Here is a 55,072-nt window from a genome sequence, read left to right on the forward strand (position 1 = left end):
TCCGCCGTTTCCAGCATCAGCGCTCCGACGCCCTCAAGGTTCCCTGCCTCGAGATGGCGGACATAGTCGGAGAGCGAGGGCATGTGGAGGCTGATCGGCGGGTTGCCGTGCGGGCCGAGCGGCTTTTCCGCCTCGGCGCAGATGATGCGGTAGCACTCGGCCGCGCCTTCGGCCGAGCAGGCCATGATACCGATGTGAAGGGGCATGAGGGTCGTCCGTTGTTGTCTGATATCGTTCATTATATCGAACAACGTTCGGCAATCAATCGACCTTCTTGAGAGGAAGTCCGTCCAGAAGGAAGCCCAGCCCCTTCCTGAAAGCGCCGTCCCAGTCCTCGTCAAGGAGCAGGCGGGAGCCTTCGATCGTCGGATAATCTCCGCCGGTTCCTTCGGGTCGCCGTTGTGTCGCCGCCTTTCGCGCGTCGTCCGAACGGTCGAAGTTCGCAAGGGTCACGGTGGCGCCCATCACATGGTTCCAGATCGACCAGATCGCGGCGTTCAGATCCTCGTCCGCGATGCCGGCCCGGGAAAGGGTCCGGCTCAGCAGTTCCAGGCGGGCGAGGATGTTCGCACCCAGCGCCCGGCGTGGCAGCAATGCTGCCGACCATGGGTGGCGCAGCATGCAGGCGCGCCAGTCCTCCAGCATGCGGATGACGTCCCCGCGCCAGTCCTCCCGGGAGCGGGAAGCCGATGTCGGTCCCTGGTATTCGAGTACCGAATCCAGGGCCAGATCAAGGACGTCTTCCTTGCTGTCGACATGCCAGTAGAGGCTCATCACGCCCGAGCCGAGGTGATCCGCCAGCCGGCGCATCGTCAATCCGTCGAGGCCGCCGGCATCCATCAGTTCCACCGCGGCCTGCACGATGCGCTCCAGCGAAAGAGGCGGTTCCTGCGTCGACTGAAGGGATTTTCCGGTCCGTTGTGGCCGCTTGGGCCCGGCACTGCTGGTTCTGGTGGCCATTCGTCATCCTGGGTGATCGGCTCGTCGAGCTTGGCTGACAATGCGACAATTGTCGCTTTCGGGCAATTGACTCGTACGGTGTACGATGCAATCTGTTCGTACGCTGTACGAGTCGACTGACGGACGTTGAGCGGAGTGGCAACCGCCCGGCTCGCCGGCCCCGCCGCCCGCGGCGTTCACGGCCAGGGGAAAATCATGTCACGCGCAATCAAGCATCTACTTGTCGGAGGGCTGTTCATCATGACCACGGGAATTTCCGCCGCGACGACGGCGAAGGCGAGCGATCTCACGCTGAAGATCGTCAACCCGCAAAACCTCTACGACCCCACGCCGAACGGATACAGCACGGCGGTGATCGTACCGGGCGGCGCGCGCGTCGCCCATGTCTCGGGGCAGGGAGGGCAGGACGCCTCCGGGGCACTGTCGCCTGACTTCGCCGTCCAGGTCGAACAGGCCTACGCGAATCTCGGCGCCGTTCTTGACGGGCTCGGCGCGCGACCGGATCAGGTCGCCAAGCTCACCGTCTACGTGGTCGATCACGACATGTCGAAGCTCGAGGTCCTGACCCGGAACGTCAAGAAGATGTTCGGCGAGAGATTGCCCGCCCAGACACTCGTTCCCGTCCCGAAGCTTGCGATCGATCCCATGCTGTTCGAGGTGGAAGCGGTGGTCATGCTGGACTAGTCGGGATTCGCGCCTACTCCTCACCTGTGCGCCTTGTCGCGGCGTCTTCAGCCGGCCGGTCGCGACGGCCTGCCCCGGAACCAGTCGATGAAGGCGCGCAACTTCGCCGGTTGCAGCTCGCGCGAGGGGAAGTAGATGTGGAAACGCTGCGGTTCCGGTTCGAATTCGTCGAGCAGGGAAACTAGCCGCCCATCGGCCAGTTCCGGCTCCTCGTCGATGCGAAAGCGCTGGGCGATGCCCAGCCCCTCTCGCGTGGCGAGCGCGAAATGGGCGTTGTCGTCGAGCACCAGTGCCGCCGGCGGGTCGATCTGGATCGTCTGCTCGCCCCTGCGGAAGGTCAGCGGTTCCAGCCGACCGCTGCCGGGATAGCGGTAGCGGATCACCCTGTGGCCGGCGAGATCCTCCGGTGTCTTCGGGTGGCCGGCCTCGGCGAGGTAGAGGGGGCTGGCCAGCAGCGAGCGGCGCAGCGGCGGGCCGATGGGCAGGGAGATCATGTCCTGCTCGAGTGAGCCGCGAAACCGGATGCCGGCGTCGAAATCGCCGCGCACGATGTCGGTCAGGCGCTCGTCGGTCGACAGTTCCAGCCGGATGCCGGGATGGGCGCGCACGAAGGCGGTAAGCCGCGGAACCACGCAGAACTCCGCCGCCAGCCGTGAAAGCGTGATCCTCAGCGTGCCGGAAACCGCACCTTCCCGGTCCCTCACGTGTTCCAGCGCGCCGTCCAGGGCGGCAAGCGGTGCGTCGACCGCCGCGAGGAACTGGCGGCCGCGTTCGGTCAACCGGACGCTGCGGCTGTTTCTGTCGAAGAGACGGGCACCGATCCGCCGTTCGAGCTGGCGGATCGTCTGCGACACGGCCGACGCCGAAATGCCGAGCCGTCCGGCCGCGGCGGTGAAGCCACCGGTGAGCGCAACGGCGCGGAAAACCGGGAGTGCGGAAAGGATGGCGCCATCCATCGTTAAGTCATCCTTCAAGATGCATTCAGTCTTGCCTCCCTTATCGTGAACGATCTCGAGGGCTAAGTCAGCATCGTTCCGGCAGTCCCGCCGGTTACGCTGACTTCGTCCTGGAGGAAAACATGAACATGATCGAGGCTTTGGCGGGTACGGACCTGACAACGGCGCTGGATGCGGCCATCGACGGCGCGCTTGCGGAGCGGCGCGTCGTTGGCTGCGTTGCGCTGGTCGCCGAAAGGGGGGAGGTGGTCTACCGGCGGGCGGCGGGTCTCGCCGACAGGGAAACCGGCCGGCCGATGACGGTGGAGACGCCATTCCGCCTGGCTTCGGTGACCAAGCCGTTCACAACGGCGGCGGCGCTACGGCTGATGTCGGACGGACGGTTGTCGCCCGACGACCCGGTCGAGCGCTGGCTGCCGGCCTTCCTGCCGAAGCTTGCCGATGGCGCATCCGCAAGGATCACCGTCGGCCATCTTCTCGCGCATATGGCCGGTCTCGACTACCGCTTTTCCCAACCGGCCGGAGGCGTCTATGCCGCCGCCGGGGTGTCCGACGGGCTTGACGAGGCGGGGCCCGGCCTTGCCGAGAACCTGGCGAGGATCGCCGCCGTGCCGCTCGACATCGAGCCGGGCACCGCATGGCGCTACTCGGTTGCCACGGATGTCCTCGGCGCGGTTGTCGAAGCGGTGGCGGGCCGGCCGCTGGACGAGGCGATGGAGGCGCTGGTCACCGGGCCGCTCGGCCTTGGCGCTCGCTTTCATGGCGATCCGGCGACGCTGGCTGTTCCCTATTACGATGCGCGCCCCGAGCCGCGCCGCATGGAGGGGGTTGTCGAGGTGCCGCTGCCCGAGGGGTTTGGCTCGGCGGTGCGTTTCGATCCCGCGCGTATCGCCGCACCGTCCGCCTTCTTCTCAGGCGGCGCGGGGATGGCGGGCCGGGCCGACGACGTCCTGACGCTGCTCGAGGCCTTGCAGGGCGGTGCCTTTCTCGACGCTAGCTGGCGCGAGGCGGCGCGCCGGCCGCGGGTGGGCGCGGAGGCCATGGCCCAGGGGCCGGGCTGGGGCTACTGCTGGACCGGCGCGGTCCTGCTCGATCCGGCGGCGGCCGGCTCCGGCCTGTCGGAGGGGACGGTTTCCTGGGGCGGCGTCTACGGCCATTGGTGGTGCATCGACCATGCGCGCCAGCGGGTCACGGTGCTGCTCACCAACACGGCCTATGAAGGCATGATCGGCCGCCTGGCGCAGGATGTCGGGGCAGCTGCCGCGACGGCCTGACCCATCCCGCTCACATCTCGTCGCGCAGGTCCTCGGCGAGGAAGTCGACGAAGGCGCGCACTTTCGGCAGCAGGTAGCGGCGCGAGGGATAGACGGCATAGACCTGCGTCACCACCGGGTCCCAGTCGTCCAGCGCCGTTTCCAGCCGGCCGGCGGCGATGTCGTCCTGCACATAGAGGCGCGGGATCAGGCTTACCCCGAAGCCGGCGCGCAGGGCATCGCGGATGGCAAGGCTCGACGTCACCTTGTAGCGGCCGGTGACCTGCACCTTCTGCGTCTGGCCGTCGCGGCTGAACTCCCATTCGCCGGCATGGCCGGAGAGCGAGAACTGCACGCAGTCGTGGCTTTCCAGGTCCATCGGCGTTTGCGGGCGTCCGTTCGTCCCGAAATAGGCGGGCGCGGCGCACACCACATGGCGCAGGGCCATGATGCGGCGGGCGACGAGACTGGAATCCTCCAGCCTGTCGCTGCCGCGAATGGCAAGGTCGAAGCCGTCCTTGACGATGTCGACGCGCCTGTCGTCGAGCTGCAGGTCGAGGGAGATGTCCGGATAGGCCTGCATGAAGCGGACGACGGCGCCCGAGAAGCGGACGAGCGAGAGGCTCATCGGCGCGCTGACGCGCAGCAGCCCGCTCGGGCTGTGACTGAGGGGCTGCATCGAGCCGTCGGCATCCTCGAGGTCGTCGAGGATGCGGCTCACCTGCTGGTAATAGCGGGTTCCGGCCTCGGTCAGGCTCATCCGCCGCGTCGTGCGATTGAGCAGACGGACGCCCAGATGCGCCTCCAGCTCGCCGACATTCTTGCTCACGGCGGCCGGCGACAGGCGCAGCTTGCGCGCCGCGGCGGCGAAGGCGCCCCCCTCCACCACCTGGCGAAACACCCGAAGCGCAGTCAATTGATCCATGATTATTCACTATCAGTTGTGAGTGTGGCCATCGTAATGCGGATTATTGCTGGATCATAATTGAATTATCTGTTGCTCCAACGGGAGCGATCCCGCCCTTCGTTTCACCGCCCGCGCTGCGAATGCCGCCGCGCCGGGCCAGCCGAAAGGACCGGACTCATGACGGTACATGTCTCGCCCAGCGAAATCGCCTCCGCCATCGAAAGCCGCATCTCCGCCAATCTCTACGACCGCGACCATGCGCTTTCGAGGGCGCAGATCGAGGAACTGGTGCGCCTCGCCAGCCTGGCGCCGAGCGCCTACAACCTGCAGAACTGGCGCTTCATCGCCGTCTCCAGCCCCGAGGCGAAGGCCCGGCTGACGGACGCCTCCTACGGCCAGCGTAAGGTTCTCGACGCGGCCGTGACCTTCATCATCGTCGGCCAGTTTCCCTCGCACGAGGCGCTGGCGCGGCGGCTGGAACCGTCGGTCGCGGCCGGGTTCATGCCGCGTGAAATGGCCGAGAGCTGGGTCGGGGTCATCGCCGATACCTTCGGCGGCAACGCGAGCGCCAGCCATGACGAGGCAATCCGCTCGGCCACCTTCGCCGCCTCCTTCCTGATCTTCGCCGCCCAGTCGATGGGGCTCGCCAGCGGCGCGATGACCGGCTTCGAGGCAGAACGGGTTGCCCGCGAATTCGGCCTGGGGGCCGGCGAAGTGCCGGTGATGCTGATGACCGTCGGGCGTGCCGCCGAGGGCAACTGGCCGCAGAAACCGCGCGTGCCGGTCGCCGAACTGATCGAGCACGTCTGAACGAGCGGAGCCGCGCGGCACCGCCCGCAAAGGAGAAATGCCATGACACGCCTTGCCGACCTGCTGCTGACCGCGCTCGCGCCGGTCGTCTGGGGCAGCACCTATATCGTCACGACCGAGTTGCTGCCCCCCGGCCATCCGGTCTTCGTTTCCGCCGCGCGGGTGCTGCCGGCGGGCCTCCTCTTGCTCCTCATGGTGCGGGAATTGCCGCGCGGTGTCTGGGTCTGGCGCTCGCTGGTGCTCGGCCTGCTCAACTTCGCCATCTTCATGGTGCTGCTTTTCGTTGCCGCCTACCGGCTGCCCGGCGGCATTGCCGCCACGGTCGGAGCGGTGCAACCGCTGATCGTCATCTTCATCGCCGCCATGCTGCTCGGCACCGCGATCCGTCCGCTGGCCGTCGCCGCCGCTCTCGCCGGCCTCGGCGGGGTTGCCCTGCTGGTCCTGAAGCATGGCGCGGCGCTTGACACGATCGGCATCGCCGCCGCACTCGGCGGAGCCGTCTCCATGGCTTTCGGCGTGGTGCTCAGCCGTCGCTGGCAGCCGCCGGTCTCGCCCCTGACCTTCGCCGCCTGGCAGCTCACCGCCGGCGGGCTGCTGCTGCTGCCGATGGCTTTCCTGATGGAGCCGCTGCCGCCCTTGCCGGATGCGCGCAACCTGACGGGCTTCCTCTATCTCGGCCTGTCCAGCGCGCTCACCTATGTGCTGTGGTTCCGCGGCATCTCGCGGCTGGAGCCCTCGGCGGTCTCCTCGCTGGGCTTCCTCAGCCCGACAACGGCGGTGCTGCTCGGCTGGGTTCTGCTGGATCAGGCCCTGTCGCCGGCGCAGCTTGCTGGCGTTGCCATCGTTCTGGCCAGCGTCTGGCTGGCCCAGCGGGCGGCGCGGCTGACAGTGCCGGCACCGGCGCCGGCCGGCAAGCCGGTCGGGGCGTAAGGGCGCGGGCGGAGCGGGGTAGGGGCGTCAGTCCGCCGCTGCGGCCTGCTCCGCGCGCTCGAACTGGACACCGAGTTCGGTCGCCGTGCGCCAGCGCACGACGGCCATCTCGCGGATGTCCTCGTTGACGATGCGCAGCTCGAAACGGTCGGGAATGTCGACGGTGCTCGGCAGTTTCAGAAGGGCGCCGTCCTCGGACAGGTTCCTCACCCGGCAGTCATAGACCGTCGTGTGATTGTCCGGCACGATCTTTCCGCTCTTCAGCGTGCGGTGGCGCGGACTGCTGCGCCGATCACGATCCGTCATCTCGTCCCCGCCTCTCCAAGCCAGCGGAATATGCCCTTAACGGAAGTGATTCTCCAAGCCACTTGCGGCCGCAGTGGGTCGGCAATCCGGTTTTTTTGGCGCAGGCCTCAGTTGTTCCCGGCACAGGCGATGCACAGTGCGGCGGCCGGGTCGACGGCGAGCCGGCGCGGAGCGATCTCTTCCCCGCATTCCAGGCATTCCCCGTAGGCGCCGGTATCGAGGCGGTGCAGCGCGGCGGCGATCCGGCCCAGCTCCGCCGCCCGCTGTCGTTCGTTCGCCAGGGCCATCGCCTGGCCCTGCATGGCGTCCATGCGGGACAGGCGGCCAACGGATTGCTGGTCGAGTTGCACGACGTCGCGGGCCTCCCGCGCTGTTTCCGACAGTGCCTCGAGTTCCGTTCTGCGTGCCAGAAGCTGCGCGCGGGCCGTTGCCTCGTCCGTCATCTGCTGCTCCGTCATCCGGCCGTCATGCCCCGTCAACGACAGTCTCGCGGGTGGCGATCCGCGTTGCAAGACACGGGCGGGTCTGTGTCGTCCGGCTTGACCGGAAGCAGGGAAACCAGTCAAGTCGCCCGGTGACTTTGAGGGAGAATCTTTGCCATGACCTTGCTCGTGCTTGGCCTGGTCGCCTTTCTGGGCGTCCACATGCTGCCCATCCTGACCAGTGTGCGGACACGCCTGCGCACCCGCCTTGGCGAGAACGGCTACAAGGGCCTGTTCACGGTCTTGTCGATCGCCGGCTTTGTCCTGCTGATCTACGGCTATGGTGTTGCGCGCTCGCAAGGCCCGGCAATCCTCTACGATCCGCCGCTGTGGATGCGCCATGTCACCCTGCTGCTGATGGTGCCGGTCTTCGTTCTGCTGGTCGCTTCCAATGCGCCGGCGGGGCGGATCAAGGCGGCAACCAAGCACCCGATGATCCTGTCGGTGAAGATCTGGGCGCTGGCGCATCTGCTCGCCAATGGCGATGCCGCCTCGGTGCTGCTCTTCGCCGCCTTCCTGGGCTGGGCCGTTCTCGACCGGATATCGCTGAAGCGGCGCGGCAATGCCGGGGGCGCGGTGTCGGCGTCTCCCTCGATGGCCGGTGACGTGGTGTCCGTCGTGGTCGGCCTCGGTCTCTACGTCGCCTTCGTCCTCTATCTGCATGAGTGGCTGATCGGCGTTTCTGTCGTCTGAGCGGCCAGCGTCTGGCCGGCTGCCTCACTTGCGCCACGAAGACGCGCAAGGGGAGGGGTGGCCATGCCCGAACGGGCCGTTTGCCAGTGCAGGGTCAAATGGATATGGTGGCGCCGCGCCGGGCCGGGAGGCCGGGTGCAATCCACGCCAAGTTTCAGGAAATTGTAGCGTATGTCGGACATTTTTCGCGAGGTCGACGAGGAGATCAGGCATGAGCGCTTCAAGCGCCTGTGGGATCGGTTCGGTCCTTATCTGATCGCGCTTGCGGTCCTGATCGTCGTCGGCACCGCCGCCTATCGCGGTTGGCTCTACTGGCGCGAGACGCAGGCCCAGGCATCCGGCGACGTTTTCGTCAGCGCAACCCGCCTTGCCGAGGACGGCAAGTTCGCGGAGGCCGAGGCGCGGCTTGTCGAGCTGGCCGACGCACAGGGCGGATATCCGACCCTGGCGGGCATGCGCGCGGCCGCGCTGAAGGCGGAGGCCGGCGATCCGGCAGCGGCCATTGCCGCGTTCGACGCGATTGCCGACGACGGGCGCAAGGATCCGCTCCTGCGCGACATCGCAAGGCTCAGGGCCGGCTACCTGGCCATGGATCTTGAGGATTACGCCGGCGCCACGTCGCGGTTCGAGGTGCTCTCGGGCGACGACAACGCATGGCGCTTCCTGGCGCGAGAGGCACTGGCCCTGTCGGCCTGGAAGCAGGAGGACGCGGCCGCCGCGCGCCGCTGGATCGACGGCATCGTCGGCCAGGAGGGCGCGCCGAGCGACGTGGTGACGCGAGCGCGCACGGTGCTCGACCTGATCAATGCGGCTGAGGGCAAGCCGGACGAGGAGGCGAAGTCGTGATGGCGCGCGTATCCGCACGGCCGGCTTCCGGGCTCGCCTCGAAACTGGTCTTCGTGATGGTCTCGGCGCTGGCGCTCGGCGCCTGCGAGACCTTTACCGATCTCAATCCCTTCTCCAAGGAAAAGATCCTTCCGGGCGAGCGCGAGGCGCTGTTCGACACCGCCGACCCGCTTGCCACCGAAGGTTCCGGCACGGCCAGTGTCGGCGCTGCCAGTTCCGTCGAATGGCGCCAGGGCGCGGGCGACGGGGCCAACAATTCCGGCAATGTCGCCGCGACAATCTCCGGCGGCCGGGCCTGGCGGGCGTCCATGGGCGGCGGCTCCGGCGGCGTCTTTTCCGGCACCGTGCGCACCGCGGCACGACCCGTTTCGGCCAATGGCCGCATCTTCGTCTACAGCCAGAACGGCGACGTGACGGCTCTGTCGACCAATGGCGGCCGGTTGTGGCGGCGCTCGCTGCGTCCCGAGGGCGAGCGTGATGTCGCCTCCGGCGGCGGTGTTGCTGCCGAGGGCAACCGTGTCTTCGCGGCGACCGGCTACGGCCAGCTCGTCGCGCTCGATGCCGGTTCCGGCGCCGTGATCTGGAACAAGGATATCGGCGCGCCGGCCCGTCAGGCCCCGGCTGCGTCCGGCGACGTCGTCGTCGCCGTCACCCAGACCGGCGAGGTCCACGCGGCCGCGCAGGGCGACGGCGAGGAGCGCTGGACCTATAGCGGCATTGCCGAGAACAGCGGCCTGCTCGCCTTCGCCAATCCGGCGATAGCCGGGGGCACGGTGATCGTGCCCTTCACCTCGGGCGAGGTGATGGCGCTCGATCTCAAGAGCGGCGAGCCGAAGTGGATCGAGGGCGTCACGCGGTCCTACCGCACGCGCGCCGTCTCGGGCTTCGCCGATGTGGCCGCAAGCCCGGTCGTTGCCGGCGACATGGTCTATGCCTCGGGGGTCTCCGGCCGGCTGGTGGCCTCGAAGCTGCGCACGGGCGAGCGCGTCTGGGAGCAGGATGTCGGGTCGCTGCACACGCCGGTCGTTTCGGGCGGCGCCGTGTTCCTCATCGACATCGAGGACCGCATGGTGGCGATCGACCGGCGCAACGGCGCGGCGCTGTGGCGCACCGTGCTGCCGAATGTCGAGGGCAAGAAAAAGCGGATCAACTGGGCCGGGCCGGTGCTGGCGAACGGCGTTCTCGTCGCGGTGTCGAGTGACGGGCGGATGATCCGCATCGATGCCGCCTCGGGCCGGGTTGTCGGCTCCTCGTCGACCTCCGAAGACATTTACGTGACGCCGATCATCGCCGGCGGACGGATGGTGACCATCACCTCCAAGGGCGACGTCGTCGCGTTCAACTGACACGAACGGGCGCTCGCGCCCGTTCTCATGTAGCCTTCCCGCATCCCGCGTCGCCATGGCGCGGGATGCATTCGTTCTTGCCGGATGCCCGAACCGGGACAATCATGTCCCGGTTCGGGCTTTCGCTTTGCCGGGATCTGGATACCGTGCCTGCCAAAATCGCAATCATCGGGCGGCCGAACGTCGGCAAGTCCACCCTCTTCAACCGTCTTGTCGGCAAGCGCCTGGCGCTGGTCGACGACACGCCGGGCGTCACCCGCGACCGCCGGGCGGGCGATGCCAAGCTTGGCGACCTGCGCTTCACCATCCTGGACACGGCCGGCCTCGAGGAGGCGGACGCGCGGACCCTGGAAGGGCGCATGCGGGCTCAGACCGAGGAGGCCATCGCCGCCGCCGACGCGGTGCTCTTCGTCATTGATGCGCGCGCCGGCCTGACGCCCAGCGACAGCCATTTCGCCAACATGCTGCGGCGGACGAGCACGCCGGTCGTGCTGATCGCCAACAAGGCGGAGGGCCGCTCGGGCGAGGGCGGTCTCTACGAGGCCTTCAGCCTCGGCTTCGGCGATCCGATCGCCATGTCGGCCGAGCACGGCGAGGGGCTTGCTGATCTCTACCGGGTGCTGCTGCCGATCGTCGATGCGGCCGATGCCGCCGACGAAGCGGCCGCGAGCGAGAAGGAAGCGATCGCGGCCGGCGAGATCGCCGTGACCGATGTCGATGTGGTGACCGAGGACGAGGACGAGGAGCCGGTCGACACGGGTCCGGCGGCGGGCAGTTCGACGCGGCCCTTGCGCGTTGCCGTGGTCGGTCGCCCCAATGCGGGCAAGTCGACGCTGATCAACCGGTTCCTGGGCGAGGAACGGCTGCTGACCGGACCGGAAGCGGGCATTACGCGCGATTCCATCTCCGTCGACTGGGTCTGGCGCGACAAGCACGTGAAGATCTTCGACACTGCCGGCATCCGCCGCAAGGCGCGGGTGCAGGAGAAGCTGGAGAAGCTCTCCGTCGCCGATGCGCTGCGCGCGATCAAGTTCGCCGAGGTGGTGATCGTCACTCTGGATGCGACCATTCCGTTCGAGAAACAGGACCTGCAGATCATCGATCTCGTCGCCCGCGAGGGCCGGGCGCTGGTCATCGCCATCAACAAGTGGGACCTGATCGAGGACCACGCCGAGACGATGCAACGCATTTCCGATGCATCCGAGCGCTATCTCAACCAGATTCGCGGCGTTCGCATCGTCACCCTGTCGGGCCTGCACGGGCGCGGTCTGGACAAGCTGATGGACGCCGCCTTCCAGTCCTACGACATGTGGAACCGGCGCGTCTCGACCTCGCGGCTCAACCGCTGGCTCGATGGCGTTCTCGTCCACCATCCGCCTCCGGCGGTCGCCGGGCGCCGGGTGAAGCTGCGCTACCTTACCCAGGTGAAGGCGCGCCCGCCGCATTTCGTCGTCTTCTGCTCGCGGCCCGAAGTGCTGCCGGAAAGCTACACCCGGTATCTCGTCAACGGCTTGCGCGAGCGGTTCGAGATGCCGGGCACGCCGATCCGGCTGAGCTACCGCAAGGGCGACAACCCCTATGCGGCCAAGGCCCGCAAGCGCAAGATCCAGTAGCGACGCCGCCGGCCGACCGAAGGCCTCGCCAGTGCTCCCGGCAGGTGCGACTACGCCAGGCGCCGGGGATGGCAACGGGGGCAAGGTGGGAAGTCGAAGAGCGGGTCTTTTTTTGACCAGCCTCAATCCCCATCTAGCGGAAGGCGCGGGGCCGGCAGGGTGTCCCGCCTTCTCCGGTTGCCTGACGCGCGTTCGCTCGCGGGTGCCGGCCGGCCGAACTGGGACGACCAATCCGCTTCCGCGAGGGTGCGGATCGGCCGCCCCAGGCATCGATACGAACAAGGTCGGGGGTCCCGCTCGGTTTGCGGGAGGCACCGGCGATCCAGGGGCGTGACGCATGACAATCAGTGCAAGTCTCGTCGCCGCCGAAGTCATGGAGTGGCTTCACGGCGACGCGGTGCGGATCGAGGACGCCTCGATGCTGGTGGAAACGCTGGCGATCCGGCTCAACGATGCCGGCGTGCCGGTCGACCGGGTCACCACCGGCATTTCCATCCTGCATCCCAATGTGCGCACCGAGGGCGTCACCTGGACCACCGATGCGGGCACCGAGCTGCGGCGCTACATGGAGACACCGGAAAGCCTCAAGGCCTACCAGAGCAGTCCGTTCAAGGTGGTTTTCTCGGAGAGCCGCAGCGTGCGGATCCGATTGTGCGGCCCCGATCCCCTGCCGGACTACGGCATCGTGCCGGAGCTGGTGGAGGCGGGCTATTCCGACTATATGGCTCTGCCGCTTCCCTTCTCCGACGGTTCGATCAAGGGCGTGACCTTCGCCACCCGGGTCGAGGGCGGCTTTTCCAGCGCGCAGCTGTCGCTGTTCGAGACGATTGCCCGGCCGCTGGCGCTTCTGTGCGAGCTTCAGACCCTCAAGAGAATGAGCCACACGTTGCTCGACACCTATGTCGGGCGGCGGGCCGGCGCGCGGGTTCTGGCCGGCACGGTCAAGCGCGGCGACGGCGAGACGATCTCCGCCGTGGTCGGCTTCTTCGACCTGCGCGGCTTCACTGAACTCTCCAACACGCTGCCGGGCGACAAGCTGGTCGGCCTGCTGAACGCCTATTTCGACGCGGTGACGCGGGCCGTGGAGGCGCATGACGGGGAGGTTCTGAAGTTCATCGGCGACGAGGTCATGGCGGTGTTTCCGTATGGCTGCGAGGAAAGCGCCCGCAACGCGGCGAGCCAGGCCCTGCTGGCGGCGCGCGAGGCGGGCGAGAACATCTCCGCGATCAACCGCACCTGTTGCGAGACCTCGCCCGAGCTGCGCGTCGGTATCGCCCTGCATGCGGGCGATGTCTTTTTCGGCAATGTGGGGGCGGAGACACGGCTCGATTTCACGGTGGTCGGGCCGGTGGTCAACCTTGCCTCGCGGATCGCCGGGCTGACACGGGAGTTGAGGCAGGACATCCTCGTGTCCGAGACCATCGCCGATCTCATGGGCTGCCATGCCGGGGCGCTCGGCCATTACCGGGTGAAGGGGTTCGTCGATCCCGTTTCGGTCTTCATGCCGCCGGCCGGCTCGATCGGGGCGGACGGCAACTGGTGCAGCGACGCCGCCAGCGTCCTGGCGCGCGAGGCGAACTGACGCCGCGCCAGGACGGCGAGCACGAAAAAGGTGGTGGCGACGAGCAGGCGCGGGTCGACGAACCAGCCGAGATAGCCGATCGAGAAGAAGAACGCCCGCTGGCCGCGGTTGAAATGGTTTCCCGCCAGCACCATCACGCCGGCCGCCTTGTCGGCGAAGGCTTCGCGCGTGGCGATTTCCGTCTCGTCCTCCGGCATCGCCCCCATCAGGATGGTGGCGTAGTTGAACAACCGGTAGGCCCAGCCGAACTTGAAGAAGGCATAGGCGTAGATCAGGGTCAGGCCGATGACCTTGAGCTCCCAGTTGGCGACGCTGTCGCCATCCTCCAGCCCCAGGTCGCTCATGATCTTCAGGATCGAATCCGTCGAGGTCAGCAGCGCGAAGCAGCCGCCGATGGCGAGCAGCGAGGTGGAGGCGAAGAAGCCGGTGCCCTGCTGCAGTCCGGCCGCGATCCCCACATCCATGATCCTGACCGGCCGCCGGCTCATCGTGCGCATCCAGCCGTGACGATGCAGGTCCATATGGTAGGAGAGCGTTCGCCGTTTCAACGGCGACAGCTCGACCAGGACATTGAAGCCGAGCCAGGCCGCGATGAACCAGGCAAGCGCGGCCAGATCCGTCGCCGACATGTCGATCATGTAGTCGTTCCCGTGCCGTTGGCCGCCATCGAACTAGCGATACCAACCGCCCGGCGGGCGTGCAACTCGCCTGGCCAGGTCTTGAACGTCGATGGCGGTGCTTTCGCCTGCAACACCTGATCTTCTTACGTTGCGAGCGTTTTTTGGAGACCTAGTACAAATACGATGTTTTTGTAATTTAATCATCCAGGATATCTATTTTTGCGTTTGAATATCAAATGATTTTGATTTTTTCGTTTCAACGACATACGGAATATTTCATATTGCAAGATTATTTTGCATTTTATGAAGTCATGTTAACGCCATTTCAACGCGTTTCATCGCATGGTCTCCCAAAGCAATGGAGACGTGCGGCAATGGTCACTGTGCCTATGTTCTACGACAAGAAGAAAGCCCTTCTCGATGCGATCAGCCAGTCCCAGGCGATGATCGAGTTCACGCCCGAAGGCAAGGTCCTCGACGCGAACAGCAATTTCCTTGCAGCGGTCGGATACAGCCTGAACGAGATCCAGGGCAAGCATCACAGCATGTTTGTCAGGCAGAGCGAGCGCGACAGCGACGACTACAAGAAGTTCTGGGCGAGCCTGGCGCGGGGCGAGGCGCAGACGCGCGAGTTCCGCCGTGTCGGCAAGGGCGGGCGGGACGTCTGGCTGCAGGCCTCCTACAATCCGGTCTTTGACCGGGCCGGCCGTACCGTGATGGTGGTCAAGCTTGCCACCGACATCACCGGGGAGAAGCGTCGCAATCTTGAAATGTCCGGCGAGATCGAGGCCATTCAAAGGTCGCAGGCGATCATCAGCTTCGACATGGATGGCACGATCCTCAACGCCAATCAGAATTTTCTCGACGCGATGGGCTACACGCTCGACGAGATCCAGGGCAAGCATCATCGAATGTTCGTTGGTTCGGAGCATGCAGGGAGCGCCGAATATCGCCGGTTCTGGGACAGTCTGAAGACCGGCAAGTTCCAGGCGAACGAGTATCTGCGTTACGGCAAGGGCGGCAAGGAAGTCTGGATCCAGGCCACCTACAATCCGATCCTCGACGAGGATGGCCGGCCGGTGAAGGTGATCAAGTTCGCCACCGACCGCACCGTCCAGGTGCAGATGCGCAAGCACCGCGAGAAGGTGCAGAAGCAGATCGATACCGACCTGGATTCCGTCGCCGTGTCGATCGCGCAGGCCAATATGCAGGCGACCGACGCCTCGTCGTCGTCACTTCAGGCATCGGCCAACGTCCAGGCGGTCGCCACCGCCACCGAGGAGCTTGCCGCATCGATCGACGAGATCACCCGGCAGGTCAATCAGGCCATGGCGGTCGCCCAGCGCGCCGTTGTCGAGGCCCAGCAGTCGACCTCCGTGATGAGCGGGCTTGCCACCGATGCGCAGAAGATCGGCGAGGTGCTGGAACTGATCGACAGCATTGCCGGGCAGACCAACCTGCTGGCGCTGAATGCGACGATCGAGGCAGCACGCGCCGGCGAGGCGGGCAAGGGCTTCGCGGTTGTGGCTGGCGAGGTCAAGAGCCTTGCGGCGCAGACATCGAAGGCGACCGAGGACATCAACGCCCAGATCGTCTCGGTGCAGAACTCCTCGTCGATGGCCGAGGCTTCCATCCGTTCGATCATGAGCATCATCGAGGAGATCAGCGGCATCTCCGCCAATGTCGCCTCGGCCATCGAGGAACAGTCGAGCGTCACTCGCGATATTTCCGACAACATGCACCAGGCCTATGCGGGTGTCGCGACGATCACGCAGAACATGCAGCATCTGTCGCAGGAGACCGGTCGGGTCGAACAGGCGACGGTCAAGCTGCGCGAGGCCTCGCGCTCCATCGCGTGAGGCCGGCCGGCCTCGAACCTCACGCCAGTCGGTCGTCAGGCCCCTCCCTTGCCAGGGCGGGGCCGCTGCTGCTGTACCCGTTTCCCGCAAAACTGGTAAACTCGCTGCCTGGTGCAGGTGAAAGGCGGGTGCTTCCGGCGGGAGATGTGACATGGACGAGGACGAGCGGGAGCGGACGCATCTGGACTGGCTTGCGCGGAACATGCCGCTGATCGCCAGTGCGATGGGGGGTGCCACCTATGTGGCGATCCGCCTGGCAGGTCACGGCAACGGCAAGGCGGTGCTCGTCGGGGCGATCATGTTCGGTTTTGTCATTTCCATCTGGAAGCTGCGCGTCTGGTTCGGCGTGCGCGGCGCCATCACCGCCATGGGCTCCCTTGCGGTTCTCCTTTGGGCATTGCAGAAGAATGGTTGGCTCTGATCCGGACCGGCAGGCCGAGCCTTGCCGGCTTTCGAACCGAAGCGGGATCTCATGCACACCACCAACTATTTCCAGACGCTCATTCTTGTCTCCGACGACTGCAAGCGCGACGGCCCTGCGGTCCCCGAGCGCGCCGGATCGATCGCCGCCCTGCAGTTCGGGCTGCTGAACGGCGCGCCTCATGCGATGTCGAGCGACGACCTCCTGTGGCGCGTCGAGCTGGCGCGCAACCCGGAGCTTTCCGATACGGATGAAAACAGGCAGGCCTACTTTTCGAAAGGACGGGCGTGCCTGCGGACCTCTCCGCTGGTCAAGTCCTACGGCTGGGGCATTCACAGCGACGGGGAGGGCCGAGTGGCGCTGGTGGGCGGGGGCAGTCCCGAATACCTGGCACTTGTGGCGGACGGGGACGTGAAGAAGGTGCCGGGCATCCGCTCCTCGCGGAAAAAGTAATCCCCGCTTTTCACCGTGAAGCGGATGTTCGGGCGTTCCGGAACGGGACTTGTGTGTGCACCGGTCCCCTTGTCCCCTCCGGATCCCCGTTTCTCATCGGTCGATGAAGCCTCCGTCGCCGGCCCGGCCATGCGCATGTCTGCTGCAATTTCGATATTTTTTGCGACAATTTCTCGAAGTTTTTTGTCCGAAATTGTCGAACTTGCACAAACTGCGCGGCCGGGGGATCGGTGTTTTCGACGAGGGGCTGGGCCTTGTTCCGCGGCCGGAAACCCCTCCGGCATGCGTGACGCGCACGGCAGGTCGCACATTTTTTGCGCTTGCGAAAAGATTGCCAAATCGTTAAATCCGCGTTCAGACCGAAGGCGGCACGGGGGCAAATCGTTCGCCGCGACAATCGGACAAAAGGGCTTCAATGGACGAACAGGTTCAGAAATCCTGTTGGGGCGTAACGGCTTGGGCCGTTCTCCTGGCAGGTGGCATTCTCGCGCTCATGTATGTGTTCGGCGGGGATGTGTCTTCCGCGACCGTGGTCGCGGTTCAGTAATTCCCGCGAGAGGCCCGGAGCGATCCGGGCCGGCGCGCGGCAGGGATCGAGACCGGCGAAAGCGACCGGTGAAGGATCCAGCGGTTTTCAGAACAGGGCGCGGGGACATTCCCCGCGCCCTTTTTGCGTTTCGCGGGGATCGCCGCTTGCCATCGGACGTCGGCGCGGAAACACTTGCCCGGCCGGACAGTCAGCCGCGCTGACAAGGGACCAAAGGGGAGGCCGAGGATGGGCGGAAAAATCACCAAGGGTTACAAGGCGTTGCTCGAGGAGGCGAATGCGGTCATCGAGACGCTGAGCGCCAGCGATGCGGTTGCCCTGCATGGCGACGATGCGGTCGTCTTCGTGGATATCCGCGACGTGCGCGAGTTGCAGCGCGAGGGCAAGGTGCCGGGCGCCCTGCATGTTCCGCGCGGATTGCTGGAGTTCTGGGTCGATCCGGACAGCCCCTATTTCAATCCGGCCTTCGGCGAGGACAAGCGCTTCGTCTTCTTCTGCGCCGCCGGTTGGCGCTCGGCGCTGGCGACGCGGGCCGTGCAGGAGATGGGGCTCGCCCCAGTCGCCCATGTGGACGGCGGGTTCGGCGCCTGGCGGGAGGCCGGCGGACCGGTCGAGGAGCCGAAGGCAAGGGCGGAAAGCTGAAGTTTCTCAATCCGCAAGGGCGGACGGGGAGGTCGGGGCCCGGCGTGCGGGGCGATCCTTGGGACGGTTGCGGACCGTCATCTGGCGGAAAATCATCTGGCGCAGCCTGCGCACGCCTGACGGTGTGCTGGACAGCATCCCGGCATAGGTCTGCGCGTCGAGTTCGAAGAGGACAAGCGTGACCGGGCCGAGCTTGGGCCAGTCGACCTCGGCGCCCCATGTGGGGACCTCGGCTGCCGTGGCCCGGCCGGTGATCGCGGGAATGTCCTCGCGAGCCAGGGTTATGCCCGCCTCCACCGGCCACTCGATGCGCTCCAGTCCGCTGGGAATTCGCCACAGTTTCAACGGAGTGCCGATATCGAGGGTCAGTTCGCCGCCGTCATCGGCAAGGTCGATATGCACGAGGCGCTGATCGAAGCCGGTCGGCATGACGACCACCTCGTCGCCCTCGCGCGCCAGTGTCGCGGTGTTGGCGAGCCGATAGGCCACCGGTTCCGCCCGCACGGGGACAAGGCCTGCCAGGATGGCGATGCCTGCGGTGGCAAGCAGGGCAACGAGGGAGCGGGAAGCTTGCAACATCAGCGTGTTCATCCGAATCTGGCCTCGCGGGGCTGGCCTGGAACAGACTAGCGTCACGATATTTACGAAGGCTTGCACATTCGTGCGCCGGAGGCAGGGGACCTGGCATGAAACTGGTGATCGGCAACAAGACCTATTCCTCCTGGTCGCTCCGGGCCTGGCTTGCGGCGCGGCTGGCGGGGCATCCGTTCGAGGAGGTGCTTGTGCCGCTCGACACGCCGGAATTCGCGAGCCAGATCCGCGAGATAACGCCGGCGGCCCGGGTTCCGGTGCTGATCGACGAGGACATCACCGTGTGGGATTCGCTCGCCATCATCGAATATCTGGCCGAAAGGTTTCCGCGTTCCGGCTTGTGGCCGGCGGAGCGGGCGGCCAGGGCGCGGGCGCGGGCGATCTGCGCCGAATTCCATTCCGGCTTTTCCGACCTGCGCGGGAATTACCCGATGAACCTGCGTCGCGCGCCGGCGCCTCACCCCGCCCAGCCGGATGCGTCGCGCGATATCGCCCGGGTCGTGGAGATCTGGCGTGACTGCCGCGCGGCCCATGCGGGCGAGGGGGATTTCCTGTTCGGCGCCTTTTCCGCCGCCGATTGCTTCTACGCGCCGGTCGTCTCCCGTTTCCTGACCTATCTGCTGCCCATGGGCGAGGTCGAGAGAGCCTATGCGCAGGCGGTGATGACGCATCCCTTGATGCTCGAATGGCGGGCGGCGGCTGCGGCGGAATCGTGGGTTCTGTCCGCCGAGGAGGTCGATTAGTTTTTTACAAGTATATGTATAAAAACACGAAAAATGATGCTGTTGACTAAAACGTAAGCGTCATACAATGTCGGCATGACAGGCGACAACGGCGGCGCGGGGAGGGAGCTTTCGGGCACCCGCGCGACACCAAACGGGGGGGACGACCAGGTGGCGATCCTGCGCAGCAATTCCACGACCCACGGACCCGAGGTGGAGGCCAACCGCGCCGCCTGGGACGAGATCCGCGCCGACCTTGTCGACAAGCGGCGGACGGCCGCGCTCGGCGGCAACGAGCGTGCCCGCCAGCGGCACCTTTCCCGCGGCAAGTTGCTCCCGCGCGAGCGCGTCGCGCGGTTGCTCGATCCCGGCAGCCCCTTTCTCGAGATCGGGGCGCTTGCCGCCCATGGCCTTTATGGCGACGCGATCCACGGCGCAGGGCTTATCACCGGCGTCGGCCGGGTCTCGGGCCGCGACTGCATGATCGTGTGCAACGATGCCACCATCAAGGGCGGCACCTATTATCCCATGACGGTGAAGAAGCACCTGCGGGCGCAGGAGATCGCCATGGAGAACCGGCTCCCTTGCATCTATCTGGTCGATTCCGGCGGCGCCAACCTGCCCAACCAGACCGAGGTCTTCCCCGACCGTGATCATTTCGGCCGCATCTTCTTCAACCAGGCGACCATGTCCTCCATGGGCATTCCGCAGATCGCCGTGGTGATGGGCTCGTGCACGGCGGGCGGTGCCTATGTGCCTGCCATGTCCGATGAAACCATCATCGTGCGGCGGCAGGGGACGATCTTCCTGGCCGGCCCGCCGCTGGTCAAGGCGGCGACCGGCGAGGAGGTGTCGGCGGAGGATCTGGGCGGTGCCGACGTGCATGCCCGTGTTTCTGGCGTTGCCGATCACTATGCGGTCGACGATGACCAGGCGCTGGCGCAGGCGCGCGGCATCGTCGCCAATCTCAACACAGTCAAGGCGCCGGATCTGGCCCTGTCCCCGCCGCGCGCGCCGCTTGTCGACCCGCGCGATCTCGACGCGGTGGTGCCGGTCGACCTGAAGAAGCAATACGATATCCGCGAGGTGATCGCCCGCATCGTCGACGGGTCGCAACTCGACGAGTTCAAGGCGACCTACGGCACGACGCTGGTCACGGGCTTTGCCCGTATTCAGGGCATCCCCGTCGGCATCATCGCCAACAACGGCATCCTGTTTTCCGAATCCGCGCTCAAGGGGGCGCATTTCGTGGAGCTGTGCTGCCAGCGGCGCATCCCGATCCTGTTCCTGCAGAACATCACCGGCTTCATGGTCGGGCGGGAATACGAGGCCGGCGGCATCGCCAAGGACGGGGCCAAGCTGGTCACGGCGGTGGCCTGCGCCAAGGTGCCGAAGATCACGGTGATTGTCGGCGGCTCCTATGGCGCCGGCAATTACGGGATGTGCGGGCGGGCGTACTCGCCGCGCTTCCTGTTCATGTGGCCCAATGCGAGGATTTCGGTGATGGGCGGGGAGCAGGCGGCCAGCGTCCTTGCGACCGTCAAGCGCGACAATATCGAGGCCGATGGCGGCAGTTGGAGCGTGGAGGAGGAGACCGCCTTCAAGACGCCGATCCGCGAGAAATACGAGGCGGAGGGCCACCCCTATCATGCCACGGCGCGGATGTGGGACGACGGCATCATCCTGCCGGAGGAGACCCGCACGGTGCTTGGCCTCGCCCTGTCCGCGACCCTCAACGCGCCGGTTCCCGAGACCCGTTTCGGCGTCTTCCGCATGTAATCCCCGCTGCGGGCCATCGACCGGCCCGCGAGAAGCCAAGCCTTTCACAACGAGGACCTATCCCATGCTGGAGTCGGTGCTGATCGCCAATCGCGGGGAAATCGCCTGCCGTATCATCAAGACCGCGCGCCGGCTCGGCCTGCGCACCATCGCTGTCTATTCGGAAGCCGATCGCGACGCGCTGCATGTGCGCATGGCCGACGAGGCGGTGGCGATCGGCCCGGCCCCGAGCTCCGAAAGCTATCTGGTCGGCGAGCGAATTCTGGCGGCAGCCAGACAGACGGGTGCGGCCGCGATCCATCCAGGCTACGGCTTCCTGTCGGAAAATGCCGCCTTTGCAGAGGCTTGCGCGGCGGCCGGCATCGTCTTCGTTGGCCCCTCGGCAGCGGCGATCCGCGCCATGGGGCTGAAGGACGGCGCCAAGTCGCTGATGGAAAAGGCCGGCGTGCCGGTGGTGCCTGGTTATCACGGCGACCGGCAGGAGGCCGAGTTCCTCAAGCAGAAGGCCTACGAGATCGGCTATCCGGTCCTGATCAAGGCGGTTGCCGGCGGCGGCGGCAAGGGCATGCGCCGCGTGGACAAGGCCATTGAGTTCGAGGCCGCGCTTGCCTCGGCGCAGCGCGAGGCGAAGTCCGCCTTTGGCGATGCCCGCGTGCTGATCGAGAAATTTGTCCTCAACCCGCGCCATATCGAGATCCAGGTCTTCGGCGACGGCAAGGGCGATGCCGTGCACCTGTTCGAGCGGGACTGCTCGGCGCAGCGCCGCCACCAGAAGGTGCTGGAGGAGGCGCCGGCTCCCGGCATGACCGCCGAGACCCGCGCTGCCATGGGCGCGGCCGCGGTCGCGGCGGCCAGGGCCGTCAACTATGCCGGTGCCGGCACTATCGAGTTCATCGCCGACGGCTCGGGCACGCTGCGACCGGACGGCTTCTGGTTCATGGAGATGAACACGCGGCTGCAGGTCGAGCACCCGGTGACAGAATTGGTGACGGGGCAGGACCTGGTCGAATGGCAGTTCAGGGTTGCCTCGGGCGAGGGACTGCCGATGGCGCAGGAGGAGATTTCGCTGTCGGGCCATGCGGTCGAGGTTCGCCTCTACGCGGAGGATCCGGACACGGGCTTTCTGCCTTCGACCGGGCGTCTCGACCTTCTCGACCTTCCCGGCGGCGACGGCATCCGCATCGATACCGGCGTCGAGACAGGCGCCGAGATCTCCGCCTTTTACGATCCGATGATCGCCAAGATCATCGCTCACGGACCCGACAGGGCGACTGCCCTCGACCGGTTGGCGGCCGCCTTCGACCGGTCGCTGATTGCCGGGCCGAAGAACAATCTCGCCTTCCTTTCGGCACTGGTCGGCCATCCCGATGTGCGCGCCGGCGGCTTCGACACCGGCCTGATCGACCGGGACCTGAAAGCGCTAACGAGCGGCGGCGTTTCCGACGCGACGGTGGCGGCGGCGGTCGCGGCCCTCGTGATGCCGGACAGGCCTGTCGGGGAGCCGACCGGGTGGAGCGATCCCTTTGCCGCGACGAGCGGTTTCGAGATGGCCGGCCCGCGCCGATCCGGTGTTCCGGTCGAGGTCGACGGCGAACCGGACCTCGTGACGCTTGGCTGGCGTGATGGACGGGCGGTGGTGATCGACCCGGAAACGGGGGAGGAGGCAGCTGCTGCCGGGGTGAGGGGACGCGTGATGCGTGCCGGGCATGACGTCTACGCGATCGAAGGCGGACGGTCCGTGCGGGTGACGCTTGTCGACCAGCTTTCTCGTGCCGCCGACGATGCGGACGGGGCGGCAGCGATCAAGGCGCCGATGCATGGCAAGGTGATCGCCGTCGACGTGGCGCCCGGCGATGTGGTCGCGAAAGGCGCACGGCTTGCCGTGGTCGAGGCGATGAAGATGGAACATGCCATCACCGCGCCGCGCGACGGCACGGTGGAGGCCGTCTTCGTTACCGAGGGGGGGCAGGTCGACCAGGGCGCGCCTGTGGTGGCGCTGGCGGAAGAGGCGGCGGACTGAGGCCTCTCTCCTTCAGGCCGGCGCGTCGACCAGTGCAAGCACAAGGCTTTCGGCGTCCGTGAAACGCGGCTGCCAGCCAAGAAGTCGTTTTGCGCTCTCGGCGGACGCGCGCTGAGACAGGGCGTAGCCGGCGGCGATGTCGAGATCGGGCGGGGTGTCGGTAGGGGCGGTCTCCCGCTCCAGCCGCAACTCCGCGCCCCGTCGCCGTGCGACGAGGGCGGCGAGATCGCCGACGGCGACCGCCTCGATCCCGCTGCCGATCACCCGCAGGCGCTGGCGGGAGGAGCCCAGCGCAAGCGCATACAGCTCGGCGAGGTCGCCCGCCTCGACCAGCGGCCACAGCGTGCCCGCTTCGGCGCGTGTCGCGAAGGGCTCTCCGCTTGCCGCTGCCCTGGCCATGTCCGCCACCGGACCGCTGTCCGGGGCGCAGACCAGCGCGGGATGGACGATTGCCAGCGACAGTCCCTCGATTGCCTCGAGCTTTCCTATCGCTTGCGCGACATGGGTGAAGGCGGGGATCGGTGCGAAGGGTACGGTCTCGTCCAAGGGAACGGGCGGGTTTTCCGGGTAGAGCCAGATGCCGCCGGTATGGACGAGGCGGAACGGCGTCTTGCGGCCGGGGATGGTCTGCGCGAGGGCCTCGACGAGGGCTGCCTCGGCGGCTTGCGCATCCGCATCGAAGCTGCTGGCGAGATGGATGAGGGCATCGCCGGCCAGGGCGATGTCGAACCAGTCGGCTGGCTTGCCGATGTCGCCGCGCACAACCCGGGCGCCAGCCTCCTGCAGCAGCCCGGCACTTGCGTCCGAGCGGGCAAGGGCGGTGACGCGGTGGCCGCGCCCGATCAGTGCGATGAGAACGGCGCGCCCGATCGTGCCCGATCCGCCGGTGAGAAAGATGTTCATGGGCAGGGAGATAGGTTGGCGGCGCGCGTGTGCAAGCACCGCCATGGCCGGCTGAGCGCAAAATTCCCGATCGCCTGTGCATAGCGGGCAGAGCGGGGACTTGCGGGTTTGCCGGCGCGCGTCAGGCCCTATAACTGGGACCATGGCGCTGAATCTGCTCAAACTCTGTGTTGGCGTGGACTCCATCGAGGATCTTCAGGCCTCGATCGACTTCCGGCTGGAGGAGAAGCGCGCCAGTGGCGCGCCGGTCGAGCAGTATCACACGACGCGGATGGTGCCCTCGCGGCGCGAGGAAATCCTTGATGGCGGCTCGCTCTACTGGGTGATCAAGGGATCGATCCAGGTGCGCCAGTTTCTCACCGACATACGCCCCTTTACCGACGCGGCCGGCATCAAGCGCTGCCATCTGGTTCTGGAACCGGTGCTGCATCCGACCCGGCCGCAACCGCGCCGTCCCTTTCAGGGCTGGCGTTATCTCACGGCCAAGGACGCGCCGCCCGATATCCGCAAGCTGGAGGGCGGCGGCGACATTCCCGACGCGATGCGCCGGGAACTGGTCGAGCTCGGCCTGATCTGAGGCGGTCTGCGAGGCGTTCAGCGCCAACCGGCCGTGGGGCGGGCGACGTTCATGTTGTCGATGAGCCGGGTCTTGCCCAGCTTTGCGGCGACGAGCAGGCGGGCAGCACTGGTGCCGTTCGGGTCGACCGGTGCGAGCGTCTCGGCGTCCCTGAGTTCCAGATAGTCGACGGAAAAACCAGCTTCGGCGAGCCTTGCCGTTCCGTCCGCCAGGACGGTGGACGCCTCTTCTCCGGCGTCGAGGCGGTCGATGGCTTCACTGAGCACCTGCGGCACGAGCGCCGCCGTCCGGCGGGCATCGGCGTCGAGATAGCGGTTGCGCGAGGACATGGCGAGGCCGTCCTTCTCGCGCACGGTCGGGCCGCCCAGGATGTTCACCGGAATGTCGAGGTCGCGGACAAAGCGACGGATGACGCAGAGTTGCTGGTAGTCCTTCTCGCCGAACACGGCGACATCGGGCAGTGCGGCGAGGAGCAGCTTGGTGACGACCGTGGCGACGCCGCCGAAGAAATGCGGGCGGGTGGCGCTTTCCAGTCCTTCGGCCGGGCCGCCGACCGACACGGCCGTCGCGAAGCCCTGCGGATAGACCTCTTCTGCCGGGGGCATGAAGACGCCCTCGACGCCAAGTCCGGCCAGGAGCCTCAGGTCGGCTTCCGAATCGCGCGGATAGGCATCGAAATCCTCGGTTGGGGCGAACTGGGTCGGATTGACGAAGATCGACACGATGACATGCCCGGCGTGCTCGCGCGCGGCACGCACCAGCGACAGATGCCCCTCGTGCAGGGCGCCCATGGTGGGAACGAGGGCGATGCGCTTGCCTTGCGCCCGCGCCGCATCGACGGCCTGGCGCATCTCGGCAACGGTCTCGTAAATCTTCGGCCCGATCATTCTTCCGGTATCCTCCCGCACAGATCGCCGGTCCCCCGCCGGCTCCGGATACGCTGTTTAGCGTCTTTTGAGGGCGGGGTTTGGTTTTTTCCGCAATGGGCGCCATATGGAAATCGACTGCCCGCAGGTAGTGTGAAAGATGAGGAGACGAGGTGGCAGACGAGCGCAAGATCGAGACGACACGCAGTCGCGCGCCGGCCGGAACAGGGGATGGCAAACCGCCCGCCGCCTCGGCGCGCAGCGAGATCGCGGCGTTTCTCGGCGCGGCGAGGCAGACGCGCGATCTTGCACAGGCCGGGCGGCTGGTGATCGCACTCGACGCGACGATGAGCCGGCAGCCGACCTGGGACCGGGCCTGCACGATCCAGGCCGAGATGTTCACTGCTGCCGGCAAGGTCGGCGAGCTTGCCATGCAGCTTGTCTATTTTCGCGGCTTCGGCGAATGCGCCGCCTCGAAATGGGTGAGCGATGCCCGGGCGCTGGCCGGGCTGATGACGCGGATCGACTGCCGGGGCGGGCAGACCCAGATCCGCAAGGTCCTGCGCCACGCCATCGACGAGACGAAACGGCGCAAGGTGCAGGCGCTGGTCTATATCGGCGACTGCGTCGAGGAGGACGTCGACGCGCTTTGCGCAAGGGCGGGTGAACTGGGGTTGCTCGGCGTGCCGGCCTTCGTCTTCCAGGAAGGACGGGACGGGCACGCGGAAACGGCCTTTCGCGAGATCGCCCGTCTGACCGGGGGCGCGCATTTCCGCTTCGACGCGTCGTCCGCCAGCGAACTCGCCGACCTTCTCAAGGCCACCGCCGTCTACGCAACGGGCGGGCGGGGCGAGTTGGAGAAGCTGATGCGGGGCGGCGACGGCGGCGCCGCGAAATTGCTGTCCCATCTGCGCTGAGAAGAGTTTTCCGGGTGTTCATGTCGGGTTCAGGCGCACGCGCCTACTCCGGATACCGGACGGCGCGCGTGTCTGCGCCGGGCGGGAGTGCGTCATGAAAACCTATTCGATCCTGTTCATCATCGGCTGTGCCGGGCTTGCCTGCGGCCTTGCCTACAATGTCATCGGTTCGCGGATCGACGCCTACGGCCACGTCGAGGAGCCGTTTTTCCTGATCCCCCTCGGATTGCTTCTTTCCCTTGCCGGTTTTGGCGGAATGGCGCTGGTCGGCATCTGGCGTGCCGCGCGCCTGCTTCTGAAGAGGGGGCTGCAGCCCGGCCGCATCGACGAGTGAGGCGGGGCGACAGCCAAAGCGGTGAGCAGACGACACTGCGGCCTCGAAGGAGACGCTTGCGGTCCCTATATTCCCTGCCACGGCACATGTGATGCAAGGGGACGAAGAGAATGGGATATCTGCTGCTCGGCGTCGGGGCGCTGGGCCTTTTTCTGGCATTCGCGCAGATGGTCACCCGGAGCAATCCGACCGACCTTGCCCGGCACGTGAAGACGGTCGGCGGCGTTGCCTTGCTGGTGCTGGCGGTCGTGTTCCTCGTCGTGCGGCGGATCGATCTGGCGATGCTGGCGGCCGGCGGCGGGCTGACGCTTCTGGGCCTGCGCGGAGCACGTGGATTTCGTCCTGCCGGAAACGGTTCGGCCGGCGCGGGCGCCGGCCAGGTATCCATCGTGAGGTCCGCCTATTTCGAGATGTGCCTCGATCACGAAAGCGGGGCAATGACCGGCGAGGTGCTGGCAGGCCGTTTCGAGGGCAGGGCGCTCGACGGGGTGTCGCGCGCGGAGCTTGTCGAACTTTACCGGGAGACCGCCGCCGACGGCGACAGCCGGGCCTTACTTGAAGCTTATCTCGACCGCCGGGAGCCCGGCTGGCGTGTAGACTTCGATGCGGATGCCACAGCGGGGCATCGACCCGCGCCGGGCACGGGCGCCATGACCGAGCAGGAGGCCTACCAGGTTCTGGGGCTTGCGCCCGGCGCCGGCGAGGCGGAAATCCGGGCGGCGCATCGCCGTCTTATGAAGCGGCTCCACCCCGACCAGGGAGGAAGCGGATTTCTCGCTGCCAAACTCAACGAGGCGAAGGACCTGCTTCTCGATCGTCATTGAACTCACCAATACGCGTGACAAAGTGATCTTTGGCGGTGCGGCCTGCCTTTACTGGTAGACCGCGTAACAGTTGAACCGCTTGCGCTTCAGGCTGCTGCAGGCATTCCAGGCAGCGGTCTTGGTCTCGAAGCCGATGAAGCGGGCGCGGTAGAGCGTCGTGCCGCCCGACTCGACCGGCTCCGTGTAGGGGTCGTAGCCGCGCAGGCTGGAGCCGAGCGCGCCCTTCGCCTTCTTCAGCATGGCAATCGCGGCATGCTCGGATTCTGCCGCGGCGATCTGCACCTGCCAGCCGGGAACCGGGTCGGCGGCATTGTTGGCGGCGACCGTGACGGAAGCGTTGGCCGGTGCATCGGGCAGGTCCGGTGTCATCGCGGCCGGAGCGGCGTCGGCCACCGCGTCGGGCTTCGCCGTGACACGGATGGTCTGGGTCTTGACGCTGCGCACGGCCTGCGCACGCGGTGCGGCAACGGGAGCGCGGGGGGCGTTGAGCGAGGCAACCTGCAGGGCCTTCTGGCGAAGCATCGCCTTGAGGTCGGGCTTTTGCGGAACCGGGATGATCGAGCCGGTGACGATCTCGGCCTGGTCGGCCTTGCTCGCCTGGGCAAGCTGGATGAGCTGAGCCTGCGGCTTGATATCGGGAACCGGCACATTGCGCAGTTCGGCATAGGCCAGCGGCTTGGGCGCGGCCACGGCCGGCGCACGGGCGACGAGGGCCGGTGCGGTCCGCTTGCCGCGGGTCGCCTTGGGCAGGTACTGGCCGATCAGCTTCTTCATCTGGGCATTGCGCGAGGCGCCCGAGCGTCCGCCCATGACAACGGCGACGATGTGCCGGCCGCCGGTCTTGACGTTGGTGACGAGGTTGAAGCCCGAGGCGCGGATATAGCCGGTCTTGATGCCGTCGACACCCTTCACGCGGCCAAGGAGGCGGTTGTGGTTGCCGTAGCGCCGACCCTTGTAGGTGTAGGAGCGGGTGCCGAAATACTTGTAGTACTTGGGGAAACGGTCCTGGATGGCGCGTCCGAGAAGGGCCATGTCGCGGGCCGTCGTGATCTGCTTGGAGTTGGGCAGGCCGGACGGATTGTGGAAATTCGTGCGCTTCATGCCGATCTGGCGGGCGGTGCGCGTCATCCGCTTGGCGAAGGCAGGTACCGAACCGGACACGTTCTCGGCGACGACAACCGCGACATCGTTCGCCGACTTGGTCACCAAAGCCATGATCGCGTCTTTGACCTTGATCGTGCTGCCCTTGCGCAGACCCAGCTTGGACGGCGGGCGGCTCGCGGCATGGGCGGACACCTTCAGCGGCGTCTGCAGCGACATGCGGCCGGCCTCAAGCTCCTCGAACAGGACGTAGAGCGTCATGATCTTGGTCAGCGAGGCGGGGTACCGCTTGGTGTCGGCCTTGTAGCTGTAGAGCGTGCGTCCCGACTTCACGTCGACGACGATGCCCGAATATTTCGAATTGGCGAATGCGGGAGCAGAGAGGGCTGCCGTCAGTCCGAGGGCCAGACCGGCCACGATCGTTCCGCGAAGCCCGATTGCCATGGCGCGCCATGCACGCCGCACACCTTTACTCAGCACAATGTCACCCCATCGGGTCAGGTGTTTCGTGAGCGGAGACGTCGGTTCCCTGCCGGTCCCGCCGCCCGTCTCCGCGCGTTGTCTCAAGCATGCTCGAAATACGGTTACGAATGTCCAAACGCGATCGAACAGGAAAACCGATTTTCGAGATTTTCAGCCGATTTGTCGTCGGCACCTTGCGAGCGAAGAGTCGCAAATGGCAGTTAATGCGCCGTTACCGATGACGGGCAAACTGCACGCAAATCGTGCGGCATGCGGTCTGCAATCGCAAGGCTTGCCGAAAACGCCCGTGCGTGCGGCCACTTGGCCCTCTGCCGGTGGCCGGGCCCCGCCACTGTCCGTAGTGTTTCTTAGGTCGAATGTTTATGCTGCAGTGCAAAATGGATTCTTGACAAAATATTGTGCACCGCATATATCTGAGGACGTTATCAAGCGCTCGACGTCGAGGCGTGCCCCGCGGCCGATCCCAGGGATCGGCTCACGGACGACAGGACATTCGGGCACTGACATGTCGCCGGATTGACGATGTCGATCCGCGGGCAGGCACACGGCCACCGCGCCAAACTCAACGCTCAGAGGTCACTATGATGAACAATTTTGAAGACATCCAGAAGCTCGGCAAGGACAACATGGACGTCATGATGCAGAGCTTCGGCGCCATGACCAAGGGCTTCCAGGCGATTGCGTCGGAAGTTGCCGATTACCAGAAGAAGTCCTTCGAGGATGGCTCCGCCGCCGTCGAGAAGCTGGTCGGCGCGAAGTCGCTGGACAAGGCCTTCGAGGCGCAGAGCGAGTACGTCAAGACCGCCTACGAGGGCTTCGTCGGCGAAGTCACGAAGATCGGCGAGATGTATTCCGAGATCGCCAAGGACGCCTACAAGCCTTACGAGGACGTGCTGGCGAAGGTCGGCAAGTAAGCCTCACCGTCTCCCGAGACGATCGCAGGCGGCATCGCGCCGCCCGAACATCCCGCGTCCCATGGCCGCGGGATGTTTGCGTTTTTGCCCGCGCCCGTCGCGGGTTTTTTTGCGTCTGGCGGCGGGGATAGGCGGACTTCTGCAACAAATCGACGTGTTGCGGAGGCGAACGCATGTTGGCAGCATTGAGCTTGGCGACGGATGCCATACATTAAGGAACGAAGCGGCCGGCCTGTCCTGTTTGTGCAGGTCGCCCGAAGGCCGGCCGCACCAGCGTCGGAGGCCTGGCATTGAAGTCGCAAGGCGATGTCCGCGGTGGCGGGCCGGGAAGCGGGGACAAGACAAACGTCCCGACTCCGGCGATGCTGCCAGCGGGGCGGTGCCCCGGCATCGCCGCAGCCGGCGAGACAGTCCGACGCGAACGCAACCGCCGGCATGACCGGCAGACCGAACGAAGGACGCGTATGTGACCGCAGCGAAGACGACAACACGGGTACCGGCACCGGCCGCAACACCCGGCTGCGGAACAGGGGCGATGGAGAGGCAATGACGAACGGACCGAAACGCGGCGATGGCGACGACACGGGCAATCTGGTCGTTACCAAGACGCGGACCGTCGCCAAGCGGCCGAACCTTTATCGCGTCCTGCTGTTGAACGACGACTACACACCGATGGAATTCGTCGTGCACGTGGTGGAGCGGTTCTTTCAGAAGAACCGCGAGGAAGCCACGCGCATCATGTTGCACGTCCATCACCACGGCGTCGGGGAATGCGGTGTCTTTACCTACGAGGTGGCTGAGACCAAGGTCACGCAGGTCATGGACTTTGCCCGCAAACACCAGCATCCTCTGCAATGCGTGATGGAAAAGAAATAGGGGTCGCCCGTGCCGTCATTCTCTCGAAGCCTTGAAAAGGCCCTGCATCAGGCACTCTCGTATGCCAACGAGCGCCAGCAGGAATACGCGACCTTGGAACACCTGCTGCTGGCCCTGATCGACGATCAGGACGCGGCGGCGGTGATGCGCGCCTGCAGTGTCGATCTCGACACGCTGAAGCGGAACCTGGTCGAATATATCGATACCGAACTGGAAAACCTCGTCATCGACGGGGATGACGATTCAAAGCCGACGGCCGGATTCCAGCGCGTCATCCAGCGCGCCGTGATCCATGTCCAGTCGTCCGGCCGCGAGGAGGTGACGGGAGCCAATGTGCTCGTGGCGATTTTCGCCGAGCGCGAGAGCCATGCCGCCTACTTCCTGCAGGAGCAGGACATGACCCGTTACGACGCGGTCAACTACATCTCGCATGGCATCGCCAAGCGGGCCGGCATGTCCGAGGCCCGGCCGGTGCATGGCGCCGAGGAGGAGGCGACGATCGAGGAAGGCGCGGAAAAGCCCAAGCAGAAGACGGACGCGCTCGAGGCCTATTGCGTCAACCTCAACGAGAAGGCCAAGTCCGGCCGCATCGATCCGTTGATCGGGCGCGCGGCCGAGATTTCGCGCACCATCCAGATCCTCTGCCGCCGCTCCAAGAACAATCCGCTCTTCGTCGGTGACCCGGGCGTCGGCAAGACGGCGATCGCCGAGGGCCTTGCCAAGCGCATCGTCGACGGCGACGTGCCGGATGTGCTGATGGATGCGACCATCTTCTCGCTCGACATGGGGGCGCTGCTCGCCGGAACCCGCTATCGCGGCGATTTCGAGGAGCGGCTGAAGCAGGTCGTCAAGGAGATCGAGGACTATCCCGGCGCGGTGATGTTCATCGACGAGATCCATACGGTAATCGGCGCGGGCGCGACGTCGGGCGGGGCGATGGATGCCTCGAACCTGCTGAAGCCGGCGCTTGCCTCGGGCACGATCCGCTGCGTCGGCTCGACCACCTACAAGGAGTACCGGCAGTTCTTCGAGAAGGACCGGGCGCTGCTGCGCCGGTTCCAGAAGATCGACGTGAACGAGCCGACGATTTCCGACACGGTCGAGATCCTCAAGGGGCTGAAGCCTTATTTCGAGACCTTCCACAAGGTCCGCTACACCAACGAGGCCATCAAGACGGCGGTGGAACTGTCGGCGCGCTACATCAACGACCGCAAGCTCCCCGACAAGGCGATCGACGTGATCGACGAGTCCGGTGCCTCTCAAAAGCTCGTTCCCGAAGGCCGGCGGCGCAAGACCATCGGCGTCAAGGAGATCGAGACAACGGTCGCGACCATGGCCCGCATCCCGCCGAAGTCCGTTTCCAAGTCGGACGAGGAGGTGCTGTCGAACCTCAACGCGACGCTGAAGCGGATGGTCTACGGCCAGAACGACGCGATCGAGACCCTGTCGTCGGCGATCAAGCTCTCCCGGGCAGGCCTGCGCGAGCCGGACAAGCCGATCGGCAACTACCTGTTCTCCGGCCCCACCGGTGTGGGCAAGACCGAGGTCGCGCGCCAGCTTGCCGCCTCGCTCGGCGTCGAGCTGCTGCGCTTCGACATGTCGGAATACATGGAGCGGCACACGGTCTCGCGGCTGATCGGCGCGCCTCCGGGATATGTCGGCTTCGACCAGGGCGGTCTCCTGACGGATGGTGTCGACCAGCATCCCCATTGCGTGCTCCTGCTCGACGAGATCGAGAAGGCGCATCCGGACCTGTTCAACATCCTGTTGCAGGTGATGGATCACGGACGGCTCACCGATCACAACGGCAAGCAGGTCGACTTCCGCAATGTCATCCTGATCATGACGACCAATGCGGGCGCGTCCGACATGGCCAAGGAGCCGATCGGCTTCAACCGGGTCAAGCGCGAGGGCGAGGACCAGGAGGCGATCAACCGGCTGTTCACGCCGGAGTTCCGCAACCGGCTCGATGCGGTCATTGCCTTCGGCTCGCTGCCGACAGAGGTCGTGCACCGGATCGTCGAGAAGTTCGTCATGCAGCTCGAGGCACAGCTTGCCGACCGCGGCGTGACTTTCGAGCTGACGGAGAATGCAATCGCCTGGCTTGCCGACAAGGGCTATGACGAGCGCATGGGCGCCCGTCCGCTTGCCCGCGTCATCCAGGAGCACATCAAGCGGCCGCTAGCCGACGAGGTGCTGTTCGGCAAGCTGCGCAAGGGCGGCACGGTCAAGGTCTCGGTCTCCGAGGATGCGGCCGGTCTTCTGCTGGAGAGTGTCGAGGAGACGCGGGTCAAGCCGAAGAGCGAAAAGCCGAAGACCGCGAAACCCAAGCGTCGTCGCAAGCCGGCGGCGAAAAAGGCGGAAGCGGCAGAGCCGACGCCGAAAAAAGGCGGTGGCTCCTCCAAGAAGAGCCTGATCCCGAAGGTTCCGTTGGCCGATTGAGGCCGCGGTTTCGGACATTCGTGCAGACGGCGCCCCTTGCGGCGCCGTTTTGCATTTCGCCGCGTTGCTGTTAGGAAAGGGGTCTCCCTCAGGCGGTCCGCCTTTTGCGATTCGACCGCGATGCTCCCGGTTCCCTGCCCATGCCGACGCCCCCGTCCGCACCTGGTTCGCCCGAGCCCGATCCTGCCGACCCGCCCGCATCCGATGTGACGCGAGGGCCGGTTTCCTCCCGTGTCTGGGCCCTGCGCGGCGTGCGCGCGGCGGTCTCTATTCCCGCGCTGATCCTGACAGCCGCCTTTGTCGGCTATGCGGGGCTTGCGCGCGAAAGTGGCCTGACGCTCGGCGAGACGCTGGCCATGGCCGGCCTTGTCTGGGCGCTGCCCAGCATTGTCGTGCTGACCGGGGCGATCTCGGCCGGCATGGGGCTGCTGCCGGCCGCCGTGGCGGTGGCGCTGGCCTCCGTGCGCCTGATGCCGATGACCATGGCCCTGATGCCGATCATCCGCGTCGAGGGGAAGACGCGGAAATGGCAGTTGCTGATCGCCTCGCATTTCGTTGCGGTGACGGCTTGGGTCTTCGCCATGCGCAATCTGGAGGATTATCCGCGCGAAGCCCGGCTGCCGTTCTTCCTCGGTTTCGGCGGCAGCCTGACCGGTTTCGTCTTCTGCATGACCGGCGTCGCCTATCTGCTGGTCGAGCGGATGCCCGTGCTTCTGGCCGGGGCGCTGTTCATGCTGACGCCGGTCTACTTCGTCTGCTCGCTGTGGGGCGCGGCGCGCGCCGCGGCCGACAAGGTGGCGATGATCGCCGGACTGGCGCTCGGCCCGCTCTTCCATCTGCTGCTGCCGGGCCTCGATCTTCTGTGGACGGGGCTTGTCGGGGGCACGCTCGCCTATGGCGCGACGCGGGCATGGCGGAGGTTCTCATGACCGGCATCGGCGATACCTGGTGGTGGCCTTATGTGATGATCCTCGTCGCCGGCTGGCTTGCCACGGATATCTGGCGCTGGCTGGGAGTTTTCGCCAGCGGCCGGATGCGCGAGGACAGCGAGGTGATGGTCTTCGTGCGCTGCGTGGCCACCGCGCTCGTTGCAGGCGTGATCGCCAAGCTGATCCTGTTTCCAACGGGAGCGCTGGACAACGCGCCCATTGCGCTCAGGATCGGGGCGGCGGCCTGCGGGTTTGCCGCATTCTTCGCCTCGCGGCAAAAGGTGGTGGTCGGGGTCGCCGTCGGAGAAGTCGTCCTGGTCGGCGGCTGGTTGCTGCTCGGTATCGGCTAGCGATGACTGCTGACACCAAGGTGTCAGCAGGGGGCTGCTAGGACCCATGTCGGCGGCGCGAGGGCGCGCCTTTGACAAGTGACGAGGAAACCGACGATGTCCGACGACAAGCTGACGCTCTATTACGCCCCGCAGAGCCGGGCCAGCACGACCCGGGTGCTGCTCGACGAGCTTGGCGCTCCCTATGACCTGCATGTGCTCAACATGCGTGCCGGCGAGCTGAAATCGCCGGAATTCCTCGCCATCAATCCGCTCAGCCGGGTGCCGGCCCTGCGTCACGGCGAAACGATCGTGACGGAATCGATTGCCATTGCCCTTCACGTCGCGGATCTTTTCCCGCAGGCGGGGCTGACACCGGGGCTCGGCGATCCGCGCCGTGGCGCCTATCTCCGGTGGATGGTGTTCTACGGCTCGTCCTTTGAACCGGCTGTGGTCGACAAGGCGTTCGACCGCGAACCGACTCCTCAGTCGCCCTATGGCACCTACGAGCAGGTGATGGACCTCCTTGCCGAGCAGCTCGGCAAGGCGCCCTACATCCTCGGCGACGAGATTTCCGTCGCCGACATCCAGTGGGGCTCGGCCCTGCGCTGGACGCTGATGTTCAAGATCGTGCCGGACCTGCCGGTCTTCACCGAATATGCCGAGCGCATCACTTCGCGGCCGAGCTTCCAGCGCGTCTTCGAGGACGAGGCCCGGCTCGTGGCCGAGCACGAGGCCGCCGCCGGCTCCGGCAGGTAAAGGCGGAGCCCAGTCAGGGTTCAGGCGAGGGCGGCGCGGATCCTTTCCGCGTTGGCCGTCAGCACGGCCTGGTCGGCCATCTCGCCGGTATGCGGGCGCAGCGAGACGCCGGCAAAGCGCGGGATCACATGCACATGCGTGTGGAACACGACCTGGCCGCCGGCGCTTTCGGAAAACTGCTGGATGGTGGTTCCGTCGGCGTCGAAGGCGCGGACCACCGCATGGGCCATCTTCTGCACGGTGGCCATGACGGCGAAGAGGTCGTCATGGCCGATGTCGAGGATGTTGCGCGAGGGCGCCTTGGGAACGACCAGGACGTGGCCGTCGCCGCGCGGCATGATGTCCATGATCACGATGGTCTTGTCGTCCTCGTACACCTTGTGCGCCGGAAGCTCGCCGCGCAGGATTTTCGCAAAGACATTCTGGTCGTCATAGGCGGCGGCTTCGATCGGCATTTTCGGTTCCCTCATGCGCCCGTGCGGGCCTTGTCGGTTTGGTTGCTCTTGGCAGCACAGGCGGCGATGCGGTTCAAGTTCTGATTCAGATTCAAGCTGAGAAATCGAATCAAGACCTTGCGCCGCCGCCTGAGCCGGACATGACCGGCGGGTTCGGAAATTGATTCAGCCCTGGCCAATTCGCGAGTCGGAAGAATCGGTTGCCGGCCGGCCTTCATCCTTTTCGAAAGGGCGTGTACTCGGTGGCGATCACCGCGCTTTCCCGCTCGACGGCGCGGCGTTCGCGCGACAGGTAGTCTTCGACCGCGTCGCGCAATCCCGGATGCGCGATGTAATGGGCCGAGCGTGTCACCGCCGGAAGGTAGCCGCGGGCGAGTTTGTGCGCTCCTTGCGCGCCGGCCTCGACGCGGGCAAGGCCGTTTGCGATGGCGAAGTCGATCGCCTGGTAGTAGCAGACCTCGAAATGCAGGAAGGGGTGGTCTTCGAGACACCCCCAGTTGCGGCCGAAGAGGGCGTGGGAGCCGATCAGGTTCAGCGCCCCGGCGATGTAGCGCCCCTCGCGCCGCGCCATCACCAGGAGCACCCGCTCGCCCAGCCGCTCGCCAAGCAGCGAGAAGAAGTGCCGGTTGAGATAGGGGCGCCCCCACTTGCGGGCGCCGGTGTCCTCGTAGAAGGCGTGGAAGGCATCCCAATGATGCTCGCCGATATCGGCGCCCGTCAGGCACTCGACATCGATGCCGGAGCCAAGCGCTTCGCGGCGCTCCTTGCGGATCTGCTTGCGCTTGCGCGAGGCAAGGTCGCCCAGGAAACCGTCGAAATCCGCGTAGCCTCGATTGTGCCAGTGAAACTGCTGGTCGAGGCGTTGCAGGTAGCCCTCAGCGCCCGCCACGTCCCATTCGGCCTGCGTCATGAAGGTGATATGGGCGGAGGAGGCCTGTCGCAGCCGGCACAGGTCGCGCAGGCCTCCTGAGAGGGCGGCGATGGCGGCGTTGCGGTCGATCTTGCGGGACGTGAGGAAGCGACGCCCGCTGGCCGGGGTGAAGGGCACGGAGCACTGGAGCTTGGGGTAGTAGTGCCCGCCGGCGCGCTCATAGGCGTCGGCCCAGGCGTGGTCGAAGACATATTCGCCCATCGAGTGCGACTTCAAATAGCAGGGCAGGGCGGCGACGGGTTCGCCGTCCGGGTCCTCCAGGACGAGATGCTGGGGCAACCAGCCGGCGGCCTGGCCGACGCAGCCGCTGTCTTCCAGGATCGACAGGAAGTCGTGTGAAATGAAAGGGTTGAACTCTGTTTCCGGAGAGATTGAATCAACGCGTTGGGATTCTGATTCAAGAGCTGCAGCCAGCGTCCCGGTCGGCGAAAGACGCCAGCCGGGATTGGCCATCGCGTCCCATCGCTCGCGCGTGATCTCGCTGAGCCCGCCGATCGCCTTGAGGCGGAATTCGCGGGTTTCGTCGTCGCATGCGCTCACTCGGGCAGACCTCGGGCATTGCGGCGGTCCGGCGCGGGGAGGTGCGGCGGGCCGCGAATGAAAGACCGGTTCCGAACTTAGGGCGCGATTGCCGGCCTGCAAAGGCGGATGTCAGCGCGGCGCGGTTGTCGCGTCGGGATCGAAGCCTTCGAAGACGATCTGGTCGGCAAAGGCGCGGGCCCTTGCAAGGTCCTCGGGCGTGCGCACCGTCCACGCGATGATCGGCAGGCCGAACAGCTTGCGATGGATGGAAGGGGCAAGGGCAGGCAGGTCCTTGACCCAGTAGGACACGAAGCTCGGCCGGGTCCGCAGGCTGTGCAGCATGTGGCGCAAGGCAAAGCGCTCGATGCGGCTGGCGCGGCCCCACTCCTTCATGTCGCGCGCGCCATCGCCAAGCGCGCCGCGTGGAATTTCGGGTGCGGCCTCGCGCATCAGGGCCATCATTTCCGGGTCGAAGGACTTCACGGCGACAGGCCCGTCATAGCGGGCGAGGCTGTCGGCGATCGCCTTGATGAAGGCGCGCTCGGGCGTTCGGCCGAAGCGCGACTTGATCTCGATGCAGAGCCCGACCTTGCCGGCGACGAGCGCCAGAAGATCGTCGAGCCGCCACAGCCGGTCGTCGGTGCCCCGCATCATGACGCGCGACAACTCGTCGGCGGTCCTGGCGCGGACCGGTCCGCTCTCGAAGGTCAGCCTGTCGAGCGTGTCGTCGTGGAAGACGATGGGGACGTCATCGGCGCTTTGCTGGAGGTCGACTTCGATGGAGAAGGACTTCTCCACCGCAGCCGAGACGGCCGAAGGGCTGTTCTCGATGCAGCCCTTCGCCGCGTCATGATAGCCGCGATGGGCGATCGGGCGGGTGGTCAGCCAGGAAATGTCACGCATGGTCCGTCGGCCCGCCCGAACAGGTTTCATTCGACTTCGAAGATCGCCTCGACCTCGACGGCGACCCCGAAGGGGAGGCCGGCCACGCCGACGGCGGAGCGGGCATGGCGGCCGGCATCGCCGAGCGCTTCCACGAGGAAGTCGGACGCGCCGTTCATCACTTTCGGCTGGTCGCCGAAGTCGGGCGCGGAATTGACGAAGCCGACGATCTTGACGAGACGGACAACCTTGTCGAGGTCGCCGAGGGCGGCCTTTGCCTGGGCCAGAAGGTTGATCGCGCAAAGGCGCGCTGCAGCCTGGCCGTCCTCGACGGAGACCCCGGCGCCAAGCTTGCCCTGGTATTCGATGCCATTTGCGCTCATCGGGATCTGCCCCGAGACGAAGAGCTGGTTGCCCGTGCGCACGAAGGGCACGTAATTGGCCGCCGGCGCGGCTGCCTGCGGAAGCGTTACGCCCAGTTCGGCAATGCGTGCCTCAATCTTACCCGACATCCATGTCCTCCTTTGCGACTTCGGTCGCGACATTGGCGCAATTCCCGTGCTGCTTCAAGCGGGCGCACCGGAGGGCAAGGCAGAAACGCGTGGACGATCCCGCGGGCCGCCGGCCCTGCCGTCCGCGAATGGGGCTGGTGGTGCGGCACAGGATGGGCAAGACTGTTTCGCGAGTGTTCGAAGGAGACGTGCTTGATGGTTCAGATTGGCAAGGGGCGGGCGCTGGCGATCGCCGCGGTGGCGGCAACGACTGTTGTCCTTGGGGCGGGCACCACGCCGGCTGGCGCAAGCAGCGCGCTGCAGCCGCACAGGGCGGTCTATGACCTGGCGCTTGCCGACACGTCCCAGGCTGCCGGTATTTCCGGCGTTCGCGGGCGGATGGTCTACGAGTTCACCGGCGGTCCCTGCGAGGGATACAGCGTGTCGTTCCGCTTTGTGACCCAGGTCGCCGACGAAGGCGGAAACATGCGGGTCACGGACCTGCAGACGAGTTCCTTCGAGGAACCCGCCGGCAAGGCATTCCAGTTCGTGTCCAAGACCTTCGTCAACCAGAAGCTCAGCGAGGAGACGCACGGGCGGGCCGAACACAAGAGCTCGGCCATCGAGCTCGACCTGAAAAAACCGGCCGAGGAAGAGGTGACGCTTCCCGGCAACGCCCTGTTTCCCACCGAGCATCTGACGCGACTGATCGAGAACGCCAGCAACGGCAAACCGATCTTCGTCGCCGACATCTTCGACGGATCGGAATCGGGGCAGAAGATCTACGAGACCACGGCGGTGATCGGGTTGAAGCGCGAGGGGCCGGGTGCAGCGGAAAAGGATGATCCCAAGGCGGTCGAGACGATTGGCGGGCATCGGCACTGGCCGGTGACGATCTCCTATTTCGACGGCTCGGGCGACCATACCGGCGAGCGCACGCCGATCTACCAGCTCAGCTTCCTGCTCTACGAGAACGGCATCAGCCGCAGGCTGCTTCTCGACTATGGCGACTTCGAGCTGCGCGGGAACCTGGTGGAACTGACGCGAATCGACGCGGCGCCCTGCAAGGACTGAGGTGCGCTCCGGCAGAAAGGGATTGCCGTGTATTCGACGCTTAAAAGTACGATAGGAGTTACCACGGCGCTTGGACTGACCCTTGTTGTCGCAGGTCCCTATTATACGGCACAAGCGAACGGATGCCCGATTGCCATCGATCTCAATGACGACGGACGTATCGGCATTACCGGTCTGAGTACATCCCGGTTGAAGCCCTACAATCTCTTTGTCCCGCTTTTCAACGTCCTGTTCGACCTTGACGGCGATGGCCAAAAGCAGTCGGTCGAATGGCTTGACGGCGGGGGCGACGGCTTTCTGCTGGACATGCGCAATTTCGACGGAACCGGCCAGCCCACCGGCAGCAATCTGTTCGGCACGGCTGGCGGCTACGAGAACGGCTTTGTCAAAATCGCGGAGCTGGATACGGATGGAGACGGTGTGCTGCGTGGCGGCGAACTGGATTTGGTCGCGATCTGGCAGGACAATGGCGATGCGGTCTTCCAGCCGGCCGAACTGAGGAAACTGGCGGATTACGGGATTGTCGAGATTCGGGTCATTCCGAAGGAGGTGCCCGGCCCGGACGATCTGCCGTTGCTGGTGAGTTCCGCCGCTTCCGCCTCAGGCGAAATCTATATGGAAGATATCTGGTTGCTGGATGCGTCAGTGGCCTGGTCGTTGGCGGATCTTGCCGAGAGGTGGTCGATACCGCTTGATCGGGATCGGGAGCCTGAAGCATAGAGCCGATGATGATGCCACTGGCGAAGGGCAGCATGAACGTGCCGATGAAGGCCTCAAGGCCCGCGAACAGGCGGATATGCTCGCACGGCTTGAAGTCGCCGTATCCCAGCGTGGTGAAGGTGACAATCGAAAAGTAAAGCGTGTCTGAGAAGCTTGTCTCGACTGCGTTTTCTTGAGCGGAAGTATCAATTATTCCAAAATAATAGTAAATAGATGCGAACAATAAAATTGTTTTCGTGAAATTTGACAAGACGAAAGCAAGTGACATCGTCGGCGTTATGCGCTGAGGGGATGTGCTTGAACGACGTGAAATCAGGTTTTTAGTGAAATCAAAGGTCGGAAGAACCAGTATTCCGGCGATGATGACATAGATCAAAACGAAAACCAGGTCCTGTGCCATCGCGTCAACATAGACATAGCGGCAAGCCGTCCGAGGGCCGGTTTCACGAACAATCAGGGCGCACAGCCCCGCCACCAAGGAGATTTCCAGGAAAATGGATATGTAGAAGCGAGCTTTGCTCTTCATGCCGGTATGCGCTCATGGTCGGTTGTCATGCGCCTCCATTGCTACCATTAGATGAGGGGTGAAGGGCTGTAAACGTCGCGTATATCAGCCGTCCCGCTGGCGGCGCGGGTCGCCGGATCGCGCGAGGCCGAGTTCCACCGCCTGCTTGCCGAATTTCGAGCGCAGGGCATCGACCGCCCGCTCCGCCCTGGCGCGCTGGCCGGCGGCCGGGTCGACGAGGTCGTCGGGATCGGCCTGTGCCGCTCCGGCGAGTTCGGAAACGCCGATGCCGATCAGGCGAAAGCGCCGTCCGTCCGCGACGGAGCGCAACAACTCGTCGCCGGTACGGAATATGCGGTCGGCAAGCTGGGTCGGATCGCCGAGGCTGCGCGAGCGCGTCACGGTCTTGAAGTCCCCGGTCCTGAGTTTCAGCGTGACGGTGCGGCCGGACAGTTCGGCGGCCTTCAGGCGCGCCGACACTTCCTCGCTGAGGCGGCGAAGGATGGCGCGCAACTTCTCCGGATCGGAAATGTCGGTGTTGAAGGTGGTTTCGCTGGAAACGCTCTTGGTCTCCCGGTCCGGCGAAACGCGACGGTCGTCCCGGCCCCAGGCAAGGCTTGCAAGGCGCAGGCCCATGGCGCCGTAGCGCCGGGCGAGGGTCGTTGCGTCCATCTCCTGAAGCTGGCCGATGGTTTTCAGCCCGTCGGCAGCGAGCTTTTCCTGGAAAACCCGCCCGACACCCCAGATCAGGCCGATCGGTTGCGTGGCCAGAAATTGCGAGGCCTCCTGCGCACCGATCACCGAGAAGCCGCGCGGCTTGTCGAGGTCCGAGGCTATCTTGGCGAGAAACTTGTTGGGAGCAAGTCCGATGGACACGGTGACGCCGATGTCGCGTTCGATCTCGCGGGCAAGGCGGGCAAGGATCTCTACCGGCGGTGCATGGTGCAGGCGCTCGGTACCGGTCATGTCGAGAAAAGCCTCGTCGATCGACAGCGGTTCCACCAGCGGGGTCAGCGCGCGCATGCGCTCGCGTATCTCGCGGCCGACCCGCACGTATTTCGCCATGTCCGGCTTGATGATCACCGCCTCGGGGCAGGCTTCGCGGGCCTTGAACATCGGCATGGCGGACCGCACGCCGTGGATGCGGGCGATATAGCAGCAGGTCGAGACCACGCCCCGCGTCCCGCCGCCGATGATCACCGGCTTGTCGAGAAGGTCGGGGTTGTCGCGCTTTTCGACGGAGGCGTAGAAGGCGTCGCAGTCGATATGGGCGATGACGAGATTGTCGAGTTCGGGATGGGCGAGCACGCGGGGGCTGCCACAGGCAGGACAGCGCGGGCGCGCGGCGCGCGCAGGGACCGGCGCGCGCGATCCGCAGTCGCGGCAGAGCACGGGCACCTGGGCCGTGCCGCTGCCTTCGCCCGCCGCTTTCGCGCCATGCATGCCCGTGCCGGTCATGCCCGCACCTTTCGCCCTGGCGCCTGCCCTCAGGCGCCGATCCGGTTGCGAATATAAGCTCCCGCATCGCGCCAGTCATGGGTCTTCAGCGCCACGCCGTCGATCTCTCCGGCTCCGGTGAAGAAGCGCCGGTCCGCAATGAAGTGGACAAGAGTGCTCATGGCATGGCTGTCGCGCACGGAGACAATGTTGGTGGCGCTGTCGTCGATAAAGATCACCGGTGCCCGGCGACCGGCGGCAAGGGCTGCGACCGCGCCACCCTTTGGGCCGGAATTGGTGAGCAGCGGGTACTCCATTCCGTGTCCGGCAAGGTTGGTGATGCGCGGTTCCCGGTTCCAGTCGCCGGGAAGATTGGTCAGAAAGACGATGTCGGCCTTGTCGGACAGGGACCGCAGCGCCTCGGCCGCACCCTCGACCGGCTCCTGTCGGGGTGCCCAGTCGTCGAAAAAGCCCTGGATCAGGGCCCGCACGGCCGCGCCGTCGAGCAGCTGGCCGGCGGTGTCGGCGATGTTGCCTGTGAGCTTGTACTCATGCGACAGGAACGCGAATCCCTGTTCGCCGAGATGCGCCTCGAAAGGCGCCAGGAAATGCAGCACGACCTCGTCGACATCGCAGATGACGAGCGGGCGTTCCGGATCCGTCGGGTGGCGCCTCGCGTGCTCGCGGATCTGGGCCAGCGTCTGGGGCCTGACCGGGGTCGGTTCGCTCATTCCAGGGGACCTTCCGCCCCGCCATCCAGGGCATAGCGGGCCGTGGCGATGGATGTCGGGCGCAGGCCGCGTGCCTCGCAGAAGGCAAGCAGCAGCGATTCGTGCGCCATGTAGAACTCCAGCACGCCGACGAGGAAGCCGGGCTCCCTGGCCGCGTCGCGCAACTCCGCCGGGCCGATGCCCGCGAGTGCCAGGAAACGGCCGAGATGTTCAAGGTCCGCAGCGAGATAGCCGAGGGCGTCGGTTGCGAGCGCCTCCGCTTCATCCGCGCCAAAACGGGTCGGGTGCCGCGCCGTCATTTGCGTTTGCCTTTCCGAAACGAATTACGTCTACGATATATGGTACCTATCGTGGGAAAGGGGCCGACGCCAGTCACGCTCTCGCCATGCCGGCGCATCTTAGCCCGGCACGTGAGCCGCAGGTGGCCCGGGCGCGGGGACGAAGGCGAGTATTATGGCTAAGACCGTGCTGATTGTTGAGGATAACGAACTCAACATGAAGCTGTTTCATGACCTCCTGGAAGCGCATGGCTACCAGACGCTCCAGACCCGCACGGGCATGGAGGCGCTGGAGCTTGCGCGCGAGCATCGCCCGCAGCTGATCCTGATGGATATCCAGTTGCCGGAAGTGTCGGGCCTCGAGGTCACGAAATGGATCAAGGAAGACGACGACCTCAAGACCATTCCCGTCATCGCCGTCACCGCTTTCGCGATGAAGGGCGATGAGGAACGAATCCGGCAGGGGGGCTGCGAGGCCTATATCTCCAAGCCGATCTCGGTCGCGAAGTTTCTCGAAACCGTTCGTTCCTATCTGGGCGACTGACAAACAGGCGGAGGCATGAGCGGGCGCATACTCGTTGTCGACGACGTCAAGGCGAATGTAAGACTTCTGGAAGCCCGGCTTGGCGCGGAGTATTTCGATGTCCGTTCCGCCGCCAATGGCGAGGAGGCGCTCGCGCTGATCGCGTCCTGGCCGTGCGACATCGTCCTGCTCGACGTGATGATGCCGGGCCTCGACGGTTTCGAGGTCTGCCGCCGCATCAAGTCCGACCCGCGCAGCGCTCATATCCCCGTCATCCTGATCACCGCGCTGGACCGGACCGACGACCGGATCCAGGGCCTGCGTGCGGGAGCCGACGAGTTCCTGACCAAGCCGGTCAACGACGTGGCGCTGGTGGCGCGGGTGAAGAACCTGGTGGCGCTGAAACGCGTCACCGACGAATTGCGGCTGAGGGCCCAGACAGGCTCGCGGCTCGGCCTGACGACGCCCTTCGATCCTTCGGGGGAGGAGGAGGCGCGGCTGCTGCTCGTCGATGACCGGCCGTCCTCCAGTTCACGGCTGGTGGAGGCGCTCGGACGGGACTGCATCGTCGACATAGAGGGCACGGCGCCGCAAGGGCTGATCGCGGCGGCGGAAAAGTCCTATGACACGATCCTGATCAATCTCGGCCTTGCCTCATACGACGCCCTGCGGCTCGTATCGCAGCTTCGCGCGCTGGAGCGCACGCGGCTGGTGCCGATCGTTCTTGTCGCCGATCCCGACGATACCGCCCGCACGACGCGGGCGCTGGAGCTGGGCGTCAACGACTATGTCCTGCGTCCGGTCGAGCGGACGGAGTTGCTGCTGCGGGTGCGGTCGCAGATCAGCCGCAAACGGGGCAATGACCGGCTGGCGGCGGATGTGGAGCAGACCATCGCGATGGCGATCACCGATCCGCTCACGGGCCTGCGCAATCGACGCTATCTGGAGACCCACCTTGTCAGCCTCGTGAGGCAGGCACGCGAGGCGGAGCTGCCGCTGTCGGTGCTGATCATCGATATCGACCACTTCAAGCGCATCAACGATCTTCACGGGCACGATGCCGGCGACCGGGTGATCCGCGAAGTGGCGCGGCGCTTGCGGGCGCACACACGCAGCCTCGACATGGCCTGCCGCTACGGCGGCGAGGAGTTCGTCATCCTGATGCCGGAAACCACGCTGGACACGGCGGAAGGCGTTGCCGAGCGCCTGCGCAAGCTGATCGAGGCGGAAGCCTTCGCGCTGCCCTCGCAGGACGAGATGCTGGTGACCGTCAGCATCGGCGTCGCCGGGTTCGCGGGCCGGGACGACAATGGCGAAGCGATGATCAAAAGGGCCGACCAGGCGCTTTACGAGGCCAAGGGCGCCGGGCGCAACAAGGTGGCGCGGGACCGCAAGGCCTCGGCCCCTCAGCCGCCGGCGACACATGCCGGGTCCGACAGGGCCGCACTGAGCGGATAGGCCGGCACCCGACTGCCGGATGGGCCTTCGCCGGAAGGCGAAGGGGTTCCGGCCTTCAGATCCTTATTGCGGCACGTATCCGGGGATCGTGCGGGCGGCCTCGCGGTCGACCCGTGCCAGCGTCAGTTCGTAGTCGCGCCGGCGGTCGTTCAGCTCGAAACGGGCGCTCTGCAGATCGAAGCGGGCATCCTGCATTTTCTGGCGCAGGTCGTTGCGCCGGTCGCGGCAATCGGCCCGCTCGTCGCCCTTGAGGCTGCGGCAGTCGAGCCTGTCGAGATCCGAACGAAGCTTGTCGATCTGCCGGTCACGGTCGGAAATGCGCCGTTCGAGCCGCTCGACACGGTCGCGTGCCACCCAGATGCGCGTGCCGAGCCTGTGCGCGTCTTCCACTTCACCAGCAAGATGGGGCGGGCAGATGGGAGAAACCGGCCGGTTCTGGCGGCCGAGACCGAACCCGTTCATCGGCGTGCAATACAGCAGGACGCCCGAGTTCCATCCGGCCAGATAGGCCTGCGGGTCCGGGGTGATGCCGTGGCGGCCGCAATCCTTGGCGACATCCTCGAAACGGGAAGAAGGATGTCCCTGCGCCGCATCGGCACGTCCCAGTTCCGACCAGTCGCCGGCGACGCATTGTTCCTTGGAAACCGTCTCGCAGCCGGCGAGAAGAAGCGCGCCAAGAACGACGGAGACAACATAAATCCAGGGCTTCATTGTCGAAATCCATGAAACTGAATGAGCGTGAAAAGGCCGGGTCGGCCGAGGGGGCACGCCCTGTTTAAAGGCAGTGCGGTGGGGAGTGCAATGGCAGCGGGGAGAAACCGGCACTGCGGCGGCAGGCCAGGGCGGGCCAAAAGGCCAGAGCGGCTGTTCCTGGGTGCGGCGCGTCGGCAGCACGCCGGCAAAGGCCCCGCCGCACGCGTGGTCGAGCACGGGTGTTGCCGAAGGCAGGGAGGATTCAGGCAAGGAAATCACGGTACTTGAGCAAGAATGTTGCGCGTTCGGACCGTTAACCGAATTCATTTACATAAAAGGAAAATAAATTCTTAACAAAATGCGTCGGTCTATTGATTCGAAAGGCGCTTTGGGTAGTCTGCCGATGAAAGAACGGTGATGTTTCGCTTCGGAATATCGTCGTGCGACCCGGAAGCGTGCTGCGTCAGCGGCCAATCCGGGCAGATTCCCACGGAAGGTTCAGGTCCGCCGCATCTCCTGACACCGTGGGTTTGATCGGCGTCCCGCGGGTTGGAGTGGCCTCCTCGTGTAAGCCCGGCAGGGACGCCGATCGCCTCTTTTCTTCCAGCAAATCCGATACTCTCAGGCCCGATATTCGGCGCCTTGTCATGCTGCCTGCCTGCCGCTCAAGAGGCGTGGGCACCGCGCCCGGTTTCCGGCCGCACAGGCGAGCAGAATCGAAAAAGGCTCCCGAAGGAGCCTCTGTCTCTGTCGTCAGCGGGAAGCCCGGATCTTACTTGATCTTGGCTTCGCGGAACTCGACATGCTTCTTTGCGACCGGGTCGTACTTCCGCTTGACCATCTTCTCGGTCATCGTGCGGGAATTCTTCTTCGTCACATAGAAGAAGCCGGTGTCGGCGGTCGACAGCAACTTGATCTTGATGGTGTTCGCCTTGGCCATCGTTCTTGTCCTTGCACTGGTGTCCGGCCGTACGTCGGAGGCTCCGTAAGATTCGGAGAAGACGCTCCACCGGGTATTCTTTGGAAACTGAGCGCGCACCATACGTTTCGCGCGCCCAAAGTCAAGCGGGATCGCCGGCCTGCCGCACGCATTCGGCGTCAGATTTCCTCGCGTACAAATCCCGAGCCGCGCCAGTAGTAGTAGGGCACCGGTGTTGCCGGGTCGAGATCCGGATCGATGGCCAGGCGCGCCTGCAATTCCTCGATGATTGTCAGTGTGATGGTCGGCAGCTCCAGTGCCTTTGCATCGTCCAGCGACAGCCAGTGGACGTCTTCCAGCTCGCCGGACGGGCCGGTGCCGGAGGGCAGACGGTCGGCGATGGCATCCGCGAACACGGCAAGGAACCTTGTGTCGAAGCGCCGCGGTCGGCGAGGCGGGGTGATGGCCCTGGCGATCAGGCGCACCGGCGTCAGGTCGGGCAGCAGGCGGCGCTCGGAAAACGCCGCCATGTCGTCCTTGCCCTGCCAGGCAAGATCGTTGGGGGTCCCGACCAGCACACCGGCTTCCTCGTAGGTCTCGCGCACGGCCGCCACCGTGAAGGCGCGCGCGCGCGCCTCGGTCTTGGGAGCCTTCATGGCATGGGTGAGCTTGCGCGCCACTTCCGGATGATAGCTGCCGGTCACCGGAATGCGGCTGTCGGCCGGATCGACCCGGCCGCCGGGAAACACGAACATGCCCGGCATGAAGCGGTGGCGCATGTGCCGGCGGCCCATCAGGACGCGCGGGCTGCCGCCGCCGCTGCGGTCGAGAACCAGCAGTGTCGCCGCATCCTTCGGCCGCAGGTTCGGGTTGTTCATGTGACGCTCGGCCTGGGAGAGGCGTTGCACGAGATTCTCGCTCATGCGGGTTTGCCGTCGCCGCCGAAATCGATGCCCGGCTCGTCGTCGCCGATCGCGTTGGGATCGAACCCGTGCATGTAGTTGGCCCATTGCAGGCCGATCAGCGCGCCCTTGATCGGCGGCAGGCAGAACAGCGTCATCGCGACGATGAGCGGCAGCCAGAGCACGAAATGGACCCACATGGGAGGCACCATCATCACCTCGACGGCCAGCGCGATCGGCAGCACGACGTGGCCGACGACGAAGATCGTGCAATAGGGCGGGGCGTCGTCGGCGCGGTGGTGGTGAAGTTCCTCGCCGCAGGATGCGCAGACCGGCTCGACCTTGAGGTACTTGCCGTATAGGCGGCCGGTGCCGCAGTTGGGGCACAGGCCCTTGGCGCCGAGCAGCATCGCGCGGGCGACGTCGCGCCGGGGCTTCGCGGCCACGGGAGCGGGGGTGGCGGGGCCGCCGATGCCGGCGGTACCAGCGTAGGTCACAGTCATTTGCGCCGTCCTTTCGGGGGGCTGCCGGACTTTCCGGCACGGCCGGCGCCACCGCCGCGAGCGTGCTTGCGGTTGCGCGAGATCGTGCGCTCGCGCGCACTCTTTCGCTTGTGATAGTGACCTTCGCTCAAAAGTTCAAACCGCAGGGCGCCCGCATAGGGGGCTGCTTCGACCAGTCGCACCTCGACGCGGTCGCCCAAAGCGAAGGTTTCCCCGGTGGTTCGGCCGCTCATCGAATGCGACGATTCGTCGTAATGGTAATAGTCGTCGCCGATGGTCGAGGCGGGCACGAAGCCGTCGGCGCCGGTGTCGTCGAGGCGTACGAACAGGCCGGACTTGACGACGCCGGAGATGCGGCCGGCGAACCGGGCGCCGACCTGGTCGGCGAGCCACAGCGCGATCAGCCGGTCGACAGTGTCGCGCTCGGCGAGCATGGCGCGGCGCTCGGCGGCCGACACGTCGGCGCCGATTGCCTCCAGCTTCGTCTCCATGCCGTCGGGAAGGCCGTCATCGCCGATCGCCAGGGCGCGGATCAGGCCGCGATGGACGATGAGGTCGGCATAGCGGCGGATCGGCGAGGTGAAATGCGCGTAGCGGCGCAGGTTGAGACCGAAATGGCCAATGTTCTGCGGCGAATATTCCGCCTGGGCCTGGCTGCGCAGAATCACTTGGTTGACCAGTTCCGCTTCAGGCGTGCCCGCGACCTTGTGCAGGATCGTGTTGAAGGCGGAAGGACGCAGCCCGCCGCTGGCGGCGAGCCGGACGCCCAGGGTCGACAGGAATTCCTTGAGCGCCTCGAGTTTCTCCGGGCTGGAGGCATCGTGCACCCGGTACAGCAGCGGCACGCCGGCCTTTTCCAGGGTCTCGGCCGCCGCGACATTGGCCTGGATCATGAACTCCTCGATCAGCTTGTGCGCATCGAGGCGTTCGGGCGTATAGACACCCTCGACGGTGCCGTCGGGCTTCAGCCGGATCTTGCGCTCGGGCAGGTCGAGATCGAGCGGTTCGCGGGCATCCCGCCCGCGTTTCAGACAGGCATAGGTCGCCCAGAGAGGCTTGAGAATGTCCTCCAGGACGGCCTGCGACACGTCCTGCGAGCTGCCATCGATGGCGCCCTGGGCCTGCTGATAGGAAAGCTTGACCGCCGAGCGCATCATCACCCGGTGGAAACTGTGGCGCAGCTTGTTGCCCTTGGCGTCGAAGACCATGCGCACGGCCAGGGCCGGCCGGTCCTCGCCTTCCTTGAGCGAACACAGGCCGTTCGACAGGGCTTCCGGCAGCATCGGGATGACGCGATCGGGAAAATAGACGGAATTGCCGCGCAGATGGGCTTCCCGGTCGAGCGGCTCGCCCGGACGCACGTAATAGGCGACATCGGCGATGGCGACGGTCGCGACATAGCCGTCCGGATTGGCCGGGTCGGTGTCCGGCTCGGCATGAACGGCGTCGTCATGGTCCTTGGCATCTGCCGGGTCGATCGTGATCAACGGCAGCTTGCGCCAGTCCTCGCGCCCCTTCAGCGTCGCCGGCCTGGCGCTCTCCGCCGCCTCGATCACGCGGTCGGGAAAGCTGTGCGGAATGCCATGCGTGTGCAGAGCGATCTCGGAGACCGCCATTTCCGAATGCATCGCGCCGATGCGCTTGTCGATCCTGCCGCGGGGCAGGCCGTAGCGGCCGGAACGGGCGATGGCGACCGAGACGAGGTCGCCGTCGACGGCGTCCTTCAGGTCGCTTGTGTCAATGTCCATCTCCTTCTGGCGTCGATCAATCGGCTCCAGGAAGGTTCGGTTTCCCGATTGCCGCAGGATGCCCAGCACGCTTGCCGCCTGCCGCTCGAGCAGCTTCACGATGCGTCCCGCACGGGTCGCTTCGGCGCCCGGATCGTCGGAGGACAGGCGGATCAGCAGGCGGTCGCCAAGACCGGGCGCGCGCGTTTCGGAGCGTTTGCGATCGGGGACCACGAGGATCTTCGGCGGTGCGCCGTGCTCCTCCGCGTCCCAGCTGGCCGGCTCGGCGACCAGTTCGCCGTCCGCGTCGCGGCCGCTCACGTGTACGACAAGCACGGGCGGCAGGTCGCCGGGGCGGGCCAGTTTCTTCTGGCGCTTTTCCAGCAGGCCGTCATCGGCCATCTCGCGCAGCAGGCGCTTCAGGTAGATGCGGGCACCGCCGGTGATACCGAAATGACGGGCGATCTCGCGTTTGCCGGCCATTGCCGGATTGGCGGCGACGAAGGCCATGATCTCGTCGCGGCTCGGGAGTTCGGCACTGCCCTTTGCCTTGGCGCCCTTTTTGGCTGCGGGCGGACGTTTGGGACCCTTTGCGCTCAAGAGCCGCCATCCGTGGTCGCGGCCGTCTTCTTCGATGCCGTCTTGGTTGTGCCTGCTTTCTTGGCCGCCGGCTTCTTCGCAGCAGCCTTCTTGGCCGCGGGCTTTTTCGCGGCCGCCTTTTTCGCCGGAGCCTTGCCGGATTTCGCGGCCTTGGCGTTGACGAGCTCGACCGCTTCCTCAACCGTGATGGTGAGCGGGTCCTTTCCCTTGGGCAGGGTGGCGTTGACCTTCGCCCATTTCACGTAAGGGCCGTAGCGTCCGTCCTGGACGGTCATCGCGCCGCCGTCGGGATGCTCGCCCAGTTCCTTCAGCGGGGCCGCGGTGGCGCGGCCGCGGGCGCCCTTGGCGCGCTTTTCGGCAAGCGCGTCGACCGCACGGTTGATGCCGACCGAGAACACCTCTTCGGCGCTTTCCAGATTGGCATAGGTGCCTTCGTGCAGGACGAAGGGACCGTAGCGGCCGATACCGGCGGAGATCATCTTGCCGTCTTCGGGATGCGGACCGACGTCACGCGGGAGCGACAGGAGCTGAAGGGCCTTGTCCAGGTCCATCTCGGACGCCTGCCATCCGCGCGGCAGGGACGAACGCTTGGGCTTGGCTTCCTCGCCGAGCTGCACATAGGGGCCGAACCGGCCCGAGCGCAGGGTGACGTCGAGACCGGTCTCCGGATCCTGGCCAAGCAGTTTCGGGCCGTCGGCGATCTCGGTGTCGCCATCGCCGTTCCCGGCGGACAGCTGCCGCGTGTACCCGCAATGGGGCGGGTTCTCGTTGGGAACCTTGCCCTCGAGTTTTTCCTTGTCGTAGTGGGAACAGCCCACGAAGGCGCCGAAACGGCTGACCTTCAACGACAGGCGGCCGGTGCCGCATGCCGGACACTTGCGCGGATCCTCGCCGGTGCCCGCGTCCGGGAAGACGTGGGCGGCGAGCATCTCGTTGAGCGCCTCCAGCACCTCCGATACGCGCAGATCCTTGATCTCGTGAACGGTGTTGGAGAATTCCTTCCAGAAATCGCGCAAGACGTCCTTCCACGACAATTCGCCGGCGGAGATGCGGTCGAGCTTTTCTTCAAGCGCGGCGGTGAAGTCGAATTCGACATAGCGGTCGAAAAAGCTCTCCAGGAAAGCCGTGACCAGGCGGCCCTTGTCCTCCGGGACGAGGCGCTTTCCGTCGAGATTGACGTATTCGCGGTCGCGCAGGGTCTGCAGCGTCGAGGCGTAGGTCGACGGGCGACCGATGCCGAGCTCTTCCATCTTCTTGACGAGCGTTGCCTCGGTGAAGCGGGCAGGGGGCTCGGTGAAGTGCTGGGCGGTCTCGACCGACTGGCGGCTGATGGCCTCGCCCGCCTCCATCGCCGGGAGCCGGCGGCTGTCCTCGTCTTCCTCGTCGTCGCGGCCCTCCTGGTAGAGGGACAGGAAACCGTCGAACCGGACCACCTGCCCGGTGGCGCGCAGGACCGCGGCGCCGGAGGGCGCCCTGGCGTCGATATCGGCCGTGGTCCGCTCCAGGACGGCGGATTCCATCTGCGAGGCGATGGTGCGCTTCCAGACGAGCTCGTAAAGGCGGGCCGCGTCCGGATCGAGATAGCGGGCGACGTCGCGCGGGCGCCGGGTCAGGTCGGTCGGCCGGATGGCCTCGTGCGCCTCCTGGGCGTTCTTTGCCTTGGAGGAATAATGGCGCGGTTTTTCCGGCACGTATTCGGGACCGTAGTCCTTGCCGATCACCTTTCGCGCGGAGGCGATGGCCTCGCCGGCGATCTGCACGCCGTCGGTTCGCATATAGGTAATGAGGCCGACGGTCTCGCCGCCGATATCCGCGCCCTCATAGAGCTTCTGCGCGACCTGCATCGTGCGGGCGGCGGCGAAGCCGTATTTGCGCGAAGCCTCCTGTTGCAGCGTGGAGGTGGTGAAGGGGGCGGCCGGATGGCGGCGTTGCGGCTTGGACTCGACACTGGCGACGGTCAGTGTCGCGTGGCGCAGGAGGGTGGCGATCTTTTCCGCCTGTTCCTCGTTGGCAATGTCGAGGCGCCCGAGCTTCTTGCCCTCGAAGGTCGCGATGCGTGCCTGGAAGGCGGCGCCGGCCAAGGTCTGCAGGTTGGCAAGCACCGACCAGTATTCCTGGCGCACGAAGCGCTCGATTTCCGCTTCCCGGTCACAGACGAGACGCAGCGCGACCGACTGGACGCGCCCGGCGGAGCGGGCGCCCGGCAGCTTGCGCCAGAGGACCGGCGACAGGGTGAAGCCGACGAGATAGTCGAGCGCGCGGCGGGCAAGATAGGCATCGACCAGCGGTTCGTCGATGTCGCGCGGGTTGGCCATCGCATCGAGCACGGACTTCTTGGTGATGGCATTGAAGACCACGCGCTGGACCGGCATGTCCTTCAGCGCCTTCTTCTGCCGGAGCACCTCGAGCACGTGCCAGGAAATGGCCTCTCCCTCGCGGTCGGGGTCAGTGGCGAGAATAAGGCGGTCGGCGCCTTTCACGGCGCGAACGATGTCGTTGAGGCGTTTCTGGGACTTGGCGTCCACATCCCATGTCATGGCGAAGTCGTCGTCCGGAAGGACGGACCCGTCCTTTGCGGGGAGGTCGCGGACATGGCCATAGGAGGCAAGGACCTGATAGTCCGAGCCAAGATACTTGTTGATTGTCTTGGCCTTGGCCGGCGATTCCACGATGACGATATTCATGAGACCCCAAAAGGAACACGGGCGCTCCACTCCGGCGGAGCGGCGGTACAATTTTGACCAGCATGCGCGACTGACGCGGGACGATCCCCCAATTGCATGGCCGCTGTCAAATGACCTTTCCCGCGGGACGGGTCAAGGGCTGCAGGACGCACAGGCGGCCGATTGTCCTGCGGATGGCGGACGCAGCGGGAACAATTCCGCTCCCGCAAGTCGCCGGACGAGGCCCGGCATCCTCTCGCGGATGAGCGGATCGGCGCGCGCGCCGCGCTTTTCGTCGGTCATGGAAAGGATCGCGAGGCGCCTTCACCCGTCCGATTGGCGACAACTGAAAATCGAAGGGCTACCTTGCAACCAGTCGTTTTTAACGTGTAGTATGATTGTAGAAAACTAAAGGTTGTATAACTTTCGCCAGCCGTCAAAATCGGCCAATTATCGGGTCACGAAATGCCGATCGAATCCCACAAGGACCGCTCCGAAGCCGCGCGCTACTGTGCCCAGATATGCCGGGAATTGAGGGATCTGGCGTCTCATAATGAATTGGATTTCTTGGCATATTTACTTGAGATGGCACGCGTCGAGGCTTTCGACCGACATGCCGACATCGAGCATGCGACCGCGGAAAAGGTCGCGCAAAGGTGAATTTTACCTGAGGTTGTGTTCCTAGCGGAAGTTGCACGGTGTCTGCGCGATCTCCGCGACACCCAAAAATTTGGTTGTATTTTATGCAACCGCAACCTCAACTCCGGGTAGGTGTTGGGGCTATTCGAGTTGTTTGTGTTCCCGGTGAAGACGTGACGGCGAGCGCTGTGCCCGGGAACGGCGATGCCGATCGGACTTGGCGAACCCGCTTGGAGATCTGTAACGATATGATTTTTCGTATGAAAGTCCGCCCGGCGGTCAGCGGCTGTCGATCAGGCTGATCTTCTGGCCGCGGTGGCGCTCAAGCCGACCGGCAAGCTCGAGTTCCAGCAGGATGACGTGGACGATGCGCGCCTCGACGCCGGTGTGGCGAATGACCTCGTCGACCTCCACCGGCGAACCGCCGAGTGCAGCAAGAACCCTGTCTCTTGCCGTGTTGTCGACGCTCGGCGGACGAGGCCGATGGTCGGGAGTGGCCGGTTCGGCGATATCCAGCGGTATGACCGGATCGCCGAGCGACCGGCGGGGGCCGAGGCTTTCCAGCACGTCCTGGCCGCTGGCGACCAGCGTTGCGCCGTCGCGAATGAGGCGGTTGCCGCCTTCGGAGCGCGGATCGAGCGGCGATCCGGGAACGACGAAGACCTCGCGGCTCTGCTCGGCGGCGAAGCGGGCCGTGTGCAGCGATCCGGAGGCGCGCGCCGCCTCGATCAGGACGGTTGCAAGCGACATGCCCGAAATCAGGCGGTTGCGGCGCGGAAAATCGCGGGCACGAGGCTTCCAGCCGAACGGCATCTCGCTGACGATGGCGCCGCCACGCTCGGCGATATCCCGGTAAAGGTCCCGGTTTTCCGGCGGATAGACGACATCGACGCCGCCGGCGAGGACGGCCAGGGTGCCACCGGCAAGGGCGGCGCGATGGGCGGCCGCATCGATCCCGCGGGCAAGGCCCGAGACGATCGTGTAACCGGCTGACGATAGATGACTGGCGATCTCGGTCGCGATCTTCTGCCCGGCGAGCGAGGCGTTGCGGGCGCCGACCATGGCGATGGCGTCGTCCTGCGCGAGGCGGTCGTCGGAGCCGAGCACGGCGATCAGCGGCGGCGCCCCGTCGACATGGCGCAG

At 65.7% G+C, this 55,072-nt stretch carries 55 protein-coding genes and 2 pseudogenes (2 of these 57 cut by a window edge); 31 read left to right on the forward strand and 26 right to left on the reverse strand.

From position 1 onward, the window contains the following. Window positions 1–206: the start of an aspartate/glutamate racemase family protein gene (locus RBB46_RS07795; protein ID WP_306028347.1), read on the reverse strand. 514 nt of this gene lie to the left of the window's left edge; the window shows 206 of its 720 coding nt (coding positions 1–206); it begins with the start codon at window positions 204–206; the stop codon falls past the left edge of the window. 55 nt (window positions 207–261) lie between these two features. Next, window positions 262–960, reverse strand: a complete 699-nt coding sequence (locus RBB46_RS07800; RefSeq protein ID WP_306028348.1) for a TetR/AcrR family transcriptional regulator — start codon at window positions 958–960, stop codon at window positions 262–264. 195 nt (window positions 961–1,155) lie between these two features. Here RBB46_RS07800 and RBB46_RS07805 point away from each other — a divergent pair, with 195 nt between their 5' ends. After that, window positions 1,156–1,644, forward strand: coding sequence for a RidA family protein (locus RBB46_RS07805; protein WP_306028349.1), 489 nt, complete (start codon window positions 1,156–1,158; stop codon window positions 1,642–1,644). A 47-nt stretch (window positions 1,645–1,691) separates the two neighbouring features. On the opposite strand, the gene RBB46_RS07810 is transcribed toward RBB46_RS07805, so the two are convergent. Next, window positions 1,692–2,600, reverse strand: coding sequence for a LysR family transcriptional regulator (locus RBB46_RS07810; protein ID WP_306028350.1), 909 nt, complete (start codon window positions 2,598–2,600; stop codon window positions 1,692–1,694). Window positions 2,601–2,722: 122 nt separating this feature from the next. Here RBB46_RS07810 and RBB46_RS07815 point away from each other — a divergent pair, with 122 nt between their 5' ends. Continuing rightward, window positions 2,723–3,874 (forward strand): serine hydrolase, encoded by a 1,152-nt coding sequence (locus RBB46_RS07815; protein ID WP_306028351.1) that lies wholly within the window; start codon window positions 2,723–2,725, stop codon window positions 3,872–3,874. A gap of 10 nt (window positions 3,875–3,884) precedes the next feature. Here the strand turns inward: RBB46_RS07815 and RBB46_RS07820 are convergent, their stop codons facing one another. Then, complete coding sequence (locus RBB46_RS07820; RefSeq protein ID WP_306028352.1) at window positions 3,885–4,778, reverse strand: LysR family transcriptional regulator; 894 nt, start codon at window positions 4,776–4,778, stop codon at window positions 3,885–3,887. 159 nt (window positions 4,779–4,937) lie between these two features. On the opposite strand from RBB46_RS07820, the gene RBB46_RS07825 reads away from it, so the two are divergent. Together RBB46_RS07825 and RBB46_RS07830 are read left to right on the forward strand one after the other, a co-directional pair. Then, the gene (locus RBB46_RS07825; protein ID WP_306028353.1) at window positions 4,938–5,570 is read left to right on the forward strand and encodes a nitroreductase family protein; all 633 of its coding nucleotides are present in this window, start codon (window positions 4,938–4,940) and stop codon (window positions 5,568–5,570) included. A 42-nt stretch (window positions 5,571–5,612) separates the two neighbouring features. Next, a complete protein-coding gene (locus tag RBB46_RS07830; protein WP_306028354.1) occupies window positions 5,613–6,500 on the forward strand; it encodes an EamA family transporter in 888 nt (295 codons plus the stop codon). 27 nt (window positions 6,501–6,527) lie between these two features. Here RBB46_RS07830 and RBB46_RS07835 read toward each other — a convergent pair whose 3' ends face one another. Continuing rightward, a complete protein-coding gene (locus RBB46_RS07835) occupies window positions 6,528–6,806 on the reverse strand; it encodes a PilZ domain-containing protein (RefSeq protein ID WP_306028355.1) in 279 nt (92 codons plus the stop codon). Window positions 6,807–6,913: 107 nt separating this feature from the next. Further along, the gene (locus RBB46_RS07840; RefSeq protein ID WP_306028356.1) at window positions 6,914–7,249 is read right to left on the reverse strand and encodes a TraR/DksA C4-type zinc finger protein; all 336 of its coding nucleotides are present in this window, start codon (window positions 7,247–7,249) and stop codon (window positions 6,914–6,916) included. Between the two features lie 156 nt (window positions 7,250–7,405). Here RBB46_RS07840 and RBB46_RS07845 point away from each other — a divergent pair, with 156 nt between their 5' ends. The 5 genes and pseudogenes from RBB46_RS07845 to RBB46_RS07865 form a co-directional block, all read left to right on the forward strand. After that, a complete protein-coding gene (locus RBB46_RS07845; protein WP_306028357.1) occupies window positions 7,406–7,981 on the forward strand; it encodes an NnrU family protein in 576 nt (191 codons plus the stop codon). A 171-nt stretch (window positions 7,982–8,152) separates the two neighbouring features. Beyond that, a complete protein-coding gene (locus RBB46_RS07850; RefSeq protein ID WP_306028358.1) occupies window positions 8,153–8,827 on the forward strand; it encodes a tetratricopeptide repeat protein in 675 nt (224 codons plus the stop codon). Further along, on the forward strand, window positions 8,827–10,173 hold the full coding sequence (locus tag RBB46_RS07855; protein ID WP_306028359.1) for a PQQ-binding-like beta-propeller repeat protein: 1,347 nt from the start codon (window positions 8,827–8,829) through the stop codon (window positions 10,171–10,173). Before RBB46_RS07850 ends, RBB46_RS07855 begins: the two co-directional genes overlap by 1 nt. A 146-nt stretch (window positions 10,174–10,319) precedes the next feature. Then, window positions 10,320–11,786 (forward strand): ribosome biogenesis GTPase Der, encoded by a 1,467-nt coding sequence (gene der, locus RBB46_RS07860; RefSeq protein ID WP_306028360.1) that lies wholly within the window; start codon window positions 10,320–10,322, stop codon window positions 11,784–11,786. An 874-nt stretch (window positions 11,787–12,660) separates the two neighbouring features. Then, a pseudogene (locus tag RBB46_RS07865) lies at window positions 12,661–13,203 on the forward strand (adenylate/guanylate cyclase domain-containing protein); the annotation flags it as partial. Between the two features lie 44 nt (window positions 13,204–13,247). Here RBB46_RS07865 and RBB46_RS07870 read toward each other — a convergent pair. Continuing rightward, window positions 13,248–14,006, reverse strand: coding sequence for a DUF599 domain-containing protein (locus RBB46_RS07870; protein ID WP_306028361.1), 759 nt, complete (start codon window positions 14,004–14,006; stop codon window positions 13,248–13,250). A 356-nt stretch (window positions 14,007–14,362) separates the two neighbouring features. Between RBB46_RS07870 and RBB46_RS07875 the strand changes: the two genes are divergently transcribed. From RBB46_RS07875 to RBB46_RS07890, 4 genes are all read left to right on the forward strand, one after another. Further along, window positions 14,363–15,847 carry a PAS domain-containing methyl-accepting chemotaxis protein gene (locus tag RBB46_RS07875; RefSeq protein ID WP_306028362.1) on the forward strand — a complete coding sequence of 495 codons (1,485 nt, stop codon included), beginning with the start codon at window positions 14,363–14,365 and terminating at the stop codon, window positions 15,845–15,847. Between the two features lie 151 nt (window positions 15,848–15,998). Then, the gene (locus RBB46_RS07880) at window positions 15,999–16,268 is read left to right on the forward strand and encodes a hypothetical protein (protein WP_306028363.1); all 270 of its coding nucleotides are present in this window, start codon (window positions 15,999–16,001) and stop codon (window positions 16,266–16,268) included. 51 nt (window positions 16,269–16,319) lie between these two features. Beyond that, entirely contained in the window at window positions 16,320–16,721 is a 402-nt protein-coding gene (locus RBB46_RS07885) for a DUF6157 family protein (protein WP_306028364.1), read from the forward strand. 775 nt (window positions 16,722–17,496) lie between these two features. Further along, a complete protein-coding gene (locus RBB46_RS07890; RefSeq protein ID WP_306028365.1) occupies window positions 17,497–17,910 on the forward strand; it encodes a rhodanese-like domain-containing protein in 414 nt (137 codons plus the stop codon). Window positions 17,911–17,916: 6 nt separating this feature from the next. Here RBB46_RS07890 and RBB46_RS07895 read toward each other — a convergent pair whose 3' ends face one another. Continuing rightward, on the reverse strand, window positions 17,917–18,489 hold the full coding sequence (locus RBB46_RS07895) for a hypothetical protein (RefSeq protein ID WP_306028366.1): 573 nt from the start codon (window positions 18,487–18,489) through the stop codon (window positions 17,917–17,919). 107 nt (window positions 18,490–18,596) lie between these two features. Between RBB46_RS07895 and RBB46_RS07900 the strand changes: the two genes are divergently transcribed. From RBB46_RS07900 to RBB46_RS07910, 3 genes are all read left to right on the forward strand, one after another. Next, window positions 18,597–19,244, forward strand: a complete 648-nt coding sequence (locus tag RBB46_RS07900) for a glutathione S-transferase family protein (RefSeq protein ID WP_306028367.1) — start codon at window positions 18,597–18,599, stop codon at window positions 19,242–19,244. Window positions 19,245–19,394: 150 nt separating this feature from the next. Then, window positions 19,395–21,002 (forward strand): carboxyl transferase domain-containing protein, encoded by a 1,608-nt coding sequence (locus tag RBB46_RS07905; protein ID WP_306028569.1) that lies wholly within the window; start codon window positions 19,395–19,397, stop codon window positions 21,000–21,002. A 64-nt stretch (window positions 21,003–21,066) separates the two neighbouring features. Then, window positions 21,067–23,022 (forward strand): biotin carboxylase N-terminal domain-containing protein, encoded by a 1,956-nt coding sequence (locus RBB46_RS07910; RefSeq protein ID WP_306028368.1) that lies wholly within the window; start codon window positions 21,067–21,069, stop codon window positions 23,020–23,022. Between the two features lie 12 nt (window positions 23,023–23,034). Here RBB46_RS07910 and RBB46_RS07915 read toward each other — a convergent pair whose 3' ends face one another. Next, the gene (locus RBB46_RS07915) at window positions 23,035–23,925 is read right to left on the reverse strand and encodes an NAD-dependent epimerase/dehydratase family protein (protein ID WP_306028369.1); all 891 of its coding nucleotides are present in this window, start codon (window positions 23,923–23,925) and stop codon (window positions 23,035–23,037) included. Between the two features lie 142 nt (window positions 23,926–24,067). Here RBB46_RS07915 and RBB46_RS07920 point away from each other — a divergent pair, with 142 nt between their 5' ends. Continuing rightward, window positions 24,068–24,502, forward strand: coding sequence for a DUF1489 family protein (locus RBB46_RS07920; RefSeq protein ID WP_306028370.1), 435 nt, complete (start codon window positions 24,068–24,070; stop codon window positions 24,500–24,502). 17 nt (window positions 24,503–24,519) lie between these two features. Here the strand turns inward: RBB46_RS07920 and panC are convergent, their stop codons facing one another. Continuing rightward, window positions 24,520–25,389: a pantoate--beta-alanine ligase gene (gene panC, locus RBB46_RS07925; protein ID WP_306028371.1), complete on the reverse strand. Its 870-nt coding sequence runs from the start codon at window positions 25,387–25,389 to the stop codon at window positions 24,520–24,522. Window positions 25,390–25,634: 245 nt separating this feature from the next. Here panC and RBB46_RS07930 point away from each other — a divergent pair, with 245 nt between their 5' ends. From RBB46_RS07930 to RBB46_RS07940, 3 genes are all read left to right on the forward strand, one after another. Further along, a complete protein-coding gene (locus RBB46_RS07930; protein ID WP_306028571.1) occupies window positions 25,635–26,285 on the forward strand; it encodes a VWA domain-containing protein in 651 nt (216 codons plus the stop codon). 94 nt (window positions 26,286–26,379) lie between these two features. Continuing rightward, entirely contained in the window at window positions 26,380–26,619 is a 240-nt protein-coding gene (locus RBB46_RS07935; RefSeq protein WP_306028372.1) for a DUF3955 domain-containing protein, read from the forward strand. Between the two features lie 110 nt (window positions 26,620–26,729). Beyond that, on the forward strand, window positions 26,730–27,443 hold the full coding sequence (locus tag RBB46_RS07940) for a DnaJ domain-containing protein (RefSeq protein ID WP_306028373.1): 714 nt from the start codon (window positions 26,730–26,732) through the stop codon (window positions 27,441–27,443). Window positions 27,444–27,491: 48 nt separating this feature from the next. Here the strand turns inward: RBB46_RS07940 and RBB46_RS07945 are convergent, their stop codons facing one another. Beyond that, window positions 27,492–28,961, reverse strand: a complete 1,470-nt coding sequence (locus RBB46_RS07945) for a D-alanyl-D-alanine carboxypeptidase (RefSeq protein WP_306028374.1) — start codon at window positions 28,959–28,961, stop codon at window positions 27,492–27,494. A gap of 650 nt (window positions 28,962–29,611) precedes the next feature. Between RBB46_RS07945 and RBB46_RS07950 the strand changes: the two genes are divergently transcribed. The 6 genes from RBB46_RS07950 (at window position 29,612) to RBB46_RS07975 (ending at window position 35,276) form a co-directional block, all read left to right on the forward strand. Further along, entirely contained in the window at window positions 29,612–29,941 is a 330-nt protein-coding gene (locus tag RBB46_RS07950) for a phasin family protein (RefSeq protein WP_306028375.1), read from the forward strand. Between the two features lie 546 nt (window positions 29,942–30,487). Further along, complete coding sequence (gene clpS / locus RBB46_RS07955; RefSeq protein WP_306028376.1) at window positions 30,488–30,817, forward strand: ATP-dependent Clp protease adapter ClpS; 330 nt, start codon at window positions 30,488–30,490, stop codon at window positions 30,815–30,817. A gap of 9 nt (window positions 30,818–30,826) precedes the next feature. After that, window positions 30,827–33,259 carry an ATP-dependent Clp protease ATP-binding subunit ClpA gene (gene clpA / locus RBB46_RS07960; protein ID WP_306028377.1) on the forward strand — a complete coding sequence of 811 codons (2,433 nt, stop codon included), beginning with the start codon at window positions 30,827–30,829 and terminating at the stop codon, window positions 33,257–33,259. A gap of 140 nt (window positions 33,260–33,399) precedes the next feature. Beyond that, window positions 33,400–34,188, forward strand: a complete 789-nt coding sequence (locus RBB46_RS07965; RefSeq protein ID WP_306028378.1) for an AzlC family ABC transporter permease — start codon at window positions 33,400–33,402, stop codon at window positions 34,186–34,188. Further along, the gene (locus tag RBB46_RS07970; RefSeq protein WP_306028379.1) at window positions 34,185–34,538 is read left to right on the forward strand and encodes an AzlD domain-containing protein; all 354 of its coding nucleotides are present in this window, start codon (window positions 34,185–34,187) and stop codon (window positions 34,536–34,538) included. The genes RBB46_RS07965 and RBB46_RS07970 overlap by 4 nt, the downstream gene beginning before the upstream one ends. Before the next feature lie 96 nt (window positions 34,539–34,634). Beyond that, the gene (locus tag RBB46_RS07975; protein WP_306028380.1) at window positions 34,635–35,276 is read left to right on the forward strand and encodes a glutathione S-transferase family protein; all 642 of its coding nucleotides are present in this window, start codon (window positions 34,635–34,637) and stop codon (window positions 35,274–35,276) included. 20 nt (window positions 35,277–35,296) lie between these two features. Here the strand turns inward: RBB46_RS07975 and RBB46_RS07980 are convergent, their stop codons facing one another. The 4 genes from RBB46_RS07980 to RBB46_RS07995 form a co-directional block, all read right to left on the reverse strand. Then, window positions 35,297–35,725, reverse strand: coding sequence for an HIT family protein (locus RBB46_RS07980; protein WP_306028573.1), 429 nt, complete (start codon window positions 35,723–35,725; stop codon window positions 35,297–35,299). 220 nt (window positions 35,726–35,945) lie between these two features. After that, window positions 35,946–37,202, reverse strand: coding sequence for a GNAT family N-acetyltransferase (locus RBB46_RS07985; protein ID WP_306028382.1), 1,257 nt, complete (start codon window positions 37,200–37,202; stop codon window positions 35,946–35,948). A gap of 111 nt (window positions 37,203–37,313) precedes the next feature. After that, window positions 37,314–38,087, reverse strand: coding sequence for a glycerophosphodiester phosphodiesterase family protein (locus tag RBB46_RS07990; protein WP_306028383.1), 774 nt, complete (start codon window positions 38,085–38,087; stop codon window positions 37,314–37,316). Window positions 38,088–38,113: 26 nt separating this feature from the next. Continuing rightward, window positions 38,114–38,578 (reverse strand): RidA family protein, encoded by a 465-nt coding sequence (locus tag RBB46_RS07995; RefSeq protein WP_306028385.1) that lies wholly within the window; start codon window positions 38,576–38,578, stop codon window positions 38,114–38,116. A 195-nt stretch (window positions 38,579–38,773) separates the two neighbouring features. On the opposite strand from RBB46_RS07995, the gene RBB46_RS08000 reads away from it, so the two are divergent. Both RBB46_RS08000 and RBB46_RS08005 read left to right on the forward strand, forming a co-directional pair. After that, window positions 38,774–39,631, forward strand: a complete 858-nt coding sequence (locus RBB46_RS08000) for a cell envelope integrity EipB family protein (protein ID WP_306028386.1) — start codon at window positions 38,774–38,776, stop codon at window positions 39,629–39,631. A 27-nt stretch (window positions 39,632–39,658) separates the two neighbouring features. Then, a complete protein-coding gene (locus tag RBB46_RS08005) occupies window positions 39,659–40,351 on the forward strand; it encodes a hypothetical protein (RefSeq protein ID WP_306028387.1) in 693 nt (230 codons plus the stop codon). A gap of 16 nt (window positions 40,352–40,367) precedes the next feature. Here RBB46_RS08005 and RBB46_RS23275 read toward each other — a convergent pair. The 4 genes and pseudogenes from RBB46_RS23275 to RBB46_RS08020 all read right to left on the reverse strand — a co-directional run. Then, a pseudogene (locus RBB46_RS23275) lies at window positions 40,368–40,877 on the reverse strand (ion channel); the annotation flags it as partial. Window positions 40,878–40,961: 84 nt separating this feature from the next. Next, window positions 40,962–42,299, reverse strand: coding sequence for a DNA polymerase IV (locus tag RBB46_RS08010; RefSeq protein WP_306028575.1), 1,338 nt, complete (start codon window positions 42,297–42,299; stop codon window positions 40,962–40,964). 44 nt (window positions 42,300–42,343) lie between these two features. After that, window positions 42,344–43,024, reverse strand: coding sequence for a hypothetical protein (locus RBB46_RS08015; protein WP_306028388.1), 681 nt, complete (start codon window positions 43,022–43,024; stop codon window positions 42,344–42,346). Further along, complete coding sequence (locus RBB46_RS08020; RefSeq protein WP_306028390.1) at window positions 43,021–43,323, reverse strand: DUF3572 domain-containing protein; 303 nt, start codon at window positions 43,321–43,323, stop codon at window positions 43,021–43,023. Before RBB46_RS08020 ends, RBB46_RS08015 begins: the two co-directional genes overlap by 4 nt. 154 nt (window positions 43,324–43,477) lie before the next feature. On the opposite strand from RBB46_RS08020, the gene RBB46_RS08025 reads away from it, so the two are divergent. Both RBB46_RS08025 and RBB46_RS08030 read left to right on the forward strand, forming a co-directional pair. Further along, the gene (locus RBB46_RS08025; protein WP_067216017.1) at window positions 43,478–43,846 is read left to right on the forward strand and encodes a response regulator; all 369 of its coding nucleotides are present in this window, start codon (window positions 43,478–43,480) and stop codon (window positions 43,844–43,846) included. 15 nt (window positions 43,847–43,861) lie between these two features. Further along, a complete protein-coding gene (locus tag RBB46_RS08030; protein ID WP_306028392.1) occupies window positions 43,862–45,283 on the forward strand; it encodes a PleD family two-component system response regulator in 1,422 nt (473 codons plus the stop codon). Between the two features lie 63 nt (window positions 45,284–45,346). Here RBB46_RS08030 and RBB46_RS08035 read toward each other — a convergent pair whose 3' ends face one another. The 6 genes from RBB46_RS08035 to topA all read right to left on the reverse strand — a co-directional run bounded on the left by RBB46_RS08035 (window position 45,347) and on the right by topA (window position 53,311). Beyond that, complete coding sequence (locus RBB46_RS08035; RefSeq protein WP_306028394.1) at window positions 45,347–45,994, reverse strand: DUF2799 domain-containing protein; 648 nt, start codon at window positions 45,992–45,994, stop codon at window positions 45,347–45,349. Window positions 45,995–46,748: 754 nt separating this feature from the next. Next, entirely contained in the window at window positions 46,749–46,916 is a 168-nt protein-coding gene (rpmG, locus tag RBB46_RS08040; protein WP_306028395.1) for a 50S ribosomal protein L33, read from the reverse strand. A 158-nt stretch (window positions 46,917–47,074) separates the two neighbouring features. Continuing rightward, on the reverse strand, window positions 47,075–47,818 hold the full coding sequence (locus tag RBB46_RS08045) for an NUDIX hydrolase (RefSeq protein WP_306028397.1): 744 nt from the start codon (window positions 47,816–47,818) through the stop codon (window positions 47,075–47,077). Further along, window positions 47,815–48,300: a DUF983 domain-containing protein gene (locus tag RBB46_RS08050; RefSeq protein WP_306028399.1), complete on the reverse strand. Its 486-nt coding sequence runs from the start codon at window positions 48,298–48,300 to the stop codon at window positions 47,815–47,817. The genes RBB46_RS08045 and RBB46_RS08050 overlap by 4 nt, the downstream gene beginning before the upstream one ends. Next, window positions 48,297–50,627, reverse strand: a complete 2,331-nt coding sequence (rnr, locus tag RBB46_RS08055; RefSeq protein WP_306028400.1) for a ribonuclease R — start codon at window positions 50,625–50,627, stop codon at window positions 48,297–48,299. The genes RBB46_RS08050 and rnr overlap by 4 nt, the downstream gene beginning before the upstream one ends. After that, a complete protein-coding gene (gene topA / locus RBB46_RS08060; RefSeq protein ID WP_306028401.1) occupies window positions 50,624–53,311 on the reverse strand; it encodes a type I DNA topoisomerase in 2,688 nt (895 codons plus the stop codon). The genes rnr and topA overlap by 4 nt, the downstream gene beginning before the upstream one ends. Before the next feature lie 444 nt (window positions 53,312–53,755). Between topA and RBB46_RS08065 the strand changes: the two genes are divergently transcribed. Next, complete coding sequence (locus RBB46_RS08065) at window positions 53,756–53,950, forward strand: hypothetical protein (protein WP_306028403.1); 195 nt, start codon at window positions 53,756–53,758, stop codon at window positions 53,948–53,950. A 258-nt stretch (window positions 53,951–54,208) separates the two neighbouring features. Here the strand turns inward: RBB46_RS08065 and dprA are convergent, their stop codons facing one another. Next, window positions 54,209–55,072: the 3' portion of a DNA-processing protein DprA gene (gene dprA, locus RBB46_RS08070; protein ID WP_306028405.1), read on the reverse strand. It continues 294 nt past the right edge of the window; 864 of the gene's 1,158 nt are visible here — the last part of the coding sequence; the start codon falls outside the window, past its right edge — the gene reads right to left on this strand; its stop codon occupies window positions 54,209–54,211.

The sequence above is a fragment of the Stappia sp. MMSF_3263 genome, assembly GCF_030733745.1.
Lineage (GTDB): Bacteria > Pseudomonadota > Alphaproteobacteria > Rhizobiales > Stappiaceae > Stappia.

Excerpts from the sequence above, each read along its gene's own strand:
- RBB46_RS07990 (WP_306028383.1), bottom strand. The coding sequence starts at position 38,087 with ATGCGTGACATTTCCTGGCTGACCACCCGCCCGATCGCCCATCGCGGC.
- RBB46_RS07940 (WP_306028373.1), top strand. The coding sequence starts at position 26,730 with ATGGGATATCTGCTGCTCGGCGTCGGGGCGCTGGGCCTTTTTCTGGCA.
- RBB46_RS07900 (WP_306028367.1), top strand. The coding sequence starts at position 18,597 with ATGAAACTGGTGATCGGCAACAAGACCTATTCCTCCTGGTCGCTCCGG.
- panC (WP_306028371.1), bottom strand. The coding sequence starts at position 25,389 with ATGATCGGGCCGAAGATTTACGAGACCGTTGCCGAGATGCGCCAGGCC.
- RBB46_RS07885 (WP_306028364.1), top strand. The coding sequence starts at position 16,320 with ATGCACACCACCAACTATTTCCAGACGCTCATTCTTGTCTCCGACGAC.
- RBB46_RS08050 (WP_306028399.1), bottom strand. The coding sequence starts at position 48,300 with ATGACTGTGACCTACGCTGGTACCGCCGGCATCGGCGGCCCCGCCACC.
- RBB46_RS08030 (WP_306028392.1), top strand. The coding sequence starts at position 43,862 with ATGAGCGGGCGCATACTCGTTGTCGACGACGTCAAGGCGAATGTAAGA.
- RBB46_RS08025 (WP_067216017.1), top strand. The coding sequence starts at position 43,478 with ATGGCTAAGACCGTGCTGATTGTTGAGGATAACGAACTCAACATGAAG.
- RBB46_RS07875 (WP_306028362.1), top strand. The coding sequence starts at position 14,363 with ATGGTCACTGTGCCTATGTTCTACGACAAGAAGAAAGCCCTTCTCGAT.
- RBB46_RS07820 (WP_306028352.1), bottom strand. The coding sequence starts at position 4,778 with ATGGATCAATTGACTGCGCTTCGGGTGTTTCGCCAGGTGGTGGAGGGG.
- RBB46_RS07915 (WP_306028369.1), bottom strand. The coding sequence starts at position 23,925 with ATGAACATCTTTCTCACCGGCGGATCGGGCACGATCGGGCGCGCCGTT.
- RBB46_RS07920 (WP_306028370.1), top strand. The coding sequence starts at position 24,068 with ATGGCGCTGAATCTGCTCAAACTCTGTGTTGGCGTGGACTCCATCGAG.
- RBB46_RS08045 (WP_306028397.1), bottom strand. The coding sequence starts at position 47,818 with ATGAGCGAGAATCTCGTGCAACGCCTCTCCCAGGCCGAGCGTCACATG.
- RBB46_RS07910 (WP_306028368.1), top strand. The coding sequence starts at position 21,067 with ATGCTGGAGTCGGTGCTGATCGCCAATCGCGGGGAAATCGCCTGCCGT.
- RBB46_RS07825 (WP_306028353.1), top strand. The coding sequence starts at position 4,938 with ATGACGGTACATGTCTCGCCCAGCGAAATCGCCTCCGCCATCGAAAGC.
- clpS (WP_306028376.1), top strand. The coding sequence starts at position 30,488 with ATGACGAACGGACCGAAACGCGGCGATGGCGACGACACGGGCAATCTG.
- RBB46_RS07810 (WP_306028350.1), bottom strand. The coding sequence starts at position 2,600 with ATGGATGGCGCCATCCTTTCCGCACTCCCGGTTTTCCGCGCCGTTGCG.
- RBB46_RS08065 (WP_306028403.1), top strand. The coding sequence starts at position 53,756 with ATGCCGATCGAATCCCACAAGGACCGCTCCGAAGCCGCGCGCTACTGT.
- RBB46_RS07965 (WP_306028378.1), top strand. The coding sequence starts at position 33,400 with ATGCCGACGCCCCCGTCCGCACCTGGTTCGCCCGAGCCCGATCCTGCC.
- RBB46_RS07880 (WP_306028363.1), top strand. The coding sequence starts at position 15,999 with ATGGACGAGGACGAGCGGGAGCGGACGCATCTGGACTGGCTTGCGCGG.
- RBB46_RS07850 (WP_306028358.1), top strand. The coding sequence starts at position 8,153 with ATGTCGGACATTTTTCGCGAGGTCGACGAGGAGATCAGGCATGAGCGC.
- RBB46_RS08020 (WP_306028390.1), bottom strand. The coding sequence starts at position 43,323 with ATGACGGCGCGGCACCCGACCCGTTTTGGCGCGGATGAAGCGGAGGCG.
- RBB46_RS07890 (WP_306028365.1), top strand. The coding sequence starts at position 17,497 with ATGGGCGGAAAAATCACCAAGGGTTACAAGGCGTTGCTCGAGGAGGCG.
- RBB46_RS07800 (WP_306028348.1), bottom strand. The coding sequence starts at position 960 with ATGGCCACCAGAACCAGCAGTGCCGGGCCCAAGCGGCCACAACGGACC.
- RBB46_RS07845 (WP_306028357.1), top strand. The coding sequence starts at position 7,406 with ATGACCTTGCTCGTGCTTGGCCTGGTCGCCTTTCTGGGCGTCCACATG.
- RBB46_RS08035 (WP_306028394.1), bottom strand. The coding sequence starts at position 45,994 with ATGAAGCCCTGGATTTATGTTGTCTCCGTCGTTCTTGGCGCGCTTCTT.
- RBB46_RS07895 (WP_306028366.1), bottom strand. The coding sequence starts at position 18,489 with ATGTTGCAAGCTTCCCGCTCCCTCGTTGCCCTGCTTGCCACCGCAGGC.
- rpmG (WP_306028395.1), bottom strand. The coding sequence starts at position 46,916 with ATGGCCAAGGCGAACACCATCAAGATCAAGTTGCTGTCGACCGCCGAC.
- RBB46_RS07855 (WP_306028359.1), top strand. The coding sequence starts at position 8,827 with ATGGCGCGCGTATCCGCACGGCCGGCTTCCGGGCTCGCCTCGAAACTG.
- topA (WP_306028401.1), bottom strand. The coding sequence starts at position 53,311 with ATGAATATCGTCATCGTGGAATCGCCGGCCAAGGCCAAGACAATCAAC.
- RBB46_RS08010 (WP_306028575.1), bottom strand. The coding sequence starts at position 42,299 with ATGCATGGCGCGAAAGCGGCGGGCGAAGGCAGCGGCACGGCCCAGGTG.
- RBB46_RS07870 (WP_306028361.1), bottom strand. The coding sequence starts at position 14,006 with ATGATCGACATGTCGGCGACGGATCTGGCCGCGCTTGCCTGGTTCATC.
- RBB46_RS07830 (WP_306028354.1), top strand. The coding sequence starts at position 5,613 with ATGACACGCCTTGCCGACCTGCTGCTGACCGCGCTCGCGCCGGTCGTC.
- RBB46_RS08015 (WP_306028388.1), bottom strand. The coding sequence starts at position 43,024 with ATGAGCGAACCGACCCCGGTCAGGCCCCAGACGCTGGCCCAGATCCGC.
- RBB46_RS07995 (WP_306028385.1), bottom strand. The coding sequence starts at position 38,578 with ATGTCGGGTAAGATTGAGGCACGCATTGCCGAACTGGGCGTAACGCTT.
- RBB46_RS07835 (WP_306028355.1), bottom strand. The coding sequence starts at position 6,806 with ATGACGGATCGTGATCGGCGCAGCAGTCCGCGCCACCGCACGCTGAAG.
- RBB46_RS07970 (WP_306028379.1), top strand. The coding sequence starts at position 34,185 with ATGACCGGCATCGGCGATACCTGGTGGTGGCCTTATGTGATGATCCTC.
- RBB46_RS07935 (WP_306028372.1), top strand. The coding sequence starts at position 26,380 with ATGAAAACCTATTCGATCCTGTTCATCATCGGCTGTGCCGGGCTTGCC.
- RBB46_RS07975 (WP_306028380.1), top strand. The coding sequence starts at position 34,635 with ATGTCCGACGACAAGCTGACGCTCTATTACGCCCCGCAGAGCCGGGCC.
- RBB46_RS07805 (WP_306028349.1), top strand. The coding sequence starts at position 1,156 with ATGTCACGCGCAATCAAGCATCTACTTGTCGGAGGGCTGTTCATCATG.
- RBB46_RS07840 (WP_306028356.1), bottom strand. The coding sequence starts at position 7,249 with ATGACGGACGAGGCAACGGCCCGCGCGCAGCTTCTGGCACGCAGAACG.
- RBB46_RS07815 (WP_306028351.1), top strand. The coding sequence starts at position 2,723 with ATGAACATGATCGAGGCTTTGGCGGGTACGGACCTGACAACGGCGCTG.
- RBB46_RS07950 (WP_306028375.1), top strand. The coding sequence starts at position 29,612 with ATGAACAATTTTGAAGACATCCAGAAGCTCGGCAAGGACAACATGGAC.
- RBB46_RS08000 (WP_306028386.1), top strand. The coding sequence starts at position 38,774 with ATGGTTCAGATTGGCAAGGGGCGGGCGCTGGCGATCGCCGCGGTGGCG.